This window comes from Aeoliella sp., from assembly GCF_965227375.1.
Taxonomy (GTDB): domain Bacteria; phylum Planctomycetota; class Planctomycetia; order Pirellulales; family Lacipirellulaceae; genus Aeoliella.
The window spans coordinates 2,878,824-2,935,054 of sequence record NZ_CBDDFX010000002.1; the positions used below are offsets into that span (position 1 = coordinate 2,878,824).

The 56,231-nt window shown below is 53.2% G+C and carries 60 protein-coding genes, 1 tRNA gene, 1 pseudogene and 1 riboswitch (1 of these 63 only partly in view); of the genes and pseudogenes, 39 read left to right on the forward strand and 23 right to left on the reverse strand.

From position 1 onward, the window contains the following. Positions 1–1,266, forward strand: the 3' portion of a protein-coding gene (locus ACQK2L_RS24200; RefSeq protein WP_425399618.1) for a glycoside hydrolase family 172 protein. 807 nt of this gene lie to the left of the window's left edge; only the last 1,266 of its 2,073 coding nucleotides appear in the window; its start codon lies off the left edge, out of view; the stop codon is at positions 1,264–1,266. Between the two features lie 3 nt (positions 1,267–1,269). Here the strand turns inward: ACQK2L_RS24200 and ACQK2L_RS24205 are convergent, their stop codons facing one another. From ACQK2L_RS24205 to ACQK2L_RS24230, 6 genes are all read right to left on the reverse strand, one after another. Further along, on the reverse strand, positions 1,270–2,661 hold the full coding sequence (locus tag ACQK2L_RS24205) for an alanine/glycine:cation symporter family protein (RefSeq protein WP_425399619.1): 1,392 nt from the start codon (positions 2,659–2,661) through the stop codon (positions 1,270–1,272). A 136-nt stretch (positions 2,662–2,797) separates the two neighbouring features. Next, positions 2,798–3,430, reverse strand: coding sequence for a hypothetical protein (locus tag ACQK2L_RS24210; RefSeq protein ID WP_425399620.1), 633 nt, complete (start codon positions 3,428–3,430; stop codon positions 2,798–2,800). Beyond that, complete coding sequence (locus ACQK2L_RS24215; protein ID WP_425399621.1) at positions 3,430–4,032, reverse strand: hypothetical protein; 603 nt, start codon at positions 4,030–4,032, stop codon at positions 3,430–3,432. The genes ACQK2L_RS24210 and ACQK2L_RS24215 overlap by 1 nt, the downstream gene beginning before the upstream one ends. A 114-nt stretch (positions 4,033–4,146) precedes the next feature. Then, positions 4,147–5,115, reverse strand: a complete 969-nt coding sequence (locus tag ACQK2L_RS24220; protein ID WP_425399622.1) for a type II secretion system F family protein — start codon at positions 5,113–5,115, stop codon at positions 4,147–4,149. A gap of 72 nt (positions 5,116–5,187) precedes the next feature. Beyond that, positions 5,188–6,156, reverse strand: coding sequence for a type II secretion system F family protein (locus ACQK2L_RS24225; protein WP_425399623.1), 969 nt, complete (start codon positions 6,154–6,156; stop codon positions 5,188–5,190). A 45-nt stretch (positions 6,157–6,201) separates the two neighbouring features. After that, a complete protein-coding gene (locus ACQK2L_RS24230) occupies positions 6,202–7,527 on the reverse strand; it encodes a CpaF family protein (protein ID WP_425399624.1) in 1,326 nt (441 codons plus the stop codon). 448 nt (positions 7,528–7,975) lie between these two features. On the opposite strand from ACQK2L_RS24230, the gene ACQK2L_RS24235 reads away from it, so the two are divergent. After that, entirely contained in the window at positions 7,976–8,668 is a 693-nt protein-coding gene (locus tag ACQK2L_RS24235; RefSeq protein ID WP_425399625.1) for a PEP-CTERM sorting domain-containing protein, read from the forward strand. An 83-nt stretch (positions 8,669–8,751) separates the two neighbouring features. Here ACQK2L_RS24235 and ACQK2L_RS24240 read toward each other — a convergent pair whose 3' ends face one another. The 5 genes from ACQK2L_RS24240 to ACQK2L_RS24260 form a co-directional block, all read right to left on the reverse strand. Then, positions 8,752–9,996, reverse strand: coding sequence for a response regulator (locus tag ACQK2L_RS24240; protein WP_425399626.1), 1,245 nt, complete (start codon positions 9,994–9,996; stop codon positions 8,752–8,754). A 180-nt stretch (positions 9,997–10,176) separates the two neighbouring features. Then, positions 10,177–11,970 carry a type II and III secretion system protein family protein gene (locus tag ACQK2L_RS24245; protein WP_425399627.1) on the reverse strand — a complete coding sequence of 598 codons (1,794 nt, stop codon included), beginning with the start codon at positions 11,968–11,970 and terminating at the stop codon, positions 10,177–10,179. A gap of 152 nt (positions 11,971–12,122) precedes the next feature. Beyond that, positions 12,123–13,202, reverse strand: coding sequence for a Flp pilus assembly protein CpaB (gene cpaB / locus ACQK2L_RS24250; protein WP_425399628.1), 1,080 nt, complete (start codon positions 13,200–13,202; stop codon positions 12,123–12,125). A 175-nt stretch (positions 13,203–13,377) separates the two neighbouring features. Next, complete coding sequence (locus ACQK2L_RS24255) at positions 13,378–13,953, reverse strand: A24 family peptidase (RefSeq protein WP_425399629.1); 576 nt, start codon at positions 13,951–13,953, stop codon at positions 13,378–13,380. Positions 13,954–14,235: 282 nt separating this feature from the next. Then, a complete protein-coding gene (locus ACQK2L_RS24260; protein ID WP_425399630.1) occupies positions 14,236–14,418 on the reverse strand; it encodes a Flp family type IVb pilin in 183 nt (60 codons plus the stop codon). Positions 14,419–14,639: 221 nt separating this feature from the next. Further along, positions 14,640–14,726: riboswitch (cyclic di-GMP riboswitch) on the reverse strand. A 346-nt stretch (positions 14,727–15,072) separates the two neighbouring features. Here ACQK2L_RS24260 and ACQK2L_RS24265 point away from each other — a divergent pair. Continuing rightward, the gene (locus tag ACQK2L_RS24265) at positions 15,073–15,933 is read left to right on the forward strand and encodes a prenyltransferase/squalene oxidase repeat-containing protein (protein ID WP_425399631.1); all 861 of its coding nucleotides are present in this window, start codon (positions 15,073–15,075) and stop codon (positions 15,931–15,933) included. A 14-nt stretch (positions 15,934–15,947) separates the two neighbouring features. Beyond that, on the forward strand, positions 15,948–16,982 hold the full coding sequence (locus ACQK2L_RS24270; RefSeq protein ID WP_425399632.1) for a DUF362 domain-containing protein: 1,035 nt from the start codon (positions 15,948–15,950) through the stop codon (positions 16,980–16,982). Between the two features lie 15 nt (positions 16,983–16,997). Here ACQK2L_RS24270 and ACQK2L_RS24275 read toward each other — a convergent pair whose 3' ends face one another. Both ACQK2L_RS24275 and ACQK2L_RS24280 read right to left on the reverse strand, forming a co-directional pair. Then, the gene (locus tag ACQK2L_RS24275) at positions 16,998–18,356 is read right to left on the reverse strand and encodes an MFS transporter (protein ID WP_425399633.1); all 1,359 of its coding nucleotides are present in this window, start codon (positions 18,354–18,356) and stop codon (positions 16,998–17,000) included. Positions 18,357–18,442: 86 nt separating this feature from the next. Next, a tRNA-Ala gene (locus tag ACQK2L_RS24280) sits at positions 18,443–18,515 on the reverse strand. Positions 18,516–18,669: 154 nt separating this feature from the next. On the opposite strand from ACQK2L_RS24280, the gene ACQK2L_RS24285 reads away from it, so the two are divergent. Next, positions 18,670–19,716 carry a lysylphosphatidylglycerol synthase transmembrane domain-containing protein gene (locus ACQK2L_RS24285; RefSeq protein ID WP_425399634.1) on the forward strand — a complete coding sequence of 349 codons (1,047 nt, stop codon included), beginning with the start codon at positions 18,670–18,672 and terminating at the stop codon, positions 19,714–19,716. 6 nt (positions 19,717–19,722) lie between these two features. Here the strand turns inward: ACQK2L_RS24285 and ACQK2L_RS24290 are convergent, their stop codons facing one another. Then, positions 19,723–20,682 carry a right-handed parallel beta-helix repeat-containing protein gene (locus tag ACQK2L_RS24290; protein ID WP_425399635.1) on the reverse strand — a complete coding sequence of 320 codons (960 nt, stop codon included), beginning with the start codon at positions 20,680–20,682 and terminating at the stop codon, positions 19,723–19,725. Between the two features lie 39 nt (positions 20,683–20,721). Further along, the gene (locus ACQK2L_RS24295) at positions 20,722–22,221 is read right to left on the reverse strand and encodes a PQQ-dependent sugar dehydrogenase (RefSeq protein ID WP_425399636.1); all 1,500 of its coding nucleotides are present in this window, start codon (positions 22,219–22,221) and stop codon (positions 20,722–20,724) included. Between the two features lie 111 nt (positions 22,222–22,332). Here ACQK2L_RS24295 and ACQK2L_RS24300 point away from each other — a divergent pair, with 111 nt between their 5' ends. Genes ACQK2L_RS24300 through ACQK2L_RS24310 form a run of 3 tightly spaced genes read left to right on the forward strand, consistent with a single transcriptional unit; the run spans position 22,333 to position 23,883 of the window. After that, positions 22,333–23,007, forward strand: coding sequence for a hypothetical protein (locus ACQK2L_RS24300; protein WP_425399637.1), 675 nt, complete (start codon positions 22,333–22,335; stop codon positions 23,005–23,007). Between the two features lie 14 nt (positions 23,008–23,021). Next, positions 23,022–23,360, forward strand: coding sequence for a hypothetical protein (locus ACQK2L_RS24305; RefSeq protein WP_425399638.1), 339 nt, complete (start codon positions 23,022–23,024; stop codon positions 23,358–23,360). After that, positions 23,350–23,883 (forward strand): dihydrofolate reductase family protein, encoded by a 534-nt coding sequence (locus ACQK2L_RS24310; RefSeq protein WP_425399639.1) that lies wholly within the window; start codon positions 23,350–23,352, stop codon positions 23,881–23,883. Before ACQK2L_RS24305 ends, ACQK2L_RS24310 begins: the two co-directional genes overlap by 11 nt. A gap of 18 nt (positions 23,884–23,901) precedes the next feature. Here ACQK2L_RS24310 and ACQK2L_RS24315 read toward each other — a convergent pair whose 3' ends face one another. The 3 genes and pseudogenes from ACQK2L_RS24315 to ACQK2L_RS24325 form a co-directional block, all read right to left on the reverse strand. Beyond that, complete coding sequence (locus ACQK2L_RS24315) at positions 23,902–24,591, reverse strand: acyl carrier protein (protein WP_425399640.1); 690 nt, start codon at positions 24,589–24,591, stop codon at positions 23,902–23,904. A gap of 145 nt (positions 24,592–24,736) precedes the next feature. Further along, the gene (locus ACQK2L_RS24320; protein WP_425401125.1) at positions 24,737–25,096 is read right to left on the reverse strand and encodes a hypothetical protein; all 360 of its coding nucleotides are present in this window, start codon (positions 25,094–25,096) and stop codon (positions 24,737–24,739) included. Further along, a pseudogene (locus tag ACQK2L_RS24325) lies at positions 25,085–25,369 on the reverse strand (ATP-binding protein); the annotation flags it as partial. The pseudogene ACQK2L_RS24325 and the gene ACQK2L_RS24320, both read right to left, overlap by 12 nt. A gap of 82 nt (positions 25,370–25,451) precedes the next feature. Here ACQK2L_RS24325 and ACQK2L_RS24330 point away from each other — a divergent pair. Further along, complete coding sequence (locus ACQK2L_RS24330) at positions 25,452–27,128, forward strand: recombinase family protein (protein WP_425399641.1); 1,677 nt, start codon at positions 25,452–25,454, stop codon at positions 27,126–27,128. Between the two features lie 106 nt (positions 27,129–27,234). Continuing rightward, entirely contained in the window at positions 27,235–27,603 is a 369-nt protein-coding gene (locus ACQK2L_RS24335) for a hypothetical protein (protein WP_425399642.1), read from the forward strand. Positions 27,604–27,659: 56 nt separating this feature from the next. On the opposite strand, the gene ACQK2L_RS24340 is transcribed toward ACQK2L_RS24335, so the two are convergent. After that, positions 27,660–27,983 carry a hypothetical protein gene (locus ACQK2L_RS24340; RefSeq protein ID WP_425399643.1) on the reverse strand — a complete coding sequence of 108 codons (324 nt, stop codon included), beginning with the start codon at positions 27,981–27,983 and terminating at the stop codon, positions 27,660–27,662. A 116-nt stretch (positions 27,984–28,099) separates the two neighbouring features. Here ACQK2L_RS24340 and ACQK2L_RS24345 point away from each other — a divergent pair, with 116 nt between their 5' ends. From ACQK2L_RS24345 to ACQK2L_RS24460, 24 genes are all read left to right on the forward strand, one after another. Further along, on the forward strand, positions 28,100–28,297 hold the full coding sequence (locus ACQK2L_RS24345; RefSeq protein ID WP_425399644.1) for a hypothetical protein: 198 nt from the start codon (positions 28,100–28,102) through the stop codon (positions 28,295–28,297). 77 nt (positions 28,298–28,374) lie between these two features. Then, the gene (locus ACQK2L_RS24350) at positions 28,375–29,976 is read left to right on the forward strand and encodes an AAA family ATPase (protein WP_425399645.1); all 1,602 of its coding nucleotides are present in this window, start codon (positions 28,375–28,377) and stop codon (positions 29,974–29,976) included. 205 nt (positions 29,977–30,181) lie between these two features. Then, entirely contained in the window at positions 30,182–30,469 is a 288-nt protein-coding gene (locus ACQK2L_RS24355; protein ID WP_425399646.1) for a hypothetical protein, read from the forward strand. 465 nt (positions 30,470–30,934) lie between these two features. Then, a complete protein-coding gene (locus tag ACQK2L_RS24360; RefSeq protein WP_425399647.1) occupies positions 30,935–31,468 on the forward strand; it encodes a hypothetical protein in 534 nt (177 codons plus the stop codon). Between the two features lie 39 nt (positions 31,469–31,507). Further along, on the forward strand, positions 31,508–31,774 hold the full coding sequence (locus ACQK2L_RS24365) for a ribbon-helix-helix protein, CopG family (RefSeq protein WP_425399648.1): 267 nt from the start codon (positions 31,508–31,510) through the stop codon (positions 31,772–31,774). Between the two features lie 261 nt (positions 31,775–32,035). Continuing rightward, positions 32,036–32,419, forward strand: a complete 384-nt coding sequence (locus ACQK2L_RS24370; protein ID WP_425399649.1) for a hypothetical protein — start codon at positions 32,036–32,038, stop codon at positions 32,417–32,419. A 94-nt stretch (positions 32,420–32,513) separates the two neighbouring features. Then, complete coding sequence (locus ACQK2L_RS24375; RefSeq protein WP_425399650.1) at positions 32,514–32,816, forward strand: hypothetical protein; 303 nt, start codon at positions 32,514–32,516, stop codon at positions 32,814–32,816. After that, the gene (locus tag ACQK2L_RS24380) at positions 32,806–33,180 is read left to right on the forward strand and encodes a P27 family phage terminase small subunit (protein ID WP_425399651.1); all 375 of its coding nucleotides are present in this window, start codon (positions 32,806–32,808) and stop codon (positions 33,178–33,180) included. The genes ACQK2L_RS24375 and ACQK2L_RS24380 overlap by 11 nt, the downstream gene beginning before the upstream one ends. Before the next feature lie 37 nt (positions 33,181–33,217). Next, positions 33,218–34,837 carry a terminase TerL endonuclease subunit gene (locus ACQK2L_RS24385; RefSeq protein ID WP_425399652.1) on the forward strand — a complete coding sequence of 540 codons (1,620 nt, stop codon included), beginning with the start codon at positions 33,218–33,220 and terminating at the stop codon, positions 34,835–34,837. A gap of 19 nt (positions 34,838–34,856) precedes the next feature. Continuing rightward, a complete protein-coding gene (locus ACQK2L_RS24390) occupies positions 34,857–36,410 on the forward strand; it encodes a phage portal protein (RefSeq protein WP_425399653.1) in 1,554 nt (517 codons plus the stop codon). Further along, a complete protein-coding gene (locus tag ACQK2L_RS24395; RefSeq protein WP_425399654.1) occupies positions 36,371–36,946 on the forward strand; it encodes an HK97 family phage prohead protease in 576 nt (191 codons plus the stop codon). The genes ACQK2L_RS24390 and ACQK2L_RS24395 overlap by 40 nt, the downstream gene beginning before the upstream one ends. A 110-nt stretch (positions 36,947–37,056) precedes the next feature. Then, positions 37,057–38,340 (forward strand): phage major capsid protein, encoded by a 1,284-nt coding sequence (locus ACQK2L_RS24400; protein WP_425399655.1) that lies wholly within the window; start codon positions 37,057–37,059, stop codon positions 38,338–38,340. A 40-nt stretch (positions 38,341–38,380) separates the two neighbouring features. Then, the gene (locus ACQK2L_RS24405) at positions 38,381–40,342 is read left to right on the forward strand and encodes a LamG-like jellyroll fold domain-containing protein (RefSeq protein ID WP_425399656.1); all 1,962 of its coding nucleotides are present in this window, start codon (positions 38,381–38,383) and stop codon (positions 40,340–40,342) included. After that, on the forward strand, positions 40,339–40,845 hold the full coding sequence (locus ACQK2L_RS24410) for a head-tail connector protein (RefSeq protein ID WP_425399657.1): 507 nt from the start codon (positions 40,339–40,341) through the stop codon (positions 40,843–40,845). The genes ACQK2L_RS24405 and ACQK2L_RS24410 overlap by 4 nt, the downstream gene beginning before the upstream one ends. After that, positions 40,842–41,195 carry a phage head closure protein gene (locus tag ACQK2L_RS24415; RefSeq protein ID WP_425399658.1) on the forward strand — a complete coding sequence of 118 codons (354 nt, stop codon included), beginning with the start codon at positions 40,842–40,844 and terminating at the stop codon, positions 41,193–41,195. The genes ACQK2L_RS24410 and ACQK2L_RS24415 overlap by 4 nt, the downstream gene beginning before the upstream one ends. Before the next feature lie 9 nt (positions 41,196–41,204). After that, complete coding sequence (locus tag ACQK2L_RS24420; RefSeq protein ID WP_425399659.1) at positions 41,205–41,594, forward strand: HK97-gp10 family putative phage morphogenesis protein; 390 nt, start codon at positions 41,205–41,207, stop codon at positions 41,592–41,594. A 7-nt stretch (positions 41,595–41,601) separates the two neighbouring features. Further along, complete coding sequence (locus ACQK2L_RS24425; protein WP_425399660.1) at positions 41,602–42,009, forward strand: hypothetical protein; 408 nt, start codon at positions 41,602–41,604, stop codon at positions 42,007–42,009. 39 nt (positions 42,010–42,048) lie between these two features. After that, positions 42,049–42,477, forward strand: a complete 429-nt coding sequence (locus ACQK2L_RS24430) for a phage tail tube protein (RefSeq protein WP_425399661.1) — start codon at positions 42,049–42,051, stop codon at positions 42,475–42,477. Further along, positions 42,477–42,782 (forward strand): hypothetical protein, encoded by a 306-nt coding sequence (locus tag ACQK2L_RS24435; RefSeq protein WP_425399662.1) that lies wholly within the window; start codon positions 42,477–42,479, stop codon positions 42,780–42,782. The genes ACQK2L_RS24430 and ACQK2L_RS24435 overlap by 1 nt, the downstream gene beginning before the upstream one ends. A 255-nt stretch (positions 42,783–43,037) precedes the next feature. Next, entirely contained in the window at positions 43,038–44,492 is a 1,455-nt protein-coding gene (locus tag ACQK2L_RS24440) for a hypothetical protein (protein ID WP_425399663.1), read from the forward strand. 7 nt (positions 44,493–44,499) lie between these two features. Beyond that, entirely contained in the window at positions 44,500–45,402 is a 903-nt protein-coding gene (locus ACQK2L_RS24445) for a hypothetical protein (RefSeq protein WP_425399664.1), read from the forward strand. A 14-nt stretch (positions 45,403–45,416) separates the two neighbouring features. After that, positions 45,417–46,481: a hypothetical protein gene (locus ACQK2L_RS24450; RefSeq protein ID WP_425399665.1), complete on the forward strand. Its 1,065-nt coding sequence runs from the start codon at positions 45,417–45,419 to the stop codon at positions 46,479–46,481. A gap of 185 nt (positions 46,482–46,666) precedes the next feature. Further along, a complete protein-coding gene (locus ACQK2L_RS24455; RefSeq protein WP_425399666.1) occupies positions 46,667–47,086 on the forward strand; it encodes a hypothetical protein in 420 nt (139 codons plus the stop codon). Positions 47,087–47,225: 139 nt separating this feature from the next. After that, positions 47,226–48,023: a hypothetical protein gene (locus tag ACQK2L_RS24460; protein ID WP_425399667.1), complete on the forward strand. Its 798-nt coding sequence runs from the start codon at positions 47,226–47,228 to the stop codon at positions 48,021–48,023. 45 nt (positions 48,024–48,068) lie between these two features. Here ACQK2L_RS24460 and ACQK2L_RS24465 read toward each other — a convergent pair whose 3' ends face one another. Next, positions 48,069–48,986 carry a YifB family Mg chelatase-like AAA ATPase gene (locus ACQK2L_RS24465; protein ID WP_425399668.1) on the reverse strand — a complete coding sequence of 306 codons (918 nt, stop codon included), beginning with the start codon at positions 48,984–48,986 and terminating at the stop codon, positions 48,069–48,071. A gap of 302 nt (positions 48,987–49,288) precedes the next feature. Here ACQK2L_RS24465 and ACQK2L_RS24470 point away from each other — a divergent pair, with 302 nt between their 5' ends. Together ACQK2L_RS24470 and ACQK2L_RS24475 are read left to right on the forward strand one after the other, a co-directional pair. Beyond that, complete coding sequence (locus tag ACQK2L_RS24470; RefSeq protein ID WP_425399669.1) at positions 49,289–49,951, forward strand: hypothetical protein; 663 nt, start codon at positions 49,289–49,291, stop codon at positions 49,949–49,951. Positions 49,952–50,014: 63 nt separating this feature from the next. Then, positions 50,015–51,040: a tetratricopeptide repeat protein gene (locus ACQK2L_RS24475; RefSeq protein ID WP_425399670.1), complete on the forward strand. Its 1,026-nt coding sequence runs from the start codon at positions 50,015–50,017 to the stop codon at positions 51,038–51,040. Here ACQK2L_RS24475 and ACQK2L_RS24480 read toward each other — a convergent pair. Then, positions 50,991–52,139: a hypothetical protein gene (locus ACQK2L_RS24480; RefSeq protein ID WP_425399671.1), complete on the reverse strand. Its 1,149-nt coding sequence runs from the start codon at positions 52,137–52,139 to the stop codon at positions 50,991–50,993. The two genes, ACQK2L_RS24475 and ACQK2L_RS24480, sit on opposite strands and share 50 nt — an antisense overlap. A 3-nt stretch (positions 52,140–52,142) precedes the next feature. Between ACQK2L_RS24480 and ACQK2L_RS24485 the strand changes: the two genes are divergently transcribed. Beyond that, positions 52,143–52,481 carry a hypothetical protein gene (locus tag ACQK2L_RS24485; RefSeq protein ID WP_425399672.1) on the forward strand — a complete coding sequence of 113 codons (339 nt, stop codon included), beginning with the start codon at positions 52,143–52,145 and terminating at the stop codon, positions 52,479–52,481. Positions 52,482–52,488: 7 nt separating this feature from the next. Here ACQK2L_RS24485 and ACQK2L_RS24490 read toward each other — a convergent pair whose 3' ends face one another. After that, positions 52,489–52,938: a hypothetical protein gene (locus tag ACQK2L_RS24490; RefSeq protein WP_425399673.1), complete on the reverse strand. Its 450-nt coding sequence runs from the start codon at positions 52,936–52,938 to the stop codon at positions 52,489–52,491. Positions 52,939–52,975: 37 nt separating this feature from the next. Beyond that, positions 52,976–53,860: a 16S rRNA (cytosine(1402)-N(4))-methyltransferase RsmH gene (rsmH, locus tag ACQK2L_RS24495; RefSeq protein ID WP_425399674.1), complete on the reverse strand. Its 885-nt coding sequence runs from the start codon at positions 53,858–53,860 to the stop codon at positions 52,976–52,978. Between the two features lie 621 nt (positions 53,861–54,481). Here rsmH and ACQK2L_RS24500 point away from each other — a divergent pair. Continuing rightward, the gene (locus ACQK2L_RS24500; RefSeq protein WP_425399675.1) at positions 54,482–54,904 is read left to right on the forward strand and encodes a hypothetical protein; all 423 of its coding nucleotides are present in this window, start codon (positions 54,482–54,484) and stop codon (positions 54,902–54,904) included. Positions 54,905–54,927: 23 nt separating this feature from the next. Further along, positions 54,928–55,443: a hypothetical protein gene (locus ACQK2L_RS24505; protein WP_425399676.1), complete on the forward strand. Its 516-nt coding sequence runs from the start codon at positions 54,928–54,930 to the stop codon at positions 55,441–55,443. Positions 55,444–56,231: the final 788 nt, after the last annotated feature.

Genomic DNA, 56,231 nt, shown 5'->3' on the forward strand with positions numbered 1-56,231 from the left:
CTGCTGGTCGAAGGCGACGACGAGGTGGCCGCGCTGCGGCAGACGGTGATGCACATCACCTGCGACAACTGGCAGTTCCCCCAAGTGCAATCGCCGGTGGGCGACTTCTTCGCCGCCGCGCCGGGGGTGAACCCTTACCAGTCGCTACCGTTCACGGTGGCCGAGGATGGCTCGATGATCAGCCGCTATCCGATGCCATTCAAGGAGTCGCTGAAGATCGAGTTCCACAACATGGGCGATCAGCCGGTGAAGATCACTGGCAAGGCTCACACCGACGGGCGGGAGTGGAACGACGATCGCACCATGCACTTCTACGCGCGCTGGCGGGTGACGCACGACATTCACACCCCGCCGGCGCTCGACATTCCGTTCCTCTTGGCTAACGGCCAAGGTCGCTACGTGGGCACTGCGTCGCTGATGATGAACACCGCCCAGGGAACGCACATGGGCGGCACGTGGTGGGGCGAGGGCGACGAGAAGGTATTTGTGGACGACGACCAGATGCCGAGTTGGTTCGGCACCGGCTCGGAAGACTATTACAACTACGCCTGGAGTGCGGTCGACATCTTCGACTACCCCTACTGCGGCCAGCCCCGCAACGACGGACCCGGCAACCGCGGGTTCGTGGCGAACTACCGCTTCCATTTTATCGACGACCAACCGTTCCACGAGCGAATCGCGTTCTACATGGAACTGCTCACCAATCACGAAAACGAAGGCTTCAGCTACGCCTGCCAGTCCTACCACTACGGTCGGCCCGGCATCATCGACGACCATCGCGTGATCACCAAGAGCGACGTTCGCGTACCGCAGCTACCAGGCCCTTGGAAACCACGGGCATACCACGCGTCGACCGGCGCCACGTACTATGAGCCGGAGACGTTGACGGATCAAGCGATGGAAATCGAGCACGACCGATTGTGGTCCGAGGGCAATCTGATGATCTGGAAACCGTCGGCGGTGGGCGACACGCTGGAACTGACCGTGCCGGTTCCCAAGCCCGGCAAGTACGAACTTCGAGTGGGTCTGGCGCTCGACAACCGCTCCGGCACCGTGAGCGCGACGCTCGACGGCAAGTCGTTCGGTTTCAACCGCGATGAAAAGATGGACCTGTTCGACTCGCGGCGAACGATGCTACGCGCCTCGACCGGCAAGCCGATCGAACTGGAAGCCGGCGACCACGTGCTGACGCTGAAGTTCGAAAAGCCCGCCGATGGCCAAGAGCCGCTGGTGGGCGTCGACTTCATTTGGCTGCAGCCGCGGTAGCCGTTACTCTCCAGCGTCGCACCTGGCAAAGTAATCCCGCGCGGCAGCCATCACGCGGGGCGAGAGCAACAGCGTGGCGGTCATCGTGGGAATGGCCATCAAGGCAAACGCCGTGTCGATGATGTTCACCACCACGGTGACCGACACGACCGCCCCAACTGCCAACGCGGCGATGTAGATGTAGTTGTAGAAGTCGCCTCGTTGGCGGCCCAGCAAGTACGTCATGCACTTCCGGCCATAGTAGGAGTAGCCGAACATCGTAGTGAGCGAAAACAAGATGACCGCAATGGTCACCAGCCAGGAACCTGCGCTGCCGAGCACTGACTCGAACGCAGCGGAAGTGAGCGCCACGCCTTCGAGGTCCTTGTTTTGTCCGAGGTCCAGATCACTGGCGAGGATCACCAAAGCAGTCATGGAACAGACGATGATAGTATCGATGAACGGGCCGAGCATGGCCACCAGCCCTTCGCGCACTGGTTCGTCGGTCCTGGTCGCCCCATGAGCCATGGGTGCGGTGCCGATGCCAGCCTCGTTGGAGAACGCCGCTCGTTTGACACCGATAATGATCACCGAACCGGCCGCTCCTCCCCACATGGCCGCGGGAGAAAGAGCCTCCTGAAAGATGGATAGCATGACGCCCGGCAGCCTATCGACCCGTAACGCCAAAACAACCAACGACGCCAGGACATAGATGCCGCACATGGTGGGCACCAGTTTTTCGCTGAACTTGACCAGACGCTTCAAACCGCCAAACACCACCACAGCTACGACCGCGGAGATGAGTACTGCCGAGAACCACGGAGTGAGTGAGATTTGTTCATCGTTAAACTGCAGCTCCGTTCCACCCAGCCCCACCTCGGACCAGATCGGCTCCAGTACCACGGCCAGTTGATTCGCCTGCAGCATCGACAAGCAACCAACCAGACCACAGATGGAGAACATCACCGCCAGCGGTTTGAACTTGGGCCCAAGGCCAACCTCGATGAAGTACATCGGCCCGCCTTGGGGAACGCTCGACTCGTCGACCTTGCGGTACATGCAAGCAAGCGTACAAGTGAAGAACTTGGTGGCCATGCCCACCAGCGCCGCGACCCACATCCAAAACACCGCGCCAGGACCTCCCTGCGAGATAGCGATCGCTACGCCTGCAATGTTACCGACACCGACCGTCGAAGCCAGTGCGGTGGCCAGCGCCTGCAGGTGGGTGATTTCGCCAGGGTCGTTTGGGTCGTCGAACTTGCCGCGCAAGACGTCCAACGCGTGGCGGAGCCGAAGAAATGGGATGCCTTGCGAGAAGATGGTAAGAAAGAATCCACCGCCAACCAACAGCACGACGAGTGGTGGGCCCCAAGCCAGTTCGGAGATATCGGTGGTGAAATCTTCAAGCCAATCCATTCGCAACCCAACTCTCTCTGCCTGGGATAGTCAATGCGTTGTTCAATCCACGCAGGCGAGAGACCACGCGGGTAGGGATGAATATAGTTGGTCGCACACCCCGACGAAAAGAGGTAACGCAGCGGTTTTCGCAGAGCTACGGCGGAAAGTCGGTGATGAAGTAGTCGATGTCCGGGCGGGTTCGCCGCAACTCGGGCGGGACATCGTGTTCGGCTTGCGGGAGACCAACGTTCTTCACCGACGGCATGCCCAACAACAACGCCAGCGCATCGTCGGAGCAATAGCCCGACGAACCGCTGCACGAAAAGGACTCCAGTTTGGTCAGCGCAATGAGTGGACGGAACGCATCGCCATCGACGCCCCCATCGATGTCGATACTGGTGATGCTCCCAAGCTTCGCCAAGACCGCGAAGTCCTCGGGGCTTCCGTCCTCGGTCCATCCATACAGATATACTTTTTCTATGGTGTTGAGCGTTTCCAGATGCTCGGCGGCCTCGAGAAACGACGGGTTCGCTCCTACACCTCGCTTAATCGAGAGAGAGGTGAACCGCACCGGCTCGAGCGCCGGGATGCCGTGCCAGGGTTGTTCGTTCCGCCCCGGAGTGAAGGAGACATTCGCCTCGGTGAGCAGTTCAGCAACGCGCTGACTGGTGCGGACATGGTGCATCCGCCAGGCGAGCAGAATCGCCAGCACAGAAGTAACGATCAACAACCCGCGCAGGGAGAAGCGCAGCCAGCGGCGGCGCGACTTGCACGGCGGTTGGTCCATCAATAGTCGTCCACGATTTGAGCCGCTTGCCAGAGTTCGCGGAACTTATCGGCGACGTAGGGATTCAGTTGATCGGCGTAGTCCTGCGAGAGGTCGTTCACCTTGATGAGTTGGATCGCATCGTCGAGGTCCCTTGGTCGATGCGGTGCGGTCATGCCACTAGCCAGCTTGAGTTCTAATAGCGTCTTGAGCGCTACATAGGGAATACCATCTTCACTGACTTCGGCGACATCTTCGGGAGCAGGAAAGGCAACCGGCTTGGGTTTGCCGTCGCCGGGAAACTCACCAACCATCAACGCATCAATATTCACCCCCGTCTCGGCGTCGCGGAAGTTCTTCGAACCCTCGAACTTGTCGACCCACCCCAGACCAATGTGCTGCGACTTGAACCTCGCCAAATTCTCACGATCGATCAGGATATCCACATCGGCGGTCGTCCGATGATACCCATGGGCGTTGGCTGCCATGGCGCCGGCGATGGCAAACGGGATGTTCATCTCGCCCAACGTCTTGCTCAGACGGGACATAGCCTGATGGATAGGCGAGGTTCCCATGAAGAACTCGTCGGCTTGCTTGGCAACTTCGAGCAATGGTTTGGCCATGGTCGCGGGTGCAGTTGGATGCGAGAAGGCACGTCAGACACTTATTCTATACGCGCGCAGCATCCGAGGGCTATGCGAAAACTAACACTTCCATTACTGCAGCGAGTCTGGCGACTACTGATTGCCCGCCTGCATGGCTGGGAACATCTCGTTGATCATGGTGATGGCCGCGGGGCCAACCAGGACCACGAAGATCGCCGGGAAAATGAAGATCACCAGCGGGAAGATGAGCTTCACCGCGGTCTTGGCCGCTTTCTCTTCGGCCATCTGACGCCGGCGCGTCCGCATCGAATCGCTTTGCACACGCAGCGCCTGGGCGACGCTCGATCCGAACTTGTCGGCCTGAATCAAAATGGCCGCCAGGGCCTTCAGGTCGTCGACGCCGGTCCGCTGCCCGAGTTCGTGCAGCACGTCGTTTCGCGCGGCACCCATCTGCAACTGCAGGTTCGACAGCCGGAACTCTTCGCTCAGCACCGCGTAGCTCTTGGCCATCTCTTCGGCCACCTTGCGCATCGCCTGATCGAGACCCAAGCCGGCCTCGACGCACACGACCATCAAGTCCAGGGCGTCGGGAAGGCCGAAGAAGATGCAGTCCTGTCGGCTCTTCTTGCGGATCCAGATAATCGCATCCGGCAGGTAGAACAGCACGCCGGAAACACCCACGGTGTACATCAACGTTTGAGCAGTGACACCCTTGAGGTACAGCATGGTGCCGCCGCTGACAAAGAACCCGAACAGCAAGCACAGGAACTTCATGCCCAGGAAGATCGTCACCGCGTTCTCACTGCGGTAGCCAGCGTGTTGCAGCTTCTGTTTGAGCTTGCCGGCCTCTTCCTCGGTCTTCGGTCGCAGCGGCGCGGACAGTTTGGGAGTCGCCTTCTCGATGAGCTTGGTCATCGAGTCGGTCTTCTGATTGCCTGCCTGGCGCGCGTTGCCACGGTGATCCTTGAACTCGTCCAAGCGTTCCTCGGCTCGAGAACGTCCTCCGGCACCGAGGAATTCCATAGCAGCCCACACACCGGCGGCCACGCATCCAAAGATGGCAAGCTGAGTCAGAAGGGTGCTACTGATGATGGCGATCATGATTGCGACAGGGGGCTAGTGGAGTTGGGACGGGGGCAACCCGACAGACGCGGGTCTCTCGATCCTCACTCCTTACACACGGATGTTGACAATTTTGCGAATGACAATGGCGCCCAACAACTGCATCACCAGACCGCCCACGAGCATCTTCTTGCCCAGGTCGTCGGTGAACAGCAGCATCAGGTAGTCAGGGTTCATGCGGTACACGGCGACAAACAGCGCTGGCGGCAGGGCCAACAGCACGATACCGCTCAAACGGCCTTCGCCGGTGAGGGCTTGCACCTGGCCCCAGATCTTGAAGCGTTCGCGGATCAGGCTGCCGATTTTGTCCAGAATCTCCGCCAGGTCACCACCGGTCTGACGTTGCAACACCACGGCCGTGGCGAAGAACTTCAGGTCGAGGTTCGGGATGCGCTCGGTGAGGTTGTTGAGCGCTTCCTCCAACGGCATACCGAGGTTTTGCTCTTCGAAGGTGCGGTTGAACTCGGTGGAAATGGGAGCCGACATCTCCTGGCCCACCAGGTTGAATCCGGCGGCGAGACTGTGGCCAGCTCGCAACGCGCGGGAGATCAGTTCGAGGGCCTCCGGCAGTTGAGCGGCGAACTTGGCCAGGCGACGCTTGCGTTTCATGATCAGCCACATGAACGGCATGAAGCACAACACCACCGCGATGATGGGTGCAAACTTCACCGGCATGCCGGCTGCCGTAGGCAAAGCAACGCCCAATGCACCTGCACCGCCAACGATGGCAAGGAATTTGCCAACCGTCATATTCACGTCCGCCTGCTCGAACAGCAGGTTGAGGTTCAGATAGTTGCTCACCATCTGCTCGAAGGCGTTTTGCGTACCTTCGCGCGAGGCATTGAGGATCTCGCTGGTAATCGAGGCCTTCTTGCTGTCGTCGTCCTTCGAACCGACAGTCAACGCGCTGAGTCGCTGGGCAACTTCGTCCTCACGGTCGCCGCGGTAAACGGCCGCGATCCCCGCCACCAGCGCCGCCACGCCGCCGAAGACGCAAATGTAAATAATCCAGACAGACATGGTGTATTACTGGGTTGGGGTGTAGCTGGTAAGGTTCAGGTCGGCTCAGTCTTGCAGCATGACACGCTCGCGGAACGTGCTGGCAGGCAAACGGACGCCGGCCGATTCCATGCGGTCCATGAAGCTCGGCCGGATGCCCGTCGAAATGAACTTGCCGACGCAGCGGCCGTTCTCGTCGACGCCTTCGGGCACGAACTTGAAGATGTCCTGCATGACGATGGTGTCTTGTTCCATACCGAGGATTTCGGTGATATGCGTCACCTTACGCGGCCCGCCCTGCAGGCGGTTGGCCTGCACGATCAGGTCGACCGCACTGGCGATCTGCTGGCGCATCGCTTTGATGGGCATTTCGAAGCCCGCCATCATGATCATCGTTTCCAAACGAGCGATCGCGTCGCGGGGCGTATTCGCGTGGCAGGTGGTCAACGAACCTTCGTGACCGGTGTTCATCGCCTGCAGCATATCGAGCGTCTCGCCGCCACGACATTCGCCGATGATGATGCGGTCGGGTCGCATACGCAGCGAGTTCTTCACCAGGTCGGTCGCACTGATGCGTCCCTTGCCTTCGATATTCGGCGGACGGGTTTCCAAGCGGACCACGTGGTCCTGCTGCAGTTGAAGTTCCGCCGCGTCTTCGATGGTGACGATGCGGTCGTCGTTGGAAATGAAGCTCGACAGCGTATTGAGCAGCGTCGTCTTACCCGAACCAGTACCACCGGAGATGATGATGTTGAGCTTGGCCTTCATGGCGCCTTCGAGCAGCATCACCATCTCGGGCGTCAGGCTTTTGTAGTTCAGCAGGTCTTCGAGCTTCAGCGGGTTGGAGCCGAACCGACGAATGGTGACACTCGCACCGTCCAGCGCCAGGGGCGGGATGATCGCGTTCACACGCGAACCATCCGGAAGTCGGGCGTCGACCATCGGGCAGACTTCGTCCACACGTCGTCCCACGCGGGAGACAATGCGGTCGATGATCTGCATCAGGTGCTTGTTATCGCGAAACACGGTGGACGTCTTGACGAGCTTGCCGCTCTTTTCGACGTACACGTTCTTCGGACCGTTGACCATGATTTCGCTGATCGTCGGATCCTTGAGCAGCAGTTCCATCGGTCCCAGGCCAAAGGTCTCATCGAGAACCTCTTCGACCAACCGATCGCGTTCGTTGCGATTCAGGAAGGTGTCTTCCGTGTCGCAAAGATGCTCGACCACCAGGCGGATTTCACGACGCAGCACGTCGCCTTCGAGTTCGCCAACCCGAGACAGGTCGAGCTTGTCGACAAGCTTGGTGTGAATGCGACGCTTGATGTTTTCGAACTCGGCCTCGCGGTCCTGCTGGGACAGCATGGACGAGCCACCGGCGGAAGCGCTCATGGGTATTCGGTCTATAAGGGGATGCGGACGTACAACGATCGGCCACCGGGTTCTCGCACCCGGGCGCGCGGCTTTCTGTCAAAGCGTAGCTCAAAAGGAGCACCGTGCAGGTGGATGTGCCGAGAATGGGGATAACGGCAGGTTGATAAGGTGGGGTAAACCTGTTTGGGCTATGACGATTGCAAGGACTTCCACAGAATGGACGCCTCACAGAGGGAGATGCGGAAATCCGCATACACTGGAAACCCTAGAATTCAAGGGGCTTTTGGCTAGGGCGCTGAGGACAACCGAATCTTCATATAAAAACTGTTGCGACCCTCCCAAACCATTACTACATTAGGGATACATCAGGCGGGTCTGCGATGAGCGGCTCCCCGGACGACTGGCCGTTTGGCCTAACATTTTCAACGCTACACCATTGAACAATTGTCGAAAGGCAGCGAGTCTAATGACCCGACAACACCTGACCGCACTCCTTGCGGTTACCGCCATTTTCGCTCTCCCTACAATTGTTCGCGCTGGCATGATTGAAATCAGCATGGCCGGCACGAGCCTTACCTACTCGGACCCTGATGGCAGCGGTGCGGGTACTGGTACTCTCACCAACTCTGGTGGCGCCACGGACTCACTAAGCAGTCTGACCACTACCGAAGACGGTGGCACGCTGGGCGTGCTGGTCAATCCTCCGACGCCGCTGGCATTCGACCTCGATGTCTCTGGCATCCCCTCGATCACCCTTCCGCCAGCTAACGGTTCGACTTCCGTAACCGCCCCCGCTGGTGGATCGTTCGAACTGTTTGTGGATGGCTCCACCGCTTTGGAACTCGACCTCGATTCCGTGGAAGTGGTTTACACTCGCTTGTCGATTAGCAGTTTCGACATCCGTGTGCTGTTCGCTGGCACCGTGGGCGAGATTGCCCAGCAAGACCTGCCGTTCGACGTGAAAGTTGCCGAGCCCGTCACTCTGACGTTCAACCTCCAGCAAGGCACCTCGACGGACGATGGCACCCACTTGATCAGCTACGTCGGCAACGGCACAGGTGTGATCTCGTCGGTGCGTGTGCCCGAACCTTCCACAATGCTGCTGGCTGGCAGCTGCTTGGCTGGCTTGGCTCTCATTCGCCGCCGGATGCAAAGCTAAGCAACGTCGCCAACAAAGTACAAACAAACGGGGGCAAGCCAACTGGCTTGCCCCCGTTTATTTTTTGATTTGCACCGAGCTGGTTATTCGGCGGTAGCGACGTCGCCACCCGATTTACCGGACTTGCCAGATGGCCAAAGCCCCAGCCAGCTCGTCTTCTTCGAGGTGGCATCCTGCTCCACGGGCACGGAGTCGTGGCCATGCAGAGCGGCGGCCAGTTGGCCAATCGATTGAGTGATCATCGCCTTGGGTGCCTGCTCGATCAGCGGCACGCCATTGTTGCGCACTTCGACCATCACCCGATAATCGTTGGGCAACTGCCAGAAGATCTCATGCCCCAGCGTGTCTTGGGCCTTGCGAATGCTGATTTGTGCTGCCCCATGGCCCACGCGGTTCACCACCACCCGCAGCTTCTCTTTCAAGCCCTCGGTTTCTCCGAAGGCCATCATCAGCCGGACGACGTTCCGCAAGCACGGCAAGTCGAGCTGGGTGACCATCAGGATGTCGGTCGCCATATCCATGGCGAACATGTCGAGCTTGGTAAACGACTTGGACGTATCGATGATTAGGTGGGAGAAGGTGGCTTTCAGCAGCCCAAACATTCGCTGCATGTCGTCGATGGAAATATGACGACCATCTTCCAGCGCCACTGGCCGGGGCAGTAGATACAGCCCCGAGCTGTGCTTGGTGAGCGATCGCTTGAGCAGCGTGAAGTCCAGCCGCGACACGTTCTGGGCCACGTCGCTCAACGTATATTCGGGAATCGTATCCAGGAATACATCGGCGTCGCCAACGGCCAGGTCGAGGTCGACCAACACCACGCTGTTCTCTGGGTTGCCCGCCAGGGCACAGCCGAGATTCACCGCCAGACTGGTGGAGCCAACTCCTCCGGTAGCGCCGGCCACTGCGATGACCTTGCACCCCCCGCGCCCGCCGCCAGTGGTGGCGCCGAACTTACTCCGAGCGATGCGATGCAACGCAGCGGCCAACTCTTCGGGCTTCACCGGCTGGGTGAGGAACTCCTTGGCGCCCGCCCGCATGGTTCGCAGGATGAGGCTGCCATCGGTCGAACTGCTGGAGACGAGCACCGCCATGTCGGGGTGCGAATGCGTCAACGACTCGACGAGTTCGACGCCGGCCTCGGGGTCGCTATCGAGGTTCACCAGCCCCACGTCAGGGTTGGTCTGCGATGCGACATCCGAGAAGAATGCGTACCGCGAACACTCCGCCTCCAACCAAACGGTGTCCAAACCGAGCAGCGTCGATTTGAGTGCACCGCGGGTGGTGTCGTCCGGGTCGACGATCGCGATACGTAGGACGTTACTCATGGAAAGTTAACTACTAGTGGTTGGTCCGTCGGCCTGGTGCAAATCTGTGGCGGAGTGAGGTTTCGGTGACTTTCTACCGTCGTCAGAAGCGTAGCTCACATGGGTCGTGATGCTCGTTTCCTGGACAAAATGTCGACCATTCCGATCCGCAGCTCCCTCCTGGGGCTAGTCCTGGTCTGACTACTCGACGTCATAACCCACAGGACCAATCAGGCCGCCATTTTCGGCATGATCCGTCGGCGAGGGCACGGCGGGTGGCACCGATGGGGTTGCCGCGCGGCGGTAGTTCGCCGTACGTGGCGTGCTGTACCCGCCCGGCAGGTCGCCGGGGCGAGTGGCCCGTCGGACTCGCTCTCCCGCCGCAGGCACATTGGCGCCGGTGTTCGGCATCTGCAGTTCACCGTGCGTCGGGGCCTCGGCGGGAGCCGACTCGTAGCTCTCGTTGTAAGGCATCGGCTCGGGTGTCATGATCTGCTCGCCCGGCATGACGGGAGTGGTGTAGTTGCCCGGCACGCCCACGGCGCCGTTCATGCAACCGTCGCCGGTGTTGCACCCGCCCTGACAACCTTGTCCGCACGGGCCATAGGCGTTGGGCACTTCCAAGTGGCCACCAGAGTACAACTGGCAGTTGTTCGGCGACATGCTGCCCATGCCGGGGCCACATGGTGGCACCTCGTGCGGGTCCATGGCGTCGATGAACTCAGGCGTCACGAGAATCAAAAGCTCGATTTCGTTGACTTCTTCTTCCACCTTGCGGAACGGAATTCCCAGCACAGGAATGTCGGATACGATCGGCAATCCGCGATTGACCGCCTCGGTCTGGCGCTGGATCAACCCCGCCAGAGCGAACGTTTGACCGGCACGCATTTCGACGGCCGTATCCGCCTGGCGGACACGGAAGCCGGGAATCGATTGGTTTTGCAGGACGATGCCAATGCTGTCGTCGATGGCGCTCACACGAGGACGAACCTCAAGGCGGATGTTACCGTTGCCCAGAACGATCGGCAGGAAGTCGACTTGCGTACCGAACGGCTTGAACTCGATGCTGCTGGTACCCAAGCTCTGCGGAACCAGGATCGGAATCTCACCACCCTCGAGGAACTGAGCCGGACGACCGCTTACCGACACGATGTTCGGCTCGGCCAGGATCTTGGCAATCTGGTTCTCTTGCAGGGCGTCGAGGAAGGCAAAGAAGCTGCTATTGGCTCCGGTGACACCAAACGCGTAGGTCGATCCCGTCTGGGTAATTTCAGTAACCGGCGCTGTGAAGCTGTTGGAGATCAAACCGCTTACGCTATTGATCGCAAAGTCGCCGCCCGCTCCGAACGCCGCCCAGTCGACACCCAACCGGCGAAGTTTGGTGCGCGATACTTCGAACACCTTCACTTTGAGCAGAACCTGCTGCACGCCACCGACGTCCAAGGCGTTGATCACCTTGGGCGCGTAGTCCTCGGCGAGACGCATGATCGGTCCCACGTGGTCGGGGCTATCGACGAAGCCGGTGAGCATCAGGCTCTGGCTGTACTTACGAACGGCCACGGACGCGTTCGGGAACTGGGCTCGCAAAGCGTGCTCCAGTTCTTTGACGTCGCCGTAGATGATCACATCAAGGGAGTGCAGGTTGTTGTCCTGATCCCACAAGTTGATTTGCGTTACGCCTGGCTTCTTGGCAGACACCTGAATCTGCGTGGCCGACAGTGGCGTCACCGACACCAACTCGGGATTGTTCACCTGCACGCGAGGGATGTTGACGTCCATCGTCAGAATGCGGCTGGCGTTGGCGGTCATCTCCAAACGCTCGCTCTCGCGGCTGATATGCCGGATGATGTTAGGCGTGGTGAAATCAACGGACGCCGCTGAGTACTCCTCGGCTAACGCCATTGGCGCGGCCGCAACGGCCCACGCACAGGCCATAGCGCCTGCAATCCACGAACGAGCGAAACGACCGAAAACCGGCTGAATATGATCGTACATCCCTGTACTTCCTTATTGTCTCGCCGCCCGCAGGCGACACGAGTCTCTCGGCCGCAACCGATCGACTCACCCCCGTTTACACACCTGTTGCGACTGACCAAGTCCCTGGCAGTCGCCACTGGCATGGGCGATCGAAGTGATCGCCGGTATCTTTACTGCTGATTAAAATCGAGATCGATGGGGAACTTGCCCCCGAACTCTTTCTGAAACTCTTCCGCACCAGGAATCTCACCCTGTGAGGGCTTCTTCATCGAAGTGCTTGCCGGATGGGCTGGCACGTGCATGCCGCCCATCGAAGCACCTTGGTCCTTCGAGTCCCGAATTGGCTTGCCCGTGTAAGGATCGAAGTCCACCTCGCGAACCTGGTCGGCTTCGAGGATCGTCATCCTGAACGGCGGCCGTTCATCGGCGGCTTTCTTCACCTGCGCCATCAGTCCACTCAGGAATCCACCACCTTGCGAGCTCTTATCGGGTCGCGGGCCTTGCTCACGCTCGCGCGAGTTGTGCGAGTTGACGTCGCCGAACAACCCAGCGATGTCCAGTTCGACCGCGTCGGTCACCGCTTCGTCGCCGGGACTACGCGGAATCAGGTTCAGTTCACCAACTTGCTCCGCCAGAGCGACCTTGTTGGCCTGCTCGGGCGTGAGGACCAGCGAGACGGTCTTGGCAATGCTACGCCCTTCGCCACCGTCGGCGGCACGTTGGACGGTCTGGTCGACCGCGAAGATTCGAATGTTCTGCAAGATCACCCGTGTGCGAGGCGTGTTGAATCCTTGCGCGGGGTTGCGGGCGACAAACAACTGGATGTCGACGCGGTCGCCAGGGCTCAGCAAGCCAGCGGCACTCTTCTCGGCGTCGACCGAAATGGTCTTCAGACGCATACCCGGCGGGATGTTTCCAATCGGGTCGTACACTTCGCCTTCTGCCAGCAGCTTGCCTTCGAGAATCGGCTCGCCCTGGATGATGGTCGTGCGAGGACGACGGTTCTCCAACTCATCCAGCGAGCGGATGGCTCCCTGCGGAACCTTGTCTTTGGGCCAGTCTTGCAGCGAAACCATCGAGGCATCGATGGGATCGTTGAGGTTGATGTTAACCATCGCGACGTAGATCGATTCGGTCTCGTAGGAGACCACCTTCTCGCCGCTCTTGTCCATCACCTGGCTGATACCAATCGACGCAACGAGGCCACAGCCGAGTGCCAGCGCAAGTAGTAGTAGTGACTTTGGTCGCATCAGAACCTCTCACAGGATTTGCGGCGCGGCGACGCGTAAGTCGCAGGGCCAGGTTCAGTTGTGGCGGCATGACCACCATCCGCGCACGGGTGCGGAATGGGAACCTTGTCGCTTTCTTCGGCAGGATCCGCAGATCCGGTCCAGCAAAATGTCTAATGTCGGGTGCTAGCTGTGGTTAAACCAAGAGCCCAGCCCATCCAAAGTACATGATCGTGCCAATAGCGATCGGAATTCCGTAGGGCAACAGCTTCATACTAGGCTTTCGCTCAGCTGCAATCTCTGCCAGCTTCTCCGGATCGCGGACGACCATGATCTCGTTCCAGATGCTCCAGAACTGGGCGTAATGTTTGTTCCACGCGCCGCTCAGCAACACCATGGCAACTGCCATGATGCCACCCACCACAGCGGCCACGGCAAAGGAGTACAGGGTGACTTCCACCCACATCCAAGCTCCGATGCCAGCCATCATCTTCACGTCGCCTGCTCCCATGCCTCCGATAGCGTAGGCGGGAAGCAGTGTCGCCAGACCGACAACGGTGCCCATCAAGCTGTAGCTAAGCCCTTCCCACCCGGGATAGGCGCTGAGCGTATAGCTGTAGACCCAACCCAGCACAATCATGGGGTAGGTCAACGCGTTGGGCACTCGCAGTTGAATGCCGTCGATAACGGCCATCACTACGATGGTGACCGTCACCAGCCACACGTGCCAGTTGGTTGTCAGAGCGTCTTGCCAAACTGCCAAATCGAACATGGGAGTATCTCGCGAAATTCGTGGTCATTGCTTCTAGTGCCGTGCCAATTTGCCGTGCGCGAAGCCGACAAAGCACTTAGCGTGGCTCAATCTACGGGCCACACGCGAAAACATAGCTCACGAATCAAGCGGTCGCTGGCGAGTCGTGCAGATTTGTACGGAGTCGGTCCAACGGTGCGAATGACCGTCGCAACACGAAAAATCCCCCTCACCGGCGAACCGATGAGGGGGATGCGCTATACATGGGTCACCTTAGGGTGTAAGCCCGGGAGGGTGTAACTATTAGCTACCACCACTCAGCTCGGTAGCAACCGACTGGAAGGTGCTGTTGGCGTTGGTACCGATCGAGCGAATCGCTGTCAAGCAGACGATCACGATCAGAGCCAGCATCACTGCGTACTCAACAGCAGTGGGGCCATCTTCCGACTTGAGGAACTGTTGTACTTTCTGGGCGAACTTCTTCATAGCATCCTCCGGGTTGGTGCCGGCTGTCGAGCCAACACCCTAAGGTTGTCAGGAGCGGTTGAGCTCCCGGTTGACGGCCTCGCTGCAGTACCCCCACCGCTACGCGGTGAAGTGAGCCTGGTTGTACTACGAACGGGCCAAAAAGGTAACTAGCGTTTGCGTACCATCTGTCGTCAAGCGCTTCATGCAAGCGGTCGCCTCTCGGCGGCCCGCCATCGTCCTTCGGTAGCCTGGCTACCAACAATCGGTTAGGAAGTTGGTCCTGGGCTTTGCGTCCCAGCCTCACGACTGGTTTGCCTTTGTCGAGAATGATGACGCAACAGGCTCTAGGTCGGTAATTAACGACTCGCCGAAGCGAATCGAGGTGTGCGAAAAAGTCGCTGATGAGTCCTTCACGATAAGTTCCGCGTTCGACTTAGCAGTGCGTTGTGTGTTGCATGCTCGTCGAACACTTGAAACCTATGTCAGCTACGGCCGAAGTCAAACTGCATGAGTTGAGTTTTTCCCAAATGCTCGTTCTCAACGGAAAACTAGGCATACGCGCCAGGGCACCGAGCACTTGCACCACACCAACTCATTCGAAATCGGCAGCGGACAACATAGGTAACCTACCTTTAAAAGGGCGCACGGAAGAAACAAGCCACCTAGAAACAAATGCACTCCCTACTCGACCAACTCCAAAGCCTGACTCCCGGCGGTTACACGACCGGCGGACCTCCGGTAGCCGAACCGGTGGCCTGGGCTGCGCTCGCAATCGATCGTTCCGGTTATGACGATGCTGCGGATCGTGCCGCGCAGTGGCTCGTCGAGCGACAGCTTCGCGATGGGTCGGTACCCGCCAGCTCGACGCAAGACGGCCCGTTTTGGACCACCAGCCTCGCTATCCTGGCGTGGCACGAAGTCGATGCGGCGCGTTACGAGCACCAGATTCAGCGCGCTGCCGAGTGGTTGCTGTCGAGCGAAGGCCGCACGATGCCGCGCAACCCGAACATGGGGCACGACACCACCCTCGTGGGTTGGAGTTGGAACCCCGAGACGCACTCGTGGCTCGAACCCACGGCCTTCGCGGTCATGGCGCTACGCGCGGCCGGACACAAAGATCACCCTCGTACGCGCGAAGCGGTGAGATTGCTGGTCGATCGGTTGCTTCCCGAAGGTGGCTGCAACTACGGAAACACGGAAGTACTGGGGCAAATGTTGTTGCCTCACCTGCAACCCAGCGGCGTTGTACTGTGGTCGTTGGCCACGGAGGACATCGACGATCCGCGAGTCGACAAGTCGCTGGACACTATCGAGCAAATGCTTGAAAAACCGACTGGTTGCAGCTCGCTCGCATTCGCGCTACTGGCGCTCAGCGCCTGGAAGCGCACTCCCAAGTACGCCGACGAGTTAATCGCCGAAGCATTAGAGCGCCCGTCCACTTGGCAAAGTCCCTACAAGCTGGCCTTGCTGACGCTGGCGTCCCTGGAATCGAACTCCCCCCGCCAGAGCGAAGTGCTCTCCGTCACTTCCTAAGCGAGGTTATACGTATGGCTCAACCTGACCACAACGCGTCCCCTGAGAACAACGTCGACCGCCGGACCCTGCTCGGCGCCGGGCTGGCGGGGGCGGCTGCGTGCGTCGGCGCGCCGGCGCTGTACCGTTGGATGCACCCGCAGGCCAATGTGTTTGTCGCCCGCAACCAGAAGTACGACGGCTCGCTGGTGGCCACCATTCGCGACGGGCTGACGGCCACCGGCATCGACCCAAAGTGGCTCGCAGGCCGACGCGTGCTGTTGAAACCTAACTTGGTAGAGCCCCGTCGCGATCGCCCGCAGATGACCACCAACCCGGCGATGATCGTGGCGGCGGCCGAAGTGTTTCGCAGTTGGGGTGCTTCGGTCACCGTGGGCGAAGCCCCTGGACACGTCCGCGACACGGAGATGGCGCTCATCGAGTCGGGCGTGGGCGAAGCACTGGCCGATGGCGGACTCGAGTTTGCCGACCTGAACTACCAGGACGTCGCCTGGCGTGCGAACCGCGGCCGGCGAAGTCCTCTGCGCGGATTCTGGTTTCCCAAGAGCGTGGTCGAAGCCGACCTGGTGGTGTCGATGCCCAAACTCAAGACGCATCACTGGGTGGGCATCACGTGCAGCATGAAAAACTTCTACGGCGTGCTGCCCGGCATCAAGTATGGCTGGCCGAAGAACGTACTGCACCACGCCGGCATCCCCCAGACCGTGGTCGACATTAATGCGACGCTGCCCAATACCATCTCGATCGTCGATGGCATCGAGTGCATGGAAGGCGATGGCCCGATCCTCGGCACGTCGAAGCAGATGGGATTGGTGCTCGTGGGCAGCAGCCTGGCATCGGTCGACGCCACGGCGGCGCGCATCATCGGCCTCGATCCGCTGAAGGTCGATTACCTTCGCCTGGCCGTGCGTCGGATGGGTCCTCTGCGAGACGCACAAATCGAGCAACGAGGCGAAGCCTGGCAGGAACTGGCTACGCCGTTCGAGATTCTCGACAAGCCCCATCTGCAACGATTGCGTATCGACGAACTCGGCCCCGCGGTAACCTGAACGCCGCCGTGCGTTTCACACCGCTTCATCGGGTTCGATCTCACCGGGCATCACCTCTCGCGCAAAGCCCATCAGCAGCCAGAACAGTCCGAGAGACAGCAGACCGCCGAAGGCTCCGACGAGAAAGAACGAGTGCCAATCGTACGGCGGAACGGCGCTGCCCGGCGGAGTCAGGTAGCGGGCTTGCATCCAACCAGTCAGCAGCGAACCCACCAAGTGCCCGAGGCCGGTCGTGACCATCGCCAACAGTCCTTGGGCAGCGCTTTGGGTCTGAGGCGTCGCGGCGTGGTCGACGTAAATAAAGCCGGTGATGTAGACAAACACGTAACACACGCCATGCAGCAGGATGCCAACCCACACCAACAGCAGCGGCAAGCCCGAAGCGTCGCCATACGCCAGGCTGACGTACCGCACCGTCCAGGCCATGACGCCGATTACGAACACGCGTTTCGGTCCCCAGCGATACAACAACATCGGCAGGGCCAGCATGCAGAAGATCTCGACAATCTGCCCGCCGGATAATTTGGTGGCCGCGTGAGGAATACCGAGTTGGTTCAGGTAGAGGTTGGCAAACAGATTGTAGAACTGCGCTGGCACGGTTGCGAAGAACGACACCAACAGAAAGCGAACCAACCGCGGTTGGCTGCTTAGCAGTTGGAAACTTCCGTCCAAAAGTCGCCGCCAACTCGACGCCGATCCCAAGGGTGGCGTTTTGGGAAGTGTCAACGAATACACCGCGACGACCAGGTGGGCAATCACGGCGAACCTCATGGGCCAGAGAGAGGTTTCCAAACTCTCGGAACTCTGCTGCCACCACCAAGGCACCACGCTGCCGACGACCCACAGGGCGACAATCCAGCCGACGGTGCCACTGACGCGGATGGCCGGGAAGTACTGCCGCTGCCCGCCCAGATGCCGGAGCGAAATGCTGTAGTTCAGCGTGATCGCAGGCACGCTGAACTGGTAGTAGGCGATCATTACCAACAGAAACCACCATTGACTCTCCGCCGAAACCATCAGCAACAGCAGCCCCGCGCAGGCCAGATTCATCACGGCGATCATTCGCTCGGTGCGAAACCAGCTATCGGCCAGCGCGCCGAACAACAGCGGCGACACCAATGCGCCAATCGCCCCGGCAATGCCGGCGATGCCTACGAACGCCGAATCGAACATGCCCGAGCCGGCCGAGCCCGTGTTTGCACCGATGTAGCTGCTGAGAGTGACGGTCCAAAGTCCTGGCGGAACGAACTGCAGGAACATGACCGTCGACAGCCGAACCAACAACCGGAGATCGACCTGATGCGTGATAGTCGAATCGGTCGCGGCGTCTTGGGTCTGATCGGCGGCCGGCGGCGGGGGAACAGGTTCGCTCACGGCCAGTCAAACTACCAGGCAAGGACCCTACGGTGCCAGAAAAAAAAACACCCGCCGCAGCCAACGGCATGCGGCGGGGTGGTAAGTGGAGGATAGCGGGCTCGAACCGCTGACCTTTTGGCTGCCAGCCAAACGCTCTCCCAACTGAGCTAATCCCCCGGATAATCCGGTCCCCAAAGCTTTGGGGGGCGCCGACGCCCATTCGGATGCCGACCCAGATAAAGTATGTTTACGTGATTACCCTCGATTGTCAACGCCCGCTACGGGCGACCGACAGGCCCTCAACACCCTATTTTTAGCGGATTCAACTCGAATGTCCAAGGCCGCGACAATTCGACACCTGAAGTCCGTCGCCAAGCTGCTGTTGGGGGTGGCCATCGTTGCGTTCTTGTTTTATCAGGCGAAGAGCGGCGAAAATTTTGAAGAGATTGTACACAAACAGAAAAATTGGCGACTTCTGGCCGTTTCCATGGCCTGTGTCGCTGCTGCCGTGCTGTTCGGATTCCTGCGGTGGTATCTGTTAGTGAGGGCGGTAGGGCTGCCGTTCACTTTGCGGGACGCGTTTCGGCTCGGCTCGCTCGGGTTTGCACTGAACTTTGTCGCCCCGGGCGGTGTCGGTGGCGACTTGTTCAAAGTCGTCGCCCTGGCCCGCGAGCACTCGAACCGTAAGAGCGAGGCCATCGCCACGGTGGTGGCCGACCGCATCATGGGGCTCGCGGGGCTGCTGCTGGTCACTTCCGGCGCGCTACTCATCACTCGGTTAGCATGGGAGCCCTCCTCGACGCCCGCCATCAAGACCTTGAGTTACTTTGTGCTTTCGGTCACCGCTGGGTTGTTCGTTGGCCTAGGCCTGCTGATGATTCCAGGACAAATCGGCGAGACGGTCGCCCGCACGCTGGCGAAGGTGCCGATCGTAGGGCACTTCGTCTCCAATCTGTTCAGCGCCTGTCACCTGATTACTCGGCAATCACAATTCCTCTTTCCTGCATTAACACTCAGCGTGGCGGTTCACCTGCTTTTGGTCATGTCGTTTTACTACGTGGCAGAAGCATTGCCGGTCCAGCATCCTTCGCTTGCCATCCACTTCTGCATTGTGCCACTCGCCGAAACCGCAGGTGTCCTGCCCCTAACGCCCGGTGGTTTGGGCACCACCGAGGCCACACTCAGTGCGCTCTACATCGCCGTGGGCGCCGATGGCGACGTTGGCACTTTCGTGGCGTTCGGACAGCGACTGGTTATGCTGTCGGTTGGTGCGTTGGCGATCGTGTACTTCCTGATTCAGCGCAAGAGCGTCGAAGCGGCGCTGCATGAGGCCGAGGAAGAGCTCGACGCGGAAGAACACGGCGCCGGCGAATTCTAGAACGCTCTAAGGCCCCAAGACTGCCTTGCCATTGGCGGTCAAACTGCGCCCTCCCGACTCGAATGCCGGCGCGCCGCTGGTGTCGACGTCGCAGTCGATTAACTTCAGTTCGGCCAACCCCTCGGTGCGGACTTGCACTCGACCGTTGTCGTAAAAGTTACACTGCACCGCCTCGACTCGCGATACACCGCCCACGCTCAATCCCGCTCGACCGTTGGCGCGGCAATCCACGTCGACCAGTTGGCAGTCGCGGACTAGTTCGTGAGCGTTAATGCCGTCCTGCTGGAAGCCTTGTATCACCAGGTTTTCGATCCGCACGTGCCGTACGTCGTACAACGTAACGCCGGTTTGCAGGAGCGTGTGCCGAAGTCCGTAGTTCTCGGGAATCTTGGTCCCTTCGGTACGAAAGAACATTCGCCCGTCCAGCAACGCCCACTCGGTGGGCTGAAGCTGCGACACTTCGTATTTGGAATAGAGCACGGCGCGCGTGAGTGGCTTGCCGTTGCTGAACAGTTGCTGATAAGTGAGCCGGCGTGGGCGGAGGGCAAACACGTTGCCCTCCACGTGCTGCCAGGCGCCGGGCTCGGCGGTGACGGTTCCATCCAAGACGGCCCCGTTGCCCTCGATGACAAACGGCCGGCCCTTGAAACCGCTCTGATGCGGGCCCGAGAGGCTGATCATCTCGCGGTACGGCTCGCCCGTGTTCGCCAGCACAATGCGATCCGCCCGACCGGCGCGGGCGAATGCTGCGCAAAGCGTCCTCACGGGCCCATCGTCCGCTTGCGGCTCGGCCGATAGCCCTGTCGCGCGGTCGCTGCCGAGCAAGTTGTTCACGTAATAGGTTGCGCCGCGTGCCGAACAGGCTACGCTGGTCGCGACCAGCAGCGTCAGTAGACCCAACCGCCTCGCCATGACTTCCTCGTTGCTCGTGCCGAAAGTGCGCACCATGCGCTTATCGAACCTCATCGGCGAGCATCGCTGGCAGGTTGAGCCTAAGATGAAGCCTCAGGTGCTAGCACGGCGGCGTGCCACAACGATTCCAACCACCAGAGTCGCTATCGAACCCAGCAGCGTAGCAGGTTCAGGGACTTGTACCGCCGCCAGCAGGCCATCGACTCCGATTTCGGCACCTAGGTTGTTTCGCCACACGACGTAGTCGGCCGCGTTCACGATGCCATCGCCGTTGCCGTCGGCGGCCAACGAGCTTGAGCTTCCGAACGACTCTCTCCAGACAGCGTAGTCCAACGCGCTGACCACGCGGTCGCCGTTGTAATCGCCGGGCAGAGTCGCATCGGTATCGATGCGGTAGATCTCGCCGTCCCGATCAGCAATGTAGAGGTTCCCATAGAAGTCCTCGCCGAATGTAGTGGGGATACCGATCGAGTTTACGGTTGGTCCGAGCGTCTCCTCAATGTTCAGCACCGTCGCAGCCGGCGAGTCCGGATCGAACGTCCAAATCTGGCGTGGGAAGCTATCGCCGAAGAAGTAGCGTCCATTGACTTCTGGATCAGGACCGCGATACACGTAGCCACCAACCACCGAGTTGCCACCATACAGCCCGATCCCGTTCGATGTGTATTCGTAGATGGGACCGACATGATCAGGTGGCTCGGGACCACCCACGCTACCCGGCGTCTGGATGTTTCCCTCGCGGAGTCGCCAACCGTAGTTCGCGCCGCCGGCGCTGTCCGCTGCCTGGAAGTCGATCTCTTCGCGAGCCCCTTGCCCGACGTCGCCAATCCACAGGTCGCCCGTGAGTCGATCGAAGCTCGCCCGCCATGGATTCCGTAGCCCATACGCCCAAATGTCGTCCAACGTGTCTGGCTCTCCGTCACCCACAAACGGATTGTCGGAGGGCACGGCATAGTTCTCATTGGGATCGGAAGGAAAGTCGTCGTCGCTGATGTCGATGCGCAGCATTTTGCCCAAACGAGTGTTCAAGCTTTGCCCGCGGTTATTCGGATCGTTGCCCGACCCTCCATCCCCGGACGAAATATAGAGCATCCCATCGTTGGGCGAGAAACCCAGCCAACCACCGTTGTGATTGTCGAAGTCTTGTTCAAAGCTCAGGATGGGCACGCGGCTCGCAGAACTCGCGACAAGGTCACCGCCTTGCATTTGAGCGGTGTACTCATCCACTCGGGTTCTATCCAATCCCGGCCCGGGATCATGTGTGTAGTTGACGTAGAACTTGCCGTTGTCTTGAAAGTCGGGATGAAACGCCAGGCCCAACAGGCCCTCCTCATCGGCAGATCGGTCGACGAGCCCGGTGATGTTGAGGAAGGCCGTCGACTGCTTGGCGCCCGTGGTGCGGTCGAAGATGCGAATCGTCCCCGCCTGCTCGACGACGAACATGCGATCCGCATCGCCCGGCGCGTGGCCCACGAAGGTTGGATCGGTGTATCCCGCCACGACGCGAGATAGGCCGGAGATTTCGGCCAACGCAGTTGGCCCCCAAGAAGTCGCAACCGCGATCGTTAGACAAGCCGCATAGCATCGACGCATGGTGTCTCCTCTCCGTTTCTTCTCTGTTCATCGAAAAGCCGCTGTTCCTGCCGCCCTGCACAGTATAACCGCTTAGCAGCCTGGGTGTCGCACGATATAATCGCGTGCGACATGCCGCATAACTCACAACAAATCGCCCGACTCCTGCAGTCGCTGCTCCGGCAGGGCCGTGGCCGGCTGTCTGGCAAGTGGCTGCTCGTATTGTTCGTCGCAGCCGTGGGCTACTTGTTGGCCGAACCCGCCCTCGAAGCGCGGTTGGGCGTCGACCTGCCTGGCGCCCACACCCCGGAGGGGGTGGCTGCCGAGCAACCAGCGACTAAGCCCCAGCCCACCGCCCGCTCCCAATCCAACGCAACCGATCGTTCGCAGGGCGAGTCGCCCGACCTCCAACTCACCGACGTGCTGGAGGAGATCGGCCGCGACACCTATCGGACCGAAGCGGGACTCGTGTTTGGTCGCGGCAGTGTCGATCGAACGCGACTGGCGCACTTGATGACCCACGCCGACGACGAGCCAAACCGGCCGGGTCAGCACGGAGTGTTCGACGAAACCGATCAGGCGCGACTCGTGCAACTGGTCGACCGAGCGTATCAACAGGCGCTCGATGGAGTGAAGTCGACCAAGAAGACCGAGGGCAGACGCGACGTGTACACCATCGACCTCGGCCGCCGCATTGGCTACATCGGCGGCGAGTCCGGCGGCCGGCGCAATCATCCACCCGCCCGACACATCCGCCTGGTGGTCGATGGCAACCGATTCATCACTGCGTTTCCCGTAACGCCCTGAGCAAGTATCGTCTTATGCCTGACCACGACCCGCAGTTCGATTCTTCTCCCAAGTTCTACGTGGGTATCTGCAAACTCTGCGAAACCGGTCCGCTGGGCCTGCGTGTGTGCGGCGACTGCGGTGCGGTGCTGGTGGTATGCGACGAATGCGACGCCGCTTGGGCCGGCGCCGAGACCGACCAACCACCCACCACCACCGGAGTGACCACCCTGCCCTGCCCCCACTGCCACAGCGACTTGTTCGAACCACCCGCCCATTGGGCCGACGCGGATGAGGTAAGAGCCTGTGGTTGGGTCGACGTTGCAGTTCAGCGGGGAGTACTTGAGCTTAAGCAAGACGGAGTTGAACATTAAAGCATCCGTTTTTATTGCAGTGAGCTTGGATGGTTATATTGCAAGGCAAGATGGAGACATCGATTGGCTAGGCGAGCCTGCCGAAGATGGCGAGGACTACGGGTATGGCAGTTTCATGGAGTCGGTGGACTACCTGGTGATGGGGCGCAACACCTACGACAAGGTGCTGACCTTTGGCCAGTGGCCCTACGCTAAACCGGTTGTGGTGTTGACCAACCGGCCGCTCGAGCAGCCCGCTGCTGCAAACGCACAGATTGAGAGCATATCGGGCACGCCCATGGACGTTGTCCAGGAACTTGCAAACCGCGGTGCAAAGCACCTATACGTAGATGGCGGACAGACGATACAGAGTTTCTTGACTGCAAATCTGATTCAGCACATTACCATCAGCACCATCCCCGTGCTGATTGGACAAGGTATACCGCTGTTTGGCGAACTCCAGGGCGACATTCGCCTCCGACACTTACGCACGCGATCTTTTCCCAATAGCACCGTGCAGTCCGAATACGAAGTGATCCCGTAAGCAGCTGTCGGTCCCTCTTCAACTCATCCCCAGGTCCCTGTCGAAACGAGCCTCTGCTCGTACTTCAGACTCCTCGACGCCAAGGTTCCTGGCGACAATTGGTCGCAGTTCCTGGAGAATGGAATCGAAGGACTGCAGCTGCAACTGTCTCGTCGCAACTGTGGTCCCCGCGATTCGCTTGGCAATCGCGCCAAGTGTCTCCCACTTTTCGGGTGGATAGACGCAAAGCCTGGTGGTCGACCAGAGCATAGCAACAATCACCACCCCTGCAACGAGCAGCGTCAGCGGGAGTATTGCCCAGTCAATCCACCCGGCCACATTGACCGCAAGGATAAACACGACGGTGGCGCACACTTGCAACAGTTTCCGCGCAAACTCCGAACGTCGCATGGTTGGAATGGATCCGCCAATCAATTCAGCTAGTCGTCTCCAAAGCTCGCGGCGTTGTGATGGCGCCAACACATCTACAACCCGGGTGCTTGGACGAACTCGCAACTGGCTGTCGGACGCTACTTCGCGGGCAGTGGATCTCAGCAACAGAAACGAACTCAGGATTGGGCAAGTTGCACTTTTGGCCGCGTCGATCCGCGATTGCACGAGCTCAACAAGACTGCCCACCGTATCTACACGCTGGGCCTCGTGATCCTGAATGGAGATCCCAAAGTGATCCTCCACATCCATTACAAGTTCAACGGCGTCGAGTCCCATCTCATGGCCACTCTGGGGATAACTACGACTTGATCGTATCGCGCAGGCCTGCCCTGTACCGACGACATTGGGCAGCCTGCACTTAGCATTCGACAAAAGTGTGTCGTAATGCATGATACAAGTTTCGATTGTAGATTGCTCCCATCTACTTCCAATACCCCCGATCCAGCATCCGGTAATTCACCGCCTCGCTCAAGTGCTCCGGTCGGATTGCTTCGCTGTGCTCCAAGTCGGCGATGGTGCGGGCGACTCGCAGGACCTTGTCGTGGGCGCGGGCGGAGAGGCCGAGTTCGTTGATGCTCTGCCGCAGGAGATTGGTGCACACCTCGTCCAAGGGGCAGCTTTGACGAATCTGGCGCGAAGTCATCTGGGCGTTGGTCCGCGTGGCGGTCTTGGCAAACCGCGCGGTCTGCAGCTCGCGGGCGCTGCTTACTTCGCGCCGCATGTCGGCGCTCGACGTGCCGTCTTGCTTGGAGGTGAGTTCCTTGAACGGAACCGCGGGCACTTCGATGTGCAGATCGACACGATCGAGAAGCGGACCACTGATCTTACCCATGTACCGCTCGATTTGCATGACGCTGCAATGGCATTCGCGGCGGGGATCGTTGCGGAAGCCGCACGGGCAGGGATTGAGCGACGCGATGAGAATGAAATCGGCAGGGAACGTCGTCGACGTTAACGCGCGGCTGATGGTGACCGATCCGTCTTCCAGCGGCTGGCGGAGGACTTCGAGCGTTTGTCGGTTGAACTCGGGCAGTTCGTCGAGGAACAGCACCCTAAAGGGGGCTAAAACGAGTTTGGTTTACAACTGGTCAAAATGGTCGTATTTAGCCTTATACACTTTCCTTTAGGGGCTAAAAATGAAAACCGTCAAAGCTTATTCCTACGTCCGATTCTCCAGCAACGAACAGAAAAAGGGATTATCCAAAACCCGACAAACCGAGGGTGCGGAAACCCTCTGTGAGGAAAACGGGTGGACCCTGGACACAGATTTAACAATTTCTGATCTAGGTAGATCAGCTTTCAGGGGGGACGCTCAAAAGGGGCTACAGGCTTTCTTAGACGCTATCGAATCTGGCCACGTATCAAAAGGCTCGGTTTTGATTGTCGAGCGACTAGACCGCTTATCGAGGGCAGGAATCTATAAAGCACAATCCCTCTTTGGATCGATCCTGGAAGCTGGCGTAAAGATTGCGACCCTAGACCCAAAAAGAATCTACACCAAATCGAGCCTTAACGATTTGGGCGAGTTGCTAGAAGCAACAATGCAATTCTATTTGTATTGGCGAGAATCAGAAACCAAAAGCCAGAGGGCAACTTACAACTGGCAAAAGAAAAGGAAATCAGATCAACCACTGACAACACGCAGACCAGCTTGGATTGATCTAGCTGGTGATGGCACAACTTTTGTTTTGAATGCAAAGAAAGCAGAAGCAATCATTATGATTTTTAGAATGGCAATTCAGGGGCTAGGAGCAAGGCAGATCGTCAAAGAATTGAACACAAATAATATCGAGAACATTGCAAGCACCAGAAAAGGGAGTCAAAAGCATTGGAACAAAAGATACGTTGAAGCAATCCTAGACAATCGTGCAACGTTTGGTGAATTCCAGCCAATGAAGTTTGTTTATGATGACAAAAAGAAACGTGTTGCCGATGGCCCCCCACGAAAAGAGTATTACCCCCCTGCAATCTCAGAAGAAACATTCTTTGAAGCTCAAAAGGCAAAGCAACTGAGAACCAAGAAAGCTGGTAGGCCAAGCTCTATTGATATGGTCAACATCTTTCAGGGGATTTGCTTTGACGTTGCTACAGGCTCAACAATGGTTTTGACGAATAGCTCGGTACAAGACAAGAAAAGGGGCGTAATGAGGCGGCTAGCTTCTTATCACTCTGTTGATGGTGCGGCAAAAACTACTAGCTGGTGTTATCGATCATTTGAAGATTTGTTTTTACGATGTATCAAAGAGCTTGGAGAGCAAGTTGCATTATCAGAACGTAAGACTCCTAACCAGCTACCGAAGCTGGAAGCCAGATTAAGAGAAGTACAGAAACAAATTACCGAAGCTCAAACGGCAACCGAGGGCAAAAACATTTCTGCCCTAGTTGGATTGCTGACAGAGCTTGATAACAAACGAGAAGATTTGGAACGACAAATAGAAAATGAGAAGATCAACCAGTCTGGTAGCTCGGTAGACATTACCGAATTAACAAACGCTGTTTTGTATGAGGGCAAAAGAGATCGTGCAACAATGCTGAAATATAAACAGGCAGTGGCCAGATTGATTGATTCAATTCATGTTTTGATTACGCCAGTTGACGGCAACCGCTTGAAAAAGTTTTTGGTTGCTCAAGTGTTTTTGAAATCTGGTGGAGTCAAAGCAATCTTTTGTGAAACCTACAAAGGGGAACCGATGCTAGAGGGTTTCAGCAACCTGTGCAAAAAGGGCTATCGAACAAAAAGCCAGAAGCCAGAAAAGTACTATCAGCAAGTTGGCTCTAAAGGGATTGCCGATTTGAGAACGTATCCGAGGTAGCTACATAAACTGACAGTCAGTTATATCTATTAGCAGAAGAAACCCCCGCCAACAGGCGGGGGTTTTTTGTTTGCTACTGAATAAATAAAGGCAAAGGAGAGAGATTATGACTTTGCTCGTAACAAACGAGGGTGAAACAGCTTTGCTCGATTTAATGCTGTCATCCGATACCGTCCTAAGACTGTATTACAACGATTACACGCCGCTAGAAACCAGTGTGTACGCAGATTTTGCCGAGTTAAACACTGACGGTTACGCACCAATAACACTAACAGGGGGAGCGTGGGTTGTCGGTTCCGGTACCGCCACGTACAGCGCACAAACGTTTACGATGACTGACGCTGTTGACGCTTTCGGCTATTACGTCACGACTGGCACCACTTGCTTGTGGGCCGAGAGATTTTCTGGCGCTCCGTTCCCAATCCCTGATGGCGGCGGCACAATATCCGTCACCCCCACGATCAGCTTGGATTGAATTCAAAAACCCCCGCCAACAGGCGGGGGTTTTTTGTCGAAACGCACGAATCGGACTCATTCAGTTGGCACGATGCCAAATCTACTTTTCGTTTCGCCGTTTAGCAACTCCAACTCGTGACCTTGCCGTTGTGCCGCCGCCTCTTTGTTGACTGTCAACTGTAACTCTTGGCGGACGCTTTCAATTAACTCAGCCGATATGTCAAAGCCATCGTCAGCAATCATGTATTTCTCTTCTGCTAATCGATTTGCAATCGCATTTGATGCCAAGTCAATTTGCTTTTTCGTTTTTCTTTTTCCGATCATTGTCAGATAACGCTTTGCCCAGTAATTGATAATTACGTCATCGCTGACACGAGCGTAGGCTTTTAGTGTTTTCATATAGTCTCTCCGTTTAAAAGGTGTTTCTCTATATAAGTAACATTTTCCTTTTTTTCTTGGAAAAACAAATTTGCAGCACTATATAAACCTGAACCAATAACCCTTAGGAGAAGAACATGGAAAAGAACGATCCAATCACTGTTAACATTGCTGTTAGGTTGACAGGCGTCTCGGCTGCGAGTTTAAAAAGCTGGTTTCCTAAATTAGGACTAGACCCCAATAAACTTGTTTTTGCAGACATTAAAAAAATTGAAAACAGCACTCAATACAAACTGCTACAGACAAAAAGAGCTGTCAGACTGGCCCTTAAATAACAAATAAAAAACCCCCGCCTAGTGGCGGGGGTTTTACCCAATAAGAACCCATATAGGAGAACCATACAGGAGACCTAATGTATATAGACTCAAACAACCCACAATTAAAAGAGAAAGACAACGACGATTTTTTTGATGAACTTACAAAAGAAGAAAGAATCGAATTAGAAAAGTTAGAAGACCCTGACGAAATTAAAGAAGATGAAAGCCCCTTTGCAACTGACGAGACGACAACTCGCTATCTGCTAAATGGCCTACTCACAAGAGAAGATAAACTAGCTCGCTGGTCAGCTTATCTTGGGCCAAAATCATTCAAAGGGGATTATGGTATTGTGCTTAAACATCTACTGGATGGTTTCAAAGAATCAGGCACTTTACCAGAAGCACACGAAATTACATCTAGGATAACTCTAGCTTTCCAAGATAAAAAAATACGTATTGTCGAGGTTGCTGGATTACATAATACGTGTCGCAACTACTACGATCCTGGAAGCTCTGAAGATTACTATGACAAGATAATGACAGAGCACATTGCAAAACAGCGATGGCAAAAAGTACATGTGCAATTGTTTGATCGAAGCAAGGCTGGGAATCCGTTGCTTCCCAACTTGGAACAATACGCTTTAGACGTGCAACAAATAGTAGCAGACTCAATATCAGACGATACGTTTGCAACTCTGAATGGCCGAGAATTTTTAGAGTACTGTGAGGATCAGTCTACCGAGTGGATCATTGATAATTGGTTGCCGCAGGGTGTACTAATTGTTTTTCATGGTAGAGAGAAGTTAGGTAAATCAACTGTGATTTTTTCTTTGATCCCTGCTTTGATGACTGGCGACAAATGGCTAGGCAAAGTAGAGGTTAAACAGTGCCCAGTACTGCTACTAGATTTCGAGAACCCTGCAAGTTACGCCAGAGAAAATTTGATGCAATATGTTGATCGTGAAAAGTTTGTTGAAAATGAAAACAACTTCATTACGCCAAAGCGATTACCACCATACCTAAGCGGAGCTTGGCTCAAACAGCTTTTGTTAAAGAGCGGATTAGCAGAGCACAAAAGAGGCGTTGTAATAATCGATACCGCCCGTGCTGCATTTCAAAATTTTTTCTCCGATGTTACTGATTGGGAAAATAAACAATCAGAAGTTAGGAAAGTGCTCGCACCAATACAACAGGTGGTTAGAGAACTTGGCTGGACTGCTATTGTTATCCACCACGAGAATAAATCAGGGTCCGCTAGTGGCTCGACAGACTGGCGGGGAGCCTCTGATTTAACTTGGGAATATAAACATGTATCAGAGACCGAAAGGCGCTTAAAACCAAAGGGAAGGCTTCTGGCGGAGCCAGAAGCCTTTATCTTCAAAAAGGTAGAATCGAAAATCGAGATCAAGACTGCAAGCGAAGTGAGAATAGAAAAGAATTGTGAAGATCGAAATGACCAACGAGAAAGAATATTAGCCGCAATCCCGTTGATTGAAGCTGATAAGGTTGATGCTAATAACACAACCACTAGGAGCAAGATTGCTGAAGCCACTGGCCTACATCACTCCAGAGTGGTTGGCCCCGTACTAGAGAAGCTGGTAGAGGCTGACATAGTCCAAACCCAGCATCATAAAGCTGTTAATAAAGCTGACTGGTACTGGCGAGAGCTTGCTATTAATCCCCTTGATCCCGTTTGACAGTGGGGATTCCGTCAGACACTTATGGTGTCTGACGGGAAGTTATTTCGTACAAACAACTTACGGGCCATTTGGGGCGTCAGACAACCACGCCCTGTGACTCTGTCACAGTGGTGTCTGACGAAACGGCTGACCGCCCCAGTATGGCCATTGGAGAAAAATGAAAACATGTAGATTCTATCCAGGAGACCACGAGTTATTAGAGTTGAGCATTGCAGCACATAAGAATGTTCATCCAGAGGCCAAAGTAGAAGACATTACAAAAGCTAAGGGTGGATACAATGTGGTCTACAGGCACGCAGACGATATTGTTTGCCAGCTACACAATCAACTTGGCACAGTGGCAGAGATGATTGCGGATTATTCCGAGCCAGCACAGCAGAAAATTACTAAAGCAGCCGACGTTGCACCAGCTACCGTGCTTGCAGCGATAAGAGAATTTTGGCTTGATCGGCAAATGGTTGTTAAAATATGCGAAGCAATTACTACATAAAGAGGATTGCCTTTATAATCGCTTGCCCCCTACGGGGGGCAAGCATCCTAAGAGAAGAAGCCTAGTAAATCTTTATTCTCAATTCCCGAGCCAACGTGTGTTACACGTTGGCTTTTCTTATGCAATCACAAAAAAAGGTTTTGAGAATTGTTAGCAGGCTACTAAATAAAAATAGACTCAACTTGCCGTGGTCCTTTAACAAGCACAGTTGTACTCAAATGAAGAGTACAAGCTTGGGCAGCTTGCGGGTTGATCGGGAACCCCTGCCCCCAGGGGTAGGGTTTTTTCTCACAAAAGAAAACATATGAAAAAGAAACCAGGAAAACACGTTAGCTCTTTTGCAGTAAGTGAAGAGCAGCACGACGAGATGAAACGAGACGCAAAAAGGCTTGGCCTAAACCTAAGCGAGTTTATTAGAGAATTGCATGACATCTACAAAGAATTTAAAAAGGAAATCCATAAGCGATGGAGCAAGAAGAATACGAGATAGAGATCGATCACGTTGAGGAACAAGAACCAACAATCACGCTAGTGATTGTTGGTTCTAATCAACACTTGATTGAATCGATCATGCAAAAGGCCAACGAGCAAAGTCTAAAACCCGAAATCCAAGTTGTTACACCAGATTTCAAATTTGACATCCAAACAGATTACGTTTGCTGGATCGATGAGAATTACAATTTTGGTGACCACAGAGTTTTAGAGCAAGCACTAGAGCAATTTCGCATGTGGGCCAGCCCTGTTGGATTTGAGGGTGTCTTGCTACGGCCAGACCAACATTACCGAGATTGTAAAAGAGTAAGAAAGCAAACACGCAGGGTCGATATGCTTACGTCCAAATTTTGGTTTGATTTGGCTAGAGAAGACACTGATCCAACGATTATATTTTCATTTTTTGATGCCTATGTAGTGCCATTGAATATTGAAAAACAATGGGGCAACTGGTCAGAAGATTCTGAACAAATAGAGAATGATAGGAGAGAGAATTTTGAAAAGTGAAGAGCACACAACGGAATATAGACTTAGACGATTTAACCAATGGATGCTTGGCATATCGATTGGGATTGCTTTGTTATCGGTTGTAATATTCGTTGCTGCGGTTTTGATTCTGGTTCTGGGGGGATGATGAAAAGTGAACGAATAACAATCACTGTTGATCCTCAAACCTACAAACGAATTGTGGAGACAGCCAAAGCAGCTAATATGTCACTCTCTCACTTTGTGAGAGAGTCAGTAAAAGCAGGGATGGAGCCATTGTTGAACAATACAATTGCTCAATTGGAGCAATATGCCACAAAGAGATAAAACCTGGAACAGACACCAAACAAAAAATGGTAGGCACCCTGATTCAGCCAAACTGTACGGATCAAGATGGCGTAAAGAACGAGCTTCTTTTCTAAGTGCAAATCCGTTGTGTGCTTTGTGCGGTGCAATAGCAAATGAAATACACCACAAGATCAGACACCACTGCAAGCCAGAATTGTTTTGGCTTGAACCGCATAAGAATTGGGAAGCGTTATGTAAGCGTTGTCATATTGAAGAGACGATTAAAGAAAGAAAGGGGTAATGATGATGGATGGAAAAGGGATAATTGTTGTTTTTGGATTTGTAGCATTACTGATCGTTGGTGCCTTGTGGGCGTTCCCGCAATATAGAGTTTATTCGCAACGACTAAAAGGCGAGGCTGCACTAAGAGAAAGTGAGTACAGCAAAAAAGTAGCTATCGAAGAAGCAAAAGCAAAACTAGATAGTGCAAGTCTGTTGGCACAAGCCGAAGTAGAACGTGCCAAGGGTGTAGCGCAAGCAAACGAGATCATAGGACAATCGTTACAAGATAACGAAGCATATCTACGTTATCTCTGGATACAGGGTTTACAGGACGGCACAAGCGAAACAATCTATGTTCCGACCGAAGCAAACCTACCGATCTTGGAGGCAACGAGGCGGTAGCCCCAAAATTTTAGAGCAGCAACAGGATTAAAGAGCGGCACCAGCGTGTAGATTTTTGAGGGTATTTTTTGGGGTAGTTTTAGGTAAATAAATTATGGAAACAAGAAAAGAGAATATTAGATTGTGTGTAGCCCCTGATGGCTGCGAGCTAGTTGATTGGTACGAACCACAAGAGCTAAACGGGCAAACTGTCTCTAAGCATGTGGGCTATCGATTTACAAAAGTAGACGCACAACATCTTCCGAAAGTGTTTGTTTTAGATCAGCAGGAATTGGAACGAATAGGAACAATGTTGAAATGGTTTGAGCAATCAAACGAACTAGGTTTACTAGAGCATCTTCGATTATCAAAAGAAGCTACAGACGAAGATTTGCTGTTGGAGGACAATGAAAACTAATTCCCCTAAATGGCTCGGCACCGAAGCCAAGAAACAATTTCAAAAGCTCATTAAGGATTTGCCAGAGCTTACAGCGGTGCAGCTTTCTTTTGTCGAGATCATGGCCGACAGCTACGAAACATATCGGGGAGCAGCACAAGAGCTTGCTGCCTATGCTGCCAGTAGCGGTAGTTTCAATGTACCTGGAAGCCAGGGCCAAGTAGTCCCCCACCCTGCCCTAAAGATTATTAGGCAAGGTGCAGACACATACAGCAGCTACGCCAAGTTGTTATTGCACTCTATTAGAGCAAGCGGGGAAGTTGCAGAAGAGTTAGAAAACGAAGTTGATGATTTGATGACCAAAGTAAGGGGGTTAACGGGGTGAATCAGATGATGATTGTTAGAGCTTTTTTCGAGGGCCAATGAAAATAACCAAAGATGATCTTTTCCAACTCCCCACGGATTCTAGAGCCAGGGACAACGGCTATTACGTCGACACTCGATTAGCTGATCTTGTCGAGCAATACATATCTAGATTCAAAATCTGTTCAGACGATTTTAGCGGGAAAGCTGGTAGATCGTTTGAGCTTCTGAGATGGCAAAGAGCAGCAATCAGAACGCTTTACAGTTGGTATCGTCCCGACGGCACATATCGTTTTAGACGTTGCCTCTGGTGGCTCCCACGTCGACAAGGCAAATCAATTCTGACTAGCTCCATACTTGGGTTTACCATGGAGCAAAACATAGGTGCGGAAGCTTATGTAATCGCTTCCACAAAAGAACAAGCGGGCATAATTTACAATTACTCTGAATCCTTTGTGCAATCTGCCAACAGACCGTTTAGGTGTGTACCATCGCACAAAAAACTAGTCTGCGAATCAACAGGATCAGAAGCAAAGGTTTTAAGCTCGGATCGAATGCAGGGCAAAAGCGGTACAAGTACCAGCTTATTACTGTATGACGAAGTACACGAGCATGTAAAACACGCTGCGAGAGAAACTTACTCAAGACTAATGCCGTCTTTAGGATCAAAAAGAAATTCTCTTTTCATCTCGATCAGCACAGCAGGACACGATAAAGACTCACTCTCTTTTGATTTGTGGAAAGAATCAAAAGACATACTAACAGGGAAAAACACTGATCTACATTGTTTTCCAATCATCTACGCTCTAACAGACAAAGATGATTGGACCGACGAAAACAACTGGTGGAAAGTCTTGCCTAGTGCTGGTGTCACAGTACCAAAAACGTTTTACCAAGAGGAATTTGATAAAGCGAAAAACAATCCATTTGAAGAGAACAGTTTTAAGCGTCAGTATCTCAATTTGTGGACTGGCAGCTTGGCACAATGGATACCGACCAATCTTGTTGATGCATGTAAATCTGATTTCCGTGAATCAGATTTCTATGGTTGCGAAGTTGTAGCAGGCTTTGACTATGCTGCTAGCTACGATCTTTGCTCCTACGTGTTGATTGCAAAAAAAGATGATAACTTTTTTGTAATTCCACGATTCTTTTTGCCAAGAGAAGTTGCGGAAAAGAAACAAGAGAAAACTGGAACAAGGTATTTAGATTGGGCCAAAGATCAAGCAAACAATTTTCATTTAACCGAGGGAGACACTGTAGACGCTGAATACCTTTTAGAACAAGTCAAAAAGGATTCAATGTTGTTTAAGATTCGATCCGCCTACTATGACAAGACAAGAATGGAGGTAATCAGGCAACAGATAGCCGCTTTAGGAATAGAAACCGTTGGCATAAGCCAGGGCACAACGACAACTAGCCCTCTCTTCAATTACCTCGAAAGATTGCTACACGATGGCAAATTGAAATTCCCCCGCAACAACATCATGTATAGTTGGTGCTTGGATAATTGTGAGGCAAAAAGGGACTCAAACGATAATCTGATCGTCAAAAAATCCAATGACGAAAGCAAGATCGATAGTGTTGACGCCACTGCATTTGCTCTTGCTCACTGGGTTACAGAGCAAAAAGGCATTGGACCCCCACCAGAAGGCCAGAAATTAGCAATGATTTGGTAATAGCAACCATAGATAAGACATGGTTGCAATCAAAAGAAACATACAATTAACAAACAACTCTTCTGACGAGTTAATCAATCTATTTGCTGGGCCAAGATCAGAAACGGGCGAGATAGTCAGCCCTACAACGGTTTCTGGTATCCCTGCTCTGCTTCAAGCGGTAAGGATCATTGCCGATTCTTGTGGTCGTTGCACGGTAAAACCCTACCGAGTCTTAGACGATGGCGGCAGGGTTGAAGATGAAAATAACCCAGTACACGACCTACTGAGCCACAAAGCAAACCCGTTTCGCAACAGTTTTTCAGTAATACACAACTTGGTGGCTCAAACCATCATTCACGGCAAAGGGTTTTTGTACATTGATCGAGATGACGTTGGTACACCCATTGGTTTATACAATCTGCCTAGTGCTGATACCTACACAATCACTGAATACGACAACGGTAGACTTACTGCAATTTGGTACGGTTTGAATTCGGAAGACGGCAAGCAATATGTTTTTCCAGCGGAAGATATCATCCATATAAACTCAGTTAATTTTACAACTGGCGTCGAGGGTTTAAGCTTAATCGACAATTGTAAAACTGTACTTGGTCTGAGCATCGCTCAAACCAAGTATGCTTCGATTCTGTTTAAGCACGGTTCCCACATACACAAAGTATTAAAAGTACCATTCTGGCTTTCTCCCGAACAAGCTGAAGAGACAAAAGCAACTCTGGCAGCTTGGCATACTGGTGTTACTAATGCTCACAAGCTGGCAGTTATCCAGGGTGGAATGGACCTTGTTAGTATGCCAGAGAGTGCAACCGATGGTATGCAGTTATTGGAATCAAGAAACTTTTCTTTGATCGATCTAGCAAACGTTGTTGGGTTACCTGTTTGCTTTTTGCAGGGCCAGGGAATGACCTCTTATAGCTCTTTGGAGCAAATGAATTTGGCTCTTCTTAATTTGTGCTTAGATGCTTGGTTGACTCAATTAGAAATTGAATTTTGCAATAAGCTCATAAAGCCTCGAATGAAAAAACGATGCTTTATCGAATTTGATAGAGACTCATTGTTTGCTTCTGATCCATCCTACAAGCAAATGTTAATTACACAGTTTCAAGCTGGTGCAATAAGTTGGGAAGAATTACGCCAGAAAATAAACCGTACAACTGATCCAGGATCAATGCATTTTGTCAGCCCTGCAAACTTAACAGAGTTATTCAAAGAGCCAGAACCAACACAACCTGTTGACGATCAACCAACAGAAGAGGTTGTAGACGATCAAGAGGAAACAGTAGAAGAGCCAGTAGAAGAAACTGAAGATCAAACCGTTGAACGTGCAAAAGCTTTGACAATAGCAACACTAGATAGATTAAAAGCAAGAATAATAAAAAGTATGGCTAAGGATGGCATTCTGCAAAAGCATTTCGGTGTTTGCAGGGATGCTTTGCCAGGGATGGCAACACCGCTTTTAGATTTACTTGAGTCAATAGCGGATGAAATCAACAGCGTGTTGCCCGAGTACAGACAACAAATAATAGAGGAAAAATGGATATCACAAGAGATTGCAAATCAAATTTGGAAATAACAACTTCTAAGCCTATCGAGCTTGTTCGAAGTGGCAACCAAGAATTTTTTAGAGGCTATGCGGTGGTTTTTTTCAATGGACAGGAAGAAACAGAATATCGAATTATGCCAAATGTAAGAGAGCGTATCAGCCGCACTGCTTTTGACAATGTATTAAAAAACACTCCAAACATTATGGCTTGGTACAACCACAACGAAGATTTTATGTTAGGCCAAACCGAGGATGGATCATTGAGCCTGATTAAAGATGATCGTGGTATCAGCTTTGAAATCCCCTTTGATGCTGACGATCCAGACCACCAGAAAGTGAAAGCCAAAATACTTAAGGGTTTTGCAAAAGGGGCGTCTTTCCAAGCTAATGGCAATACATCTATGAAAAGAAGCGGGAATGAATTCATAAGAACGATCGAAGAGATTACCGAGCTATTAGAGATTAGTATTGTGAATCGACCGGCTTATCGAGGGACCGAAGCGGTTGTTAGGGACATAAGACGACTAGAAACAGAAGAAAGAATAAGACGCAGCACATTGTTGTAAACCCTTGTGGTCCAAAATCCCCCGCCATTGGCGGGGGATTTTTTTTTGCTACGTGCCTATATAAATCCAGACATAGAGCAGCCGAGTATTGCTCGTTTTTGGATTTAACAATGGAGTCTGAATTAACCCTCAAAAGAGAGGACAGAGAAAATACAGTCAACGAAATGAAAGCGTTGGCTGCAAAAGCAAAAGAAGAGAAACGCAGTTTTACTGATGATGAAATTGCAAGATATGACGAGCTACATAAAGTTCAAAAAGAATTAGCAAATGAAATTGCAACTCTTGAAAGAAGCGAACGTTTAAAGGATTTGCTGCCACCTAATCCCCACGCTGATCGTACAGCACCAGCGGTTAGGATTAGTCGAGCAATCACAAGAGACGATCACAACAACTCTCTAAAGGCTTGGCTTGTCAATGGCAAGTGCGAACCCAAAGACGACTGGAAACGCTCGTGCGACAAATTAAACGTTAACTGGCAAGCTGACAGTTTTGATATTGTTAGAGATCAAACATCTGATGTTGCTGGAGAAGGAAAGAACGCAACCAACGACAGCATGTTTCAAGCGCTAGAAGTTGCTAAAAAAGCTTTTGGTGGTGTGGAATCTGTCTCAACTGTTATTCGCACCAGCACAGGCGAGGGCATTCATTTCGCCACTGTTGACGATACAGCAAGTGCCCCTGTTTACTCCGCACAAGCTGAAACCGTTTCAAATGTTGGAATGAGTTTTGGAAAAGTAGTTCTATCAAGTTACGAGATCAAAACTGCTGTTTATCCTGTTTCGCTAAGCCTCATCGAAGACGCATCTTTTGATGTGCTCAGTTTTATTGGTGGTGCTTTAGGTCAACGTTTAGGGCGAGCCTTAAACCAAGACTTTACTACAGGGGTTGGAACAACCGAGCCAACTGGCTTTACAGCTTCCACTACTCAGGGCACAACTGGCTACAGCAACCTATTGAGTGACGAGAATTTGTATGATTTATACTTTTCGGTTGATGCCGCATATAGGAACAGCCCTAACTGCGTGTGGATGATGAACGACTCGACTTTGAATCATCTATGCCAACGGCTGCAAGACACTACTGGCCAGCCAATTTGGGGTCCAGGAATGGACGCTTCCCCGAGTTTAAGCTTGCTTGGTAAACCAATCGTTATCAACAACGACATGGACACCATGGCCCCTGGCGAGGAAAAAACACCAATTGCTTTTGGTGATTTTGCTGCTTACAAGATTCGTTACGCTGGTAACACTCGTATATTGAGAGCCAACGAGAGATGGATCGACCAACTTAGCGTTGGTATACTGGCTTACGCCAGAGTTGACGGTAAATTAGTTGATGCTGGTCAAGCACCAATTAAGCACCTAACCACCGGTACATTATCTGGCGACAGCTAATGTTTTCAAACTCCCCCTGCACAGCAGGGGGAGTTTTTTTATGCGCAAGCATAAATATCGTATGGTCCCTTTTAATCTAACTTTTGTAAACGAGCCTTTTGGCTCCAATACGTTTGATCCCTTGATTTTTGACAAGATTCATTTTGGGGACAACGAGTATCGCTGCCTGATCCTTCACAACAACGATCAGACTTTCAAGCTCTACCGCACAGCAGATTTTTCTACCTTCACATTGCTTGACGCAGATTGGCATTCAGAAATTGAAGTCTCTGGTGAAACGACATTTCAGGATCACTTTGTGCGGTCAGATGGCACTTTTGTTTTATATCAAAACGATGGCGACGACACGACAACTGCGGTTTGGACTGGTCCCGACCTGGAAAACATAACTAGGCTCGGCCAAGTCTTAAATAACGAAGGTGACTGCGGTGTTTATTATGACGCCGAAACCGAAACAGTTCACATTTACACCGAGGACGCAGACAATCCATTTGGTTCTGTATCTGCGTCCGTATTATCACATTGGACAACACCAGCCTTTGACCTATTAAACGCCACACAACAAGCTAACGCTGTTGATTTAGGTGATCGGGGCACTGGTGACCCCGATGTTATAAAACTAGGAGATAAATACTTTCTCTTTTGTGACAACACAGACGCCCACCCAAATTACAACGTCGCCTGTTATCAATCCGACGATTTAACAAATTGGACAAAAAATCGACTACGTATTTTGCCAATTAAGGGAGGTGACCTTGACCTAGTGAAAACATCCGATACGCAATGGATTGGAATGACAGAATACAGCGATTCGGACGAAAGTGGCGTTGGTCTATTCACTATAGACGTTTTAACACCGGACACTACAGCTTTGTATGTCGAGATTACTGCGCCCGAGCCAAGCGAAACGCACGAAGAATTTACTTTTGAGTTTGATTTAGAGAACATGCCCCAAACATGGTGGGATCAAGTTGATACTACCGATGGTTCAAAAGGCAGAGTAGCTGATGATGATGGCAATTACTTTGCTGCGGATTGGCCTAACTTCGATCCCTCTAATCAAACTGGTAGATTGTATTTCTTTTTGGGCGAATGGAGTGAAGCCAAAACATTTAAGATTTATCCGCCACAAGCAGCCCTAGACTCCATTGACCCTGATTCGCTAATCGGAAGCAAGTGGGCATATTCTTCTTACATACAAGGCGTTTGGCCATTAGCCACAGATGCAAATGACAGATCGTACAAAGAAAAAAATGGCACTGGGGCTAATAGTATTACACTAGGCGGTGTTACTGGACAAATAGACGAGGCAACTGATTTTGACGATTCGTCAGATCAATATATTGATCTAGGCTCAAACCCAAGCATAGCCGCAGGCTCAAACCCACGCACATTAATTGCGTGGGTTTATCCTGATACAGCCACAGGCTTTTTTTACTTTTTTTGTGCTGGCAATGACGGAGTAGCAGGACGATCTTGGCGATTAGCAACCACCGACCTCACAGCAAGAATAGAGCTGCAAGGCAGTGGCTACACTAGTTCGTTATCTTTAAATCTGAATTCTTGGAACTTTGTTGCTGTTACGTTTGACGGCACTACGTTGGCAGATAATCGGCTATACGTAAATGGCACAGCAGAGCAGGCAAGCGGCGGCAACTCTGTCAATACCGCAAATGATTATTTGAGAATTGGAGCAAGAGAAACAGCGAGCATCGCTGCTTGGGCGGGGAGAATACAAAACGTTCAATATTATTCTGCCACCAAATCAGACGCTTGGCTTGATGACGTTTATGCGATGGGGCTCGATAATCAATCGTTTTGGTCTACTCCCGCAATTGGTTTTACTGGCTCAGGCACAGTTGACTTGAGCGGCGCAGCGAGTTTTGTTGGCGGCTTTGTATATACAAGTAGCGGCGGCATTGGATTAAGCGGCACAGCAACTAATGCGTTTACAATCTTTTTTCCGTTCGCCTCAACTCGCACCTTGATAAAAATAACATGATCGATTTAGACGACTTAAAAGAGCATTTGAATATTGATTTAGATACCGATGATGATCGATTAACTGCGTTAATCGATCAGGCTACTGACTGGATCGAAACGCAAACAAATCAAAAATACACAGCTTCAACGTATTTGTATTGGTTGCCTTGCTTTCCCAGCGGATTCATCACGTTGCCAAAGTCACCACTGCAAAGTGTAACAATTGACTACTACGATAGCGACAATGTATTACAAGAGTTGACTGACTTTTTTGTTAGGTATCAATCTCATGTGCCCCTGGCTGGCCCCAATATCCAATGGCCCCAAACGTACACCAATCGAGTTGACGCAGTTAAGATCACTATGGTTTGCGGTGTAGATTCAGACGATATACCGCCAGCAATCAAACAAGCTTGTTTACAATTGTGTACGATTTGGAATGAGCAACGAGAAGGAAACGTTTCCGAAATAAAACAGATTGATCGAATCATTGCTGCATATAGAAGAGGCTTAATCGTATGAAAGTTGGCAAGCTAAGACACAAGATTGATATTGCGTATCGCACTGCTTCTACTGGCAGCAGGGGTGGGCCGACAAGCACTGATTGGGAAGACCTCTATACCAACGTACCAGCGCACATTGAGCAGCTCTCAGGCACAGAGCTAGAGCAAGCTCGGCAACTCGTGCCAGAATCAACACACAAATTTGTAATTCGATATCACGGTGGCGTGTCGTTGGGAGATCGAATTTTATTCAGTGGAGCTTTTTACTACATCGATTCAATCAACAATGTTGAAGAGCGTAACTTTTGGCAAGAGATTGTAGCAACAAAATCAAACGAAATAGTGCCAATTGAAACAGTTCCAATTTAAAGAGGGCCAATGAGATTTGATTTACAAGGCGACAAAAAGCTAATCAAAAAACTAGAGAAGTTGGCAGCAGCCGAGCAAAAGAAAGCAATCAGAAAAGCATCTAGGGCCGGTAACAAAATCCTCTTGCAAGCTTCAAAAAAAGAAGCCAAGAAGAGCAAAGACACCGGTGCGTTTTTGAAATCACTAAAAGTAAGATCAATTCCACGCAGCAGGGTTTGGGTAGGCACAAAAGTCGTTTCAGTTGGATTGCGGTATTCTTCAATGCTCGAATTGGGAACAAAGAACACTGGAGCAAAAGAGCATTTGACAGACGCAGCTAAGGCTAATGACGATAAAGCACTAAAGAAAGCAACCGAGATCATTAAAGAGGAAATAGAAAAATCAATGAAGAGACCCTAACTAGGGTATGATCGACATTGCATTACGTACCCTATTATGTTCCGGCACAACATTACAAAGCGAAGGCTTAATCGATTGTTCTGCTATTGGTTCGATACAACAATCCACTTCTGACGAGACGGCTCCGCCAGATCGCATAATGTATTACCGCACTGGTGCAGAGCCTAGTTTATGTTTAAACGGTGAGGCCGATATACAGACAACATCGTTTGATATCGAATGTATATCGAACTCAATCGATTTAGCGATGCTGATGGCTGCTGCGGTAAAGGGTCTAAACGGCTACTCTGGCACTGTTGGTGGAGTCAGAATTTTTAATATCGATATCACAGATCATTCTGACGATTACGAGCCAAAGAGCAGCAGATCAGAGGGGATTTATATAGCTTCCCTTTTTGTGGAAATGATCCACTGACGCATACATAAAAGTAAACACTATTAGAGGTTTACTTTTATGGACCGTAGAATTGGAAACAATCAAATACTTTCCGTCGATGCCGCTGGCGGTAGCTCTTTTACCGCAGTTGGATGTATCAGAAATGCTTTCAGCGTTGATGCCACAAGAGCAGACGTTGATGTAACTTGCTTGGGCGATGAATACGATCAATTTGTTGCAGGCTCAAAAGCTGGTGGCAATCTGAATTTAGAAATTTTATATGATCCGAATGACGGCACAAGCCAAACCGTAGCTGATCTATACGAATCTGGAGCGGTTGCAACTTGGCAAATCACTTACAGCACAGAGACAGGCGGAAGCGATACACAAGTTTTTGCAGGGTACGTCAACAACTTGGCCCTAAACGTGCCTCGAAATGATGGCGTTGCTATGCAGGTTGGTGTCAAAGTTACTGGTGCTCCTGGATTTGAGGAGAGCAGTAGCTAATGCCATTTGATCTTAAACACACATACAAACCAAAACCTGTTGAAAAACGAGTTGATACCCTAGATGATTCCGTTTTTGTGAAGCCATTAAAAGTATCAACGATCAAAAGACTTTCAGAGGAAAGTAACGGTTTGGTTGTAGCTTTTGAATTTCTAACAGAATGCATTGTTGACGAATCTGGCCACCAGCTTTTCAACACGGTTGAAGAATGTGAAAAACATTTTGGTGACTATCCGATGGAAGTTGTAAACGAGTTGGTAGAAGCCGTGAACGAAGTGAGCGGATTAGACTCTAAAAAAAACTAAGTGATATTGATTTGGTTTTGTTTCGATTCTGCGAGATCACAAAAACAATACATCCTGATTTCATACCAGAGCAAGTTACATGGCGGCATATATCAGACTGGATGTTGTATATGGCGGCAAAACATAAGCTGCTTACTGGCGAGCCAGAAGAGAAGCCATTAACAGGCAATCAGCTTTATCAATTCATAGAACAAGCAAAGAAGAAAAACCCCCGCTAACAGCGGGGGTTTTTTTGTGGCTAGTGCTAAATACTGTATGGCCGCAGTAATCTCCAACTTAAACATTTTGCTAAAAGCAAACATCTCTGGTCTGTCTAAAGGACTGGACAAAGGAAAAGAGAAGATCAAATCTTTTGGTGCTTCGGTAAAGAACTTGGGCGGACGACTAGGATCAGGATTCTTAAAAGCAACCAAACTTGCAGGTCAAGGTTTGTTGGCCCTAGGCGCAGCCGCAACGGCTGCGGTTACTGCCCTAGCTGCCTTGAGCTTTTCACAATTTGAGACGATCACGCAACTACAGCGTATGTCACAAATAACAGGGGCCTCGATTGAAACTCTGTCTGCTTTGGGATATGCGGCCAGACAAACAGGTGTTGATTCTGAACAGTTGACAGATGCATTTAAAGAGATGGGGATCAGATTGGGCGAGTTGTCTGCCTTAGGGTCTGGCCCTGCTGTTGATGCTTTGGCCAGATTGGGAATTCAATTTGAGGATATCAAGAATCTTTCACCAGACCAACAGTTTGCAACACTGGCTGACGCTCTAAGCAAAGTGCAGAGTACAGCCGAAAAAGTCTTTTTGGCTGAAGAGCTTTTTGGTGGTCCAGGATCAGAGATTCTACCTTTGCTAGATCAGGGTTCCGAGGGCCTTGCCAAATTTACCGCAGAGGCAGAGCGATTAGGTTTGGTTGTAAGTAAAGAATCTGCTGCTGGTGTTGTGGAAGCAACACAAGCAATTAGCAAAATGAAAGACTCGCTTAAAGGTGTAGGTACATCTTTAGTAGGCGTCTTTGCTCCACTGATTAGAGCAGCCGCTAACTTTGTAACAGAGATTAATGTAAGGGTAACAGCGTTTTTCAATTCCTTTAAGGAACAAATGTTGGTCATTGAATTTGCCGTAGACAACATGGGTAAGGCTTGGAGTTTTGTAATTAAAAACGTGTCTTATGAATTGGTTGCTTGGGCTGACCACATAAAAGGAATTTTTTCCAACCTAGGCAAAAACCTAAGTGAGTTTGGATCGCAACTCAAAAGCCTATTGAGCGGTGACGGTTTCCAATTCAGTTGGGATACAGCACTTGGCTTTGAAGAGTCTGAATTAGCAAAAACTCTAAAAGACGAAAGAGACAAATTTGCTATGTCGCTTGCTCAAGACTTTGAAAAGTTTAAGGCTGATAGACTCAAAAAACTTTTTGGTGCTGATGCAGTTAAACTTGGTGACATTGTTGATGTTGATGATGCTGCCATTGCTGACAAAATCAAAGCTGCTTTGAGATCAGGTGCAGAAGTGGCACCACAGTTTATTGCAACCGGCTCTGACGCATATGCGAGGATGATCGTCGAGGCTGCACAGCAGCGAGGCGAGCAAGCCAGAAGAGACAAAGAGTTAAAAGCACTAGAGGCAACACGAGAACATTTAAGAAAAATGCAACTGCTACAAGAGCGGTTAGCACGCAAACGACAGATTGTTGCCGAGGCAGCAAATCTATAGGGGGAGAGTGACTGTAACATTTAGAAACGAATTACCCGGAAGTCCAGAGTTAACGCATAATACCGGAATAGAAGAGACATCGATTACTGTTAGACGCAGATTCAGTTTGTACTCTGATTCTATCAATGATGGTCCAGCCGAAGTTTTATCAAATGCATCGATACCAGCAGCACGAGAATACTACCAATACGGTGGGACAGAACAGCACACGTTATTAAAAGTAATATCAAGAACAGCCACCAGACAAGAAAAGAACGCATTAGAGTGGATCGTAGAAGTTGATTATGAAACAGCCGATTATGATGACGATTGGAGCAATCCGCTAAACGATCCTGTTGAGATCGTTATGAGCACTGAAAAAGAACAGGTAACAGCGTTTTGGGCTGTAAATTCTTCCGGCGTGCCAACAACAGTCTTTTTAACCAGTGCTGGCGAGGCATTAGAAAATTACCCCACAAAGCAAAAGTCTTGGGCTGTCTTAGAATTCACCAGAAACGAAGCTCTAGCGACTAATGTAATTGCACTAGCAAATACTTACATCGACGCAACTAATGCTGATACCTTTTGGACTGCAACCGCTGGTCAAGTTAGGTGTGACGATATCGGTGTTGAAAGAATGGTAAAGCAACTCCCCGATGGAACAGACTTCCCTTACCTAAAAATCAAATATCGATTTGCTTTTAGGGATAGTTGGCTTTTAAGTTACCTCGATAAAGGTAGTTACTATCTTTATCCTATCGGGGTTGGATCAAGCACACGCAAGTTTAAAACAGAAGATGGTAACCCAGCAATCGGCAACCTTGACGGTACGGGTTATCCAGATACAGAGCCAGCGATTTTGGGGCCATTCAACATCTACAAAACCGCAACGTTTGGTACCTTAAGTTTGCCAACTAGTTTTGCTAGTTAATTCATACATAGAGTATGAATGTAAATTTTCTAAAGCCAAAAGACGTTGCGAGAATAAAGAAGCTGTTGGGAGATTACGAGGGTGGGAAATTTAACCCACCACCAACACCAACAGCTAGAGACGCTGGCGGCCCAATTGAAACTTATATTGGTCGGATTACCTCCGAGGTAAGTGCAATTGATGGAACCACGCCCGGCGACGGTATCGCACTTATCTATACCCTAGATACCGATGGTGATTTAGACGCTGGCACCTATCCGATTAACGTGTATCAATTTGGAACAGACACCATTGCTGTTGACGAATACGTCAATCTAATTCGGGAGCCTATCAGCGGCACGTATTGGATTGTAAAAGGTGGTGCAGGCACAAGCGTCTATAAAGGCGAAGCCATCGATCAAATCGATGTTGATGATACGGGAATGGTTGCAACCCTAACCATTTCCGAATGTGGGAATTCTTCGGGATCGTCACCGCCAACAGTAACAGTTTGTAATTACAAGGGGAAGACGATTTGGGAAGAATCTGTTTTGACCTACTATGCTGCGGGCGGTGAGTACCACGCTATAGCAAGCAACTCTGCTTATCGACTAATCGCAGAAGCCACAGAAGAAAGTAACGCCGGAAATTCGTATGCAGAATTTAACGTCAATAATGTTGTTGCTCAAGATGGTTTCTATCCAGAAACAACCATTGATGACGTACAAAATGATTTTGACCTATCCATAAACTATGGCGACAAAGTTGTTTTGAGTTGGGAGCAAAGCTCCGAAAGCTGGATTGTACTTTGGGTAAAACCACCGCAACCAGCCTACGCTAAGCACGGTTACACTACGGAGGTAATCACAGGTCGTGTTGGTGATACGTGGGGGCAAGGCTCGGTAAATGTATTTGAGGTAAGTCTTATTTCCTCGACGGCAATCGAGGCCGAGCAAACACCAAGTGTAATCGAGGTTTGGCGCAATAAGAGTGTAAACGAGATTGCCTCTGGCTCCAGCGTTGTTGCTGTACCCACCCCTGATACAAACGGCATTCTAGTAGACTTAATAATCTACAAAGATTGTGAGGGGGACTCGTGAGGAATATGTTTCAACCCGGTGACGGGTGCGGCTGTTGTACTTGGTGCGGAGATATCAAAGCATGCTTGCAAGTTGATCGTGGACATAACCTAGGAGCACACGAAGAGGTTTCTACTGCCAACAGTCCAAGTTGTATAGTCACTGTTAGCGGAATTGCCAATGATGGTTGTGGGGAGTGTACTGATATGAATCAGAGCGGCGAGCTATCGACGATCTATGCTTACGCCAGTTGGGACGAAATGAACGATGTCGATGGTTGCGGATATTTTTTTGGCGGTCCTGCACTTATTGGTTTTGGAGCAAGGGAGATACCTTTGACTTTTTGTAGTATTAGAGATGTTTATTTGACTTGTGGTGTTGTCTATAACTTCCAGTATCCGCCCGCCGCTGGTGTTCCTACAGGGCCAGATAGAATCATTTTGGCTGGTGGTTGGCTACCACAATTTGCCTCTGATCCTTACGCAATCAAATCGGTTGATTTGACAGAAGAGATTTTGCAACAACTTTGCAACGGCGATGAGATTGAACTGCCCGACGTACTACAGGTGGGGCCTGGGTGCGACACAACAAACATTGCTGTAACAATCCAACTGGTATACCCCTAATGTTGTTCTGCGAGTTTTCAAATTTTAAAAAAGGCACCAAATGCTTTAACTGTGGGTACGAGTTAATCCGTGATTTTGAGAACGGATTTAAGCGCAGGTGCGTTAAACCAAAATTTAGAACGCTACCTAAGCGTAAAGGGTGCGGCTGCAAAAAGAAAAAATGATCTGTGCAATTACCTCTTATTACAATCCGTTGGGCTGGAAGAGCAGACTAAGAAACTACCAACAGTTCAGAGCTAAGCTACATTGCCCACTGATTACAGTTGAATTGAATTCAAATGAAATTGATGACGCTATTCATCTACAATCCCCTGATCTACTCTGGCAAAAAGAAAGACTTTTAAACGTTGCCTTAGACCATTTACCCCCCAATTGCGAGATCGTTTGCTGGATCGATGCCGACATTGTTTGGGAGAATGATTTTTGCAAACAAGTTGAAACTGCATTAACCAAATACGATTTGGTTCAGATGTTCTCTGTTTGCAAAAGAGAAAAGCAAAACCAAGTGAGATCAATTACACTTGGGGGCAATGGCGGAAATGGTTTGGCTTGGTGCGCAAAAAGAGAAGACATAGAAGCAACCAGATTCTTTGACTATTGTATAGTTGGTAGCGGCGACTCTGCTTTCTATTGTGGAGCCAGTGGCAATGCATGGCGACACAACGTACCAAGAGAGCTAAAAAAAGAATGGGAGCAATGGGGAGTCAAAGCTTCAGAAGTCTTTAAGAGGATCAGTTGTTTACCAACAACTTGCAAACACTTTTACCACGGAAGAGCCGTTGATAGACGGTATCGCAGCCGTTGGCGGCTTTTAAATGGCTTTGCCCCCTCTGATCTTTTATTGGTAGATCAGGCGTACCAGTGGACCACTGAAGCTAGACCCCGATTTGCTCATAAATTGGAAGATTATTTCAGGGGTCGAAGAGAGGATAGTTGATCGCTTGGGGTTTTTTGCGCCTAGAACTTGACTCGAAATAGCCCCTTATAGTACCCCATTGTGCGCGAGGCTGATTTCGCCGGGCGCGGGTGTCGACCCGCCGCCTACGAGCCCGGCGTTGCTGATCGTGTGGTGGGGCGAACGAAACGGGCGTCGCGCCATGAGCGGCTCGCCGGCTTTCAAACGCCCCACCGCGCTATAAATGCGCGTGGTCTCCACCGACTCCTCAGGCGTAAGCTGCGGCAGGATGGTCGGCACTCGTTTGGCGAGCATCGTCTTGCCGCTGCCAGGCGGACCAAGCATCAGCAGATTATGACCACCGGCCGCCGCGATGGTGATCGCCCGCTTGGCCATTTCCTGCCCGCGGACGTCGGCGAAGTCGACTTCGTAGCTGCCATGTTCGTCGAATAGTTCGCGCACGCGGCAAGGCTCGGGTTCGATGTCAATGTTGCCGCCGAAGAAACCCACCGCCTGCGTCAGGCTGTCTACCGCGATCACTTCTAGCCCTTCGATCACCGCGGCCTCCGGTGCGTTGTCCTTGGGAACCACCAAGCCGCAGACTCCTTTGATGCGCGCCGCAGCCATGGCCATCGATAGCACTCCTTTGACCGGTCGCATGGTTCCGTCGAGCGCCAACTCGCCCACTACCGCGTACTCGCTAAGCCGCTCCGAGGCAATCTGACCGCTACCCGCTAGCACGCCCAGCGCAATGGGCAAATCGAACGACGCAGCTTGCTTGGGTAGCTCGGCTGGAGCCAGGTTGATCACCACGCGGTCCTGCGGGCGGACGAAGCCGCTGTTGACCATCGCCCTGGCGATGCGATGGGTACTTTCGCGGACCGCTGCCTCGGGAAGGCCAACGAGGATGGTCTTGGGGATGGCCGCGCCCGACACGTCGACCTCGGCCACGACCGGCAAGGCCTCGATTCCGACTAGGCTGAAGGTGTGAATGCGAGCTAGCATCGGTGCCCCCTCGGCGACGAACAATACGTGCGTACACTATATCCATGCGTTCACTTCCATGCAAGCACCGCATGCGCGTTTATTCGAAAAATCCGCAAGTTCTGCCCCAGGAAGGACCTCGTTGCCCGTAAACCTGGGCGAATTGCGCAAACTAAACGCGTCCTGCCACAAGTTCCGTAGCTGCGGCGCAGAGAAGGTCGATACTGTTCGCAGTTGGGTACCCGCCGCACGAGCGCGCCGGTTCCCACGTCTCCCCGCCAGACCAATTCACAATCGCCCGCGGTGTCGGGTACGAGGGTATTATGCAAGCGATCACCACAGCTCGGACCGTCTCCCGCCGCCTGGCCACGTTGCTGCCTGCTGGGCTGCTGACGACTGCGATCATGGCTGCTCCCGCCTCCGCGTTCTGGGGCACCCAAGGTGGTAGCTGTGGCGATGGTTGCTCGCAGGGAGCGTGCGCTCAGCCTCGCCCCGTGAAAGGGGCTGCTCACGATCTCTACAACCACCTGGAGAACGGTCGCGCGGCCAACGCCATGTGGCCCTATCCGTATGTCTGCCCCGACCGAGTTTGGGCGCACGGTCCGTTCGACATCATGGTGGTCAACGGCTGGCGTCGTCAGAACCTGTTGGGCGCCCACCACTTTGACCACGAAACTGGCAAGCTCACCAAGGCTGGCAAGCTCAAGATCGAGTGGATTTTGACCCAGTCGCCTCCGAGCCGTCGTCAGGTATTCGTCGAGCGATCGATGAGCGACGACATCACCCAGGATCGCATCGCCAAGGCAACCGAGTTCGCCGATGGTCTGCAGCTGGATGAAGGCGAAGCCATCGTTCAGGACACTTTCGTTCGCAGCCCACGTCGGGCGGCGAGCATGGTCGATGGCGAGCGTAATTCGTACATCGAGAATCGCAAGCCGGCCGTATTGCCTGCTGGCACCACCAGTACCAGTTCGCAATCCAACTAAATCAACCTGCTGGGCATGCCTAGCAGCCACGTGCGTACGCACCAATTCCAGGGAGGGAAAGCCGTGCGGAAAGTCCTTATTGCAACTCTGATTGCCACCACCGGCAGCTTCGCGACAGCGGCGCCGTACTTCAACAGCAGTACGACCCCGACTCCCCCCAAGCAGGAGTCGTCGGGTTGGCATCTGCCGAAGTTCTGGGGCAAGAAAGAGGTCGCGCCCGAACCTCAATTCATGTACCAAGCGCCGGCGCCGCAACCTTCCACCACGCAGCGGATCACGTCGGCGTTGGTCGACAATCGCGCCGTGGCGGCCGCGCGCGGCTGGATGAGTTCGGAGGGCGAAGCGGAAGCACCGAAGCCGAATCCCATCTCGCTCAGCACGCCAACCGGCCCGCCGACTCCGTCGTTGATGGTTGCGATGGCGCAGGTGCAGGAGCAGCAGGGCGACGTGGAAGGTGCCCGGCAGGTCTATATGAAGGCACTGGCCGCTGGTCCCAAGAACGTGAAGACGCTTCGCGAATTGGGACACTTCGAGGACCGCCAGAACCGACTCGCCGATGCGGAGCGCTACTACGCCGAAGCCGCCAAGATCGACCCACAGAACCCAGCCGTGCTGAACGACCTGGCGCTGTGCCTGGCTCGTCAGAACAAGCTGGCTCCTTCGGCGCAGTTGCTCGATCAGGCGATTGCTCTGGAACCGGCCAAGCCGCTGTATCGCAACAACATGGCCACGGTGCTTATGGAGATCGGTGACCAGCATCGTGCGATGAGCCACCTGATGTCGGTGCACCCGCCGGCCGCGGCTTACTACAACATGGGACATCTGCTGGAGAAAGGTGGCCAGAACGAAGCGGCCGCGGCCCACTACGCCGAAGCCCTGCGTCTGAATCCCAACCTCAAGGCGGCCGCCACCGCACTGGCCAAGATCGCCCCGCCGAGCCAGACCGAGGTGCCGCAAACGGCCATGGCTCCCGCTGCCAGCCAGCCAGCGGCCGCGACGCAAGAAGCGTGGCCTTCCGAGCCGCTGCCGAACAGCACGGTCAAGCCGGCCGCCAACGAGCCGCAGTTCGGCCCGCGGTTGCTGCCGTAGATGCACTGGCACCAAGGCCGGAAGCCTCCGGGCTTCTGGCCGATTTGCTCCGCTGTTGCTTGACACGCCGCCCATCACGTGCGACCGTGGAAGTTGCTCGCCGCCTGTGCCCCAAGAGCACAACGGCATCGCTCCACGGACTCTCCTCGTGAAAGGGACGACCATGTTCAGGCGGATTCGCGACCTTGGTGGAATCGGCATACTGGCAACCATCTGTGCGTGCTGCGGAGCCCAGTCCGCTTGCGGCGACGAAGCCTGGCAAGAGAACGTCGAAACAGCGCTCGCCCGCGTCGAAGCCGAGCAACAGCACGTCTCTCCCACCGAGCCCGGCGGCGTGGTGCTTCGCAACGTGCACAAGAACCTCGTCGCCACGCTGGCGTTGTACGAGTCCGACGGTGAAGCATTGCGTCGGAACCAACCACAACTCTTGCAGGTGAACACCAAAGAGGCGGGGAAGCCAAAGCAGCCAGCGGCACCCAAGGTACACGCAGACGAACCACAGCTCCTCGGCCCTGTGCGAGTAATTCTCGATGAGGATGTCGTCGAAGTGGAAATCGAGAAACAGCAAGCACAAGAGCGTGACCGAAATATTGACCGGATTAAGGCATTCCGCGAGCGTATCGCGCAGATGGAGCGCGAACGCCGCGCACCACGCGAGCGCCGGTCGGAGCGCGAGTCGGAACGCCCACGGGAAAGGGAACGCGACCAACCCGAAGCCAGACGCGCTGAACGTGAGCGTACCCAGCGCGAGCGGCCACAACGAGAACGAGCCGAACGCGAGCGAGCCGCTCGTGAACGGGAAGCGGCGCCGGCCAAGCCGCACCCACGCATCGTGGCCGCAATCGGGTCGCAGCAAGAGGAACTCAAGCAGCTCGCCGAACGGGTCGAGCGGATGGAACAGCAGTTGCGCAGACTGCAACAGATCCAGCAGCGCCAACCTGGTCGGATTATGCAGCCACGCGATCGCGAAACCGATCGCCCCCGTCGGCCGGGCCCACCAGCAATTCGTGGGAACGAAGAGCGCGCTGCCCAGCGAGAGCGTGCCCTGCAGGAGGCTCGCGAGCAGTTGGAACGGCGAATGAATGAACAGCGCGAGCAAGCCATGGCAGCACACGAAAGAATGGTAGAAAGGAGTCGCGACCTCGAACGCGAAGTCGACAAGCTCTCCGAGCACAAACGCGAACTCGAGATCCAGCGCGAGCAATCTCAACGCATGCTCGAGCGGGCGCAAAAGGAGTTGATGGAAAGGACCAAGCAGCTACACGAAGTCGAAAGCGAACTCGCAAAGCTCAAGGTGGAAGCCTCTCGCAACTCCGCCGAACGGCGTATGCACGAGTTCCGTCTCCGACAGCTCGATCGGCGTCCTGATGCCGAGCGACCAGCACGCGACACCCGGCGGCGCGAAACGCGCAAGCCAGCTGTGCCGGACGACGCGATCTAATTACCGCTTAGCGGTACAGCGAAGGCTCGCGGGCCAGGTCGATCTGCTTGCCCTCGATCGACGGGGGCAGCATGTGCCAATTCGATAGCGGCAGTTCGTGATTCCACTGCTCGCCAGCGGCCGGCGGTTCCACGCTCGGCAGCGGCAGCACTCCGGAGGTCTGCGGGCGCAGACGATGCACTTCGTCTTCCGCGGGCTCGATGGCCGGCGCAACGGCCTTTTCGACCGTCGTGGTTTCCAGGCGCGGCGTGTCGGCCGCTCCGGTCAACAGCCGCAACACTCCAAAGCCGGACAGCAGTAGCACTGCTGTCACCAACGCCAGCACGCGAGTGTGGTCGTAAACGCGAAACGGCTGCGCTCGACGCGCGGAGTGCGATGGATCGGTAGCGATAGCGGCAGATGTGGTCATGGCGGGGCGAGTGGCGGGCGAGTCGGCGGTGGGACGGGTTGTGTTCAAGGTCTTACAACTTCTATCGGCACAATCGGTACGCTCGCTACGGAGCGACTCGCTCAGCAACACGCAATTTTGCACTTCTTGACCTCGGGTTTACCGATTGCTCGGCAGCCGTGGCCACTAATGGTTTACGAGTAATCACTTCCAGCTGTTCAGCATCGCGAAACGCTAGCTTCACCATGCGATCTTCCAACGAATGAAAGCTGATCACCGCCAAACGGCCACCGACCGCTAGCAACGACGGCAGTCGCCCCAGGGCCAGTTCCAGGCTTTGAAGCTCGTCGTTTACAGCAATTCGCAAAGCTTGAAAAGTGCGAGTTGCCGGGTCGATGCGATGGTTCTTCGACCTCGGCACTACGCTTCGCACCAAGTCGGCCAGGTCGCTCGCGGTCTCAATCGGCGCCTGCCGCCGGCGCTCCACCACCTTCCGCGCAATCCGCCGACTGAATCGCTCCTCGCCGAACTGATAGATGATGTCGGCCAGGTGCTCGGCGCTTAAACGTGCTAGCAACTTACTGGCCGGCTCGCCGCGCGTGGGATCGAACCGCAGGTCGAGCGGCCCATCGGCTTTAAAGCTGAACCCTCGCTCGCGATCGGCCAATTGATCGCTCGATAGTCCAAGATCAAGCAGAATGCCATCGACCGATTCAACGCCCAGCTCTCGCAGCACCTCCGGCGCGTCGGCGTAGTTGGCATGCACCGCTGTGACGTTTGGCAGATCGGCAAGCGCCGCGGCGGTTCGCTCCACTGCGCCTGGATCGCGATCGAGCCCAATCACCCGCCCGGTGGGCCCGACCAGTTCGGCAAACAGCCGCGTATGCCCCCCGCCGCCCATCGTGCCATCGACCACCGTCGCGCCTTCAGTGAGCGCAAGCTGCTCCAGGACCTCCTTGGGCATAACAGGAACGTGTTCGGTGGTGGACATTGAGTTGGGACGTCAGAGTTGTTTGGTGCCGTGAATTGGTTTTGTCGCAGTTGGGTTTTGTCGCACTGGTTTTGTCGCACTAGTTTTGTCGCACCGTCGCGACAAAACGATTACCTGCGACAAAACTCCACCGAAACGCCCGCGACCAGTTTACGTAAGTCGTTAGCAATCCAGCAGTTGCAGCAATCACCTTTTCTCAGGAGGCAGGAGTTGTTGCGCTCGGTTCACCGCAGGTGCGACAAAACCCCAAACTGCGGCAAAACTCACGCCTGGCGAGCCGGGTGCATCATCGCCTCCGAGCAACCCAAAACTCGAAGCCCGCGCCAACATTCCAGTGCGCCGACACCGAGTTCTTAACCCTGCATTGTCCCCCACCGCGTGTAAAATTCCTACCGGCACATCAGAGAAAGGTCAAATCAGTGAGTCGGCCGTCTCGGCCGACACCAAGCAGGATCCTCGCACCATTTGATCGGATTCCGCCACCGCTCTTTGCCGGCAGCAACGCCAAACTCATGAAAAAGTTTCAGCGGGCATCGGCAAAGTGGCTTCACGAGCCAATTGAGGATAAGCTCTATCTCAATGCAGTTCCTTCCCAAGGTTGCAACGGCTCAGAGATTTACCATGAGTGACAGTGAGTACTTCTCCGCTGCTGATCACGAGTTGAATGCTCGCATGGCTCGCGGGGAGTTGCACCGCTACGACTGGGGAGTAGAACGGATCAAACGCGAAAACGATACACTTGATGCGCGTGAGTGGCTGGAGGCCGCAGGCGAAGACTACGGCGTTATCTACGAGCTATCACACGAAGAGAGCCTCGACGCTGTCGAAGAGTGCTACCGTCGTGGGGCGGTACTCGTCGAGGCAATGGGACATCTGCCCGAAGATCCGGCCGACAACTCTGTCGACATGCTCTTGATTACACTGCCCTCGGACAAGGCGAGTCGAGAACTTCTCTTTGAACTTGAGGAGTTGATCGCGGGCATGAGCGGCTATCAGCTTAGTGTCGACGAGGGCCAGAACTATCTACTGCTGCTGTTCAAGTAGCATACCAACCACAGCGAATAGCCATGAAACGCCTCCTCCTCGCACTCCTAGCACTAGTAGTCGGCAATGGTTGCTCTCGGCAGTCGGACTCCTCCCCCAAACCTCCCATACGCAGCTTGGAGGACATCCGCCAACTGCCAGTGGGCATAAGTGTGCAGCACAATCCGAATCCTGCCCATGCGGTTCTTGGTGGAAGAAGCGGTCGCAAGTACACCTGGCCAATTAGAACCACGGTGAGTGCGATCAATGAAGACGTCACGATCATCGAGTTTGGCGCGTTCGTCGAATGGAACGGAGAATGGGTTTTCTCGACGTTGACTGGCGAACCGTTCACTCCGCAGGACTTTGCCGAGTGGTATTCCTGCGAAGGAGCATCGCTAAGCCTAGGTGAAGACGTAACCGACCCCAACAACTGGGGTGGCGGGGACAAACTGATGGACTCGAAAGCCATTTGGTATTTCATTGGCGAAACAAAAGATGGCAAGCGTTGCTACGGAGAAGGAGAGATCGTGGAACTCGGCCAACTCGTGGGAGAGTGACCCGCACCCAACTGGCCGAACGCGCGAAGACACCCTGGAACAAAACTTCGCTCAGCTCCGCTGTAGGTGAACCTGCCGGTAGAAAGTTCCCTACAATGGCAACGCGTCTTGCCGGGAGGTCTTGGGGCATTCGTGTGAACTAGTGAAATGAGGTGCACTCGTGACATTCGATGCTTCACGTCCTGAAACTTGGTTAGACTTATCTCAGCATCCCTCTTTGTGTGACAAGCCATTTGATCCTTCGTGGTACGATGGCGATGTCGAGTTTGAACTTCGTCTACTTCGAACACTTTGCATTAGCATAGAGCGACTGGAAGCGGAGGCAAAGTTTAAGTTCGTCGTGCTCGACGACTACACCTTCTATGCCATTGTGTCAAAGAACCACAGGTGCTGTGAGGTAGTCCCCGCTTTGATGGACCACGAGTTAAGAACTAGAGGCATATACATTGACTTTCTGGACCACCGACCAGAAGAACTGCCGATTCAACGTGTGGAGCAAGCCCAGTCTTTAGTGCTTGCATTTTTTGCGGGGCGAAACCCTGAAGAGTTTTGATATAGAGTTGCCTTGTTGAGAACATGACGACGCGTCTCGCCGACAGAACCACCACCCGACGACCTACAAGGAACGCCTCCACGCAAACGTAGCCGGATTCGCAAGAATTCGGACAACCAACCACAATTGGCGACGTGGCTCCCTTAGACCTTTACGATTAAGCTGATTCCAGGAATGCCCGCGAATCCACGCAGATGGACGCGAATGGTAATGACTTAGGCCCGGCGTTTACGCC

Excerpts from the sequence above, each read along its gene's own strand:
- ACQK2L_RS24500 (WP_425399675.1), top strand. The coding sequence starts at position 54,482 with ATGAGTGACAGTGAGTACTTCTCCGCTGCTGATCACGAGTTGAATGCT.
- ACQK2L_RS24315 (WP_425399640.1), bottom strand. The coding sequence starts at position 24,591 with ATGGGACTCGACGCCGTTGAACTTGTAATGGATGTGGAGGATCACTTT.
- ACQK2L_RS24455 (WP_425399666.1), top strand. The coding sequence starts at position 46,667 with ATGAATCAGAGCGGCGAGCTATCGACGATCTATGCTTACGCCAGTTGG.
- ACQK2L_RS24375 (WP_425399650.1), top strand. The coding sequence starts at position 32,514 with ATGGAAACAAGAAAAGAGAATATTAGATTGTGTGTAGCCCCTGATGGC.
- ACQK2L_RS24260 (WP_425399630.1), bottom strand. The coding sequence starts at position 14,418 with ATGAAGAAGTTCGCCCAGAAAGTACAACAGTTCCTCAAGTCGGAAGAT.
- ACQK2L_RS24465 (WP_425399668.1), bottom strand. The coding sequence starts at position 48,986 with ATGCTAGCTCGCATTCACACCTTCAGCCTAGTCGGAATCGAGGCCTTG.
- ACQK2L_RS24265 (WP_425399631.1), top strand. The coding sequence starts at position 15,073 with ATGCACTCCCTACTCGACCAACTCCAAAGCCTGACTCCCGGCGGTTAC.
- ACQK2L_RS24215 (WP_425399621.1), bottom strand. The coding sequence starts at position 4,032 with ATGGCCAAACCATTGCTCGAAGTTGCCAAGCAAGCCGACGAGTTCTTC.
- ACQK2L_RS24345 (WP_425399644.1), top strand. The coding sequence starts at position 28,100 with ATGGAAAAGAACGATCCAATCACTGTTAACATTGCTGTTAGGTTGACA.
- ACQK2L_RS24385 (WP_425399652.1), top strand. The coding sequence starts at position 33,218 with ATGAAAATAACCAAAGATGATCTTTTCCAACTCCCCACGGATTCTAGA.
- ACQK2L_RS24405 (WP_425399656.1), top strand. The coding sequence starts at position 38,381 with ATGCGCAAGCATAAATATCGTATGGTCCCTTTTAATCTAACTTTTGTA.
- ACQK2L_RS24300 (WP_425399637.1), top strand. The coding sequence starts at position 22,333 with ATGCCGCATAACTCACAACAAATCGCCCGACTCCTGCAGTCGCTGCTC.
- ACQK2L_RS24245 (WP_425399627.1), bottom strand. The coding sequence starts at position 11,970 with ATGTACGATCATATTCAGCCGGTTTTCGGTCGTTTCGCTCGTTCGTGG.
- cpaB (WP_425399628.1), bottom strand. The coding sequence starts at position 13,202 with ATGCGACCAAAGTCACTACTACTACTTGCGCTGGCACTCGGCTGTGGC.
- ACQK2L_RS24285 (WP_425399634.1), top strand. The coding sequence starts at position 18,670 with ATGTCCAAGGCCGCGACAATTCGACACCTGAAGTCCGTCGCCAAGCTG.
- ACQK2L_RS24240 (WP_425399626.1), bottom strand. The coding sequence starts at position 9,996 with ATGAGTAACGTCCTACGTATCGCGATCGTCGACCCGGACGACACCACC.
- ACQK2L_RS24295 (WP_425399636.1), bottom strand. The coding sequence starts at position 22,221 with ATGCGTCGATGCTATGCGGCTTGTCTAACGATCGCGGTTGCGACTTCT.
- ACQK2L_RS24470 (WP_425399669.1), top strand. The coding sequence starts at position 49,289 with ATGCAAGCGATCACCACAGCTCGGACCGTCTCCCGCCGCCTGGCCACG.
- ACQK2L_RS24395 (WP_425399654.1), top strand. The coding sequence starts at position 36,371 with ATGGATATCACAAGAGATTGCAAATCAAATTTGGAAATAACAACTTCT.
- ACQK2L_RS24225 (WP_425399623.1), bottom strand. The coding sequence starts at position 6,156 with ATGTCTGTCTGGATTATTTACATTTGCGTCTTCGGCGGCGTGGCGGCG.
- ACQK2L_RS24430 (WP_425399661.1), top strand. The coding sequence starts at position 42,049 with ATGGACCGTAGAATTGGAAACAATCAAATACTTTCCGTCGATGCCGCT.
- ACQK2L_RS24255 (WP_425399629.1), bottom strand. The coding sequence starts at position 13,953 with ATGTTCGATTTGGCAGTTTGGCAAGACGCTCTGACAACCAACTGGCAC.
- ACQK2L_RS24360 (WP_425399647.1), top strand. The coding sequence starts at position 30,935 with ATGGAGCAAGAAGAATACGAGATAGAGATCGATCACGTTGAGGAACAA.
- ACQK2L_RS24370 (WP_425399649.1), top strand. The coding sequence starts at position 32,036 with ATGATGATGGATGGAAAAGGGATAATTGTTGTTTTTGGATTTGTAGCA.
- ACQK2L_RS24365 (WP_425399648.1), top strand. The coding sequence starts at position 31,508 with ATGGATGCTTGGCATATCGATTGGGATTGCTTTGTTATCGGTTGTAAT.
- ACQK2L_RS24335 (WP_425399642.1), top strand. The coding sequence starts at position 27,235 with ATGACTTTGCTCGTAACAAACGAGGGTGAAACAGCTTTGCTCGATTTA.
- ACQK2L_RS24410 (WP_425399657.1), top strand. The coding sequence starts at position 40,339 with ATGATCGATTTAGACGACTTAAAAGAGCATTTGAATATTGATTTAGAT.
- ACQK2L_RS24210 (WP_425399620.1), bottom strand. The coding sequence starts at position 3,430 with ATGGACCAACCGCCGTGCAAGTCGCGCCGCCGCTGGCTGCGCTTCTCC.
- ACQK2L_RS24415 (WP_425399658.1), top strand. The coding sequence starts at position 40,842 with ATGAAAGTTGGCAAGCTAAGACACAAGATTGATATTGCGTATCGCACT.
- ACQK2L_RS24330 (WP_425399641.1), top strand. The coding sequence starts at position 25,452 with ATGAAAACCGTCAAAGCTTATTCCTACGTCCGATTCTCCAGCAACGAA.
- ACQK2L_RS24450 (WP_425399665.1), top strand. The coding sequence starts at position 45,417 with ATGAATGTAAATTTTCTAAAGCCAAAAGACGTTGCGAGAATAAAGAAG.
- ACQK2L_RS24400 (WP_425399655.1), top strand. The coding sequence starts at position 37,057 with ATGGAGTCTGAATTAACCCTCAAAAGAGAGGACAGAGAAAATACAGTC.
- ACQK2L_RS24290 (WP_425399635.1), bottom strand. The coding sequence starts at position 20,682 with ATGAGGTTCGATAAGCGCATGGTGCGCACTTTCGGCACGAGCAACGAG.
- ACQK2L_RS24505 (WP_425399676.1), top strand. The coding sequence starts at position 54,928 with ATGAAACGCCTCCTCCTCGCACTCCTAGCACTAGTAGTCGGCAATGGT.
- ACQK2L_RS24485 (WP_425399672.1), top strand. The coding sequence starts at position 52,143 with ATGGCAGCACACGAAAGAATGGTAGAAAGGAGTCGCGACCTCGAACGC.
- ACQK2L_RS24435 (WP_425399662.1), top strand. The coding sequence starts at position 42,477 with ATGCCATTTGATCTTAAACACACATACAAACCAAAACCTGTTGAAAAA.
- ACQK2L_RS24390 (WP_425399653.1), top strand. The coding sequence starts at position 34,857 with ATGGTTGCAATCAAAAGAAACATACAATTAACAAACAACTCTTCTGAC.
- ACQK2L_RS24305 (WP_425399638.1), top strand. The coding sequence starts at position 23,022 with ATGCCTGACCACGACCCGCAGTTCGATTCTTCTCCCAAGTTCTACGTG.
- ACQK2L_RS24380 (WP_425399651.1), top strand. The coding sequence starts at position 32,806 with ATGAAAACTAATTCCCCTAAATGGCTCGGCACCGAAGCCAAGAAACAA.
- rsmH (WP_425399674.1), bottom strand. The coding sequence starts at position 53,860 with ATGTCCACCACCGAACACGTTCCTGTTATGCCCAAGGAGGTCCTGGAG.
- ACQK2L_RS24205 (WP_425399619.1), bottom strand. The coding sequence starts at position 2,661 with ATGGATTGGCTTGAAGATTTCACCACCGATATCTCCGAACTGGCTTGG.
- ACQK2L_RS24230 (WP_425399624.1), bottom strand. The coding sequence starts at position 7,527 with ATGAGCGCTTCCGCCGGTGGCTCGTCCATGCTGTCCCAGCAGGACCGC.
- ACQK2L_RS24220 (WP_425399622.1), bottom strand. The coding sequence starts at position 5,115 with ATGATCGCCATCATCAGTAGCACCCTTCTGACTCAGCTTGCCATCTTT.
- ACQK2L_RS24420 (WP_425399659.1), top strand. The coding sequence starts at position 41,205 with ATGAGATTTGATTTACAAGGCGACAAAAAGCTAATCAAAAAACTAGAG.
- ACQK2L_RS24340 (WP_425399643.1), bottom strand. The coding sequence starts at position 27,983 with ATGAAAACACTAAAAGCCTACGCTCGTGTCAGCGATGACGTAATTATC.
- ACQK2L_RS24350 (WP_425399645.1), top strand. The coding sequence starts at position 28,375 with ATGTATATAGACTCAAACAACCCACAATTAAAAGAGAAAGACAACGAC.
- ACQK2L_RS24425 (WP_425399660.1), top strand. The coding sequence starts at position 41,602 with ATGATCGACATTGCATTACGTACCCTATTATGTTCCGGCACAACATTA.
- ACQK2L_RS24270 (WP_425399632.1), top strand. The coding sequence starts at position 15,948 with ATGGCTCAACCTGACCACAACGCGTCCCCTGAGAACAACGTCGACCGC.
- ACQK2L_RS24235 (WP_425399625.1), top strand. The coding sequence starts at position 7,976 with ATGACCCGACAACACCTGACCGCACTCCTTGCGGTTACCGCCATTTTC.
- ACQK2L_RS24440 (WP_425399663.1), top strand. The coding sequence starts at position 43,038 with ATGGCCGCAGTAATCTCCAACTTAAACATTTTGCTAAAAGCAAACATC.